Origin of the sequence: Gottfriedia luciferensis, from assembly GCF_002156865.1 — a bacterium.
Classification (GTDB): Bacteria; Bacillota; Bacilli; order Bacillales; family Bacillaceae_G; genus Gottfriedia; species Gottfriedia luciferensis.
In genome coordinates this window covers 1-43,291 of record NZ_NCTA01000022.1, presented here as the reverse complement: position 1 = coordinate 43,291, position 43,291 = coordinate 1, and the positions used below count along the sequence as shown (strand labels likewise).

44 protein-coding genes, 2 pseudogenes and 1 riboswitch are annotated in these 43,291 nt (G+C 32.1%); of the genes and pseudogenes, 34 read left to right on the top strand and 12 right to left on the bottom strand.

The features are described from left to right. The 5 genes and pseudogenes from B7R67_RS14665 to B7R67_RS14645 form a co-directional block, all read left to right on the top strand. A pseudogene (locus tag B7R67_RS14665) lies at positions 1–209 on the top strand (hypothetical protein); the annotation flags it as partial. Between the two features lie 165 nt (positions 210–374). Continuing rightward, positions 375–1,886 carry an MDR family MFS transporter gene (locus B7R67_RS14660; RefSeq protein WP_088071662.1) on the top strand — a complete coding sequence of 504 codons (1,512 nt, stop codon included), beginning with the start codon at positions 375–377 and terminating at the stop codon, positions 1,884–1,886. Between the two features lie 52 nt (positions 1,887–1,938). Next, a pseudogene (locus B7R67_RS14655) lies at positions 1,939–2,375 on the top strand (class I SAM-dependent methyltransferase); the annotation flags it as partial. 200 nt (positions 2,376–2,575) lie between these two features. Next, entirely contained in the window at positions 2,576–2,998 is a 423-nt protein-coding gene (locus B7R67_RS14650) for an RrF2 family transcriptional regulator (RefSeq protein ID WP_088071660.1), read from the top strand. A gap of 119 nt (positions 2,999–3,117) precedes the next feature. Further along, on the top strand, positions 3,118–3,825 hold the full coding sequence (locus B7R67_RS14645) for a nitroreductase family protein (protein ID WP_088071658.1): 708 nt from the start codon (positions 3,118–3,120) through the stop codon (positions 3,823–3,825). Positions 3,826–3,991: 166 nt separating this feature from the next. Here the strand turns inward: B7R67_RS14645 and pdxK are convergent, their stop codons facing one another. After that, positions 3,992–4,807, bottom strand: coding sequence for a pyridoxine/pyridoxal/pyridoxamine kinase (pdxK, locus tag B7R67_RS14640; protein ID WP_088071656.1), 816 nt, complete (start codon positions 4,805–4,807; stop codon positions 3,992–3,994). A 316-nt stretch (positions 4,808–5,123) separates the two neighbouring features. Continuing rightward, a riboswitch (Lysine riboswitch) is annotated at positions 5,124–5,301 on the top strand. Between the two features lie 197 nt (positions 5,302–5,498). Here pdxK and B7R67_RS14635 point away from each other — a divergent pair. From B7R67_RS14635 to B7R67_RS14620, 4 genes are all read left to right on the top strand, one after another. Then, positions 5,499–6,968 carry an amino acid permease gene (locus tag B7R67_RS14635; RefSeq protein WP_088071654.1) on the top strand — a complete coding sequence of 490 codons (1,470 nt, stop codon included), beginning with the start codon at positions 5,499–5,501 and terminating at the stop codon, positions 6,966–6,968. Between the two features lie 146 nt (positions 6,969–7,114). Then, a complete protein-coding gene (locus tag B7R67_RS14630) occupies positions 7,115–7,807 on the top strand; it encodes an MBL fold metallo-hydrolase (RefSeq protein ID WP_088071652.1) in 693 nt (230 codons plus the stop codon). A 16-nt stretch (positions 7,808–7,823) separates the two neighbouring features. Beyond that, entirely contained in the window at positions 7,824–8,393 is a 570-nt protein-coding gene (locus B7R67_RS14625; protein WP_088071650.1) for a TetR/AcrR family transcriptional regulator, read from the top strand. Positions 8,394–8,708: 315 nt separating this feature from the next. Continuing rightward, on the top strand, positions 8,709–10,208 hold the full coding sequence (locus tag B7R67_RS14620) for a helix-turn-helix domain-containing protein (protein WP_088071648.1): 1,500 nt from the start codon (positions 8,709–8,711) through the stop codon (positions 10,206–10,208). 346 nt (positions 10,209–10,554) lie between these two features. Here B7R67_RS14620 and B7R67_RS14615 read toward each other — a convergent pair whose 3' ends face one another. Next, positions 10,555–11,439 carry a MerR family transcriptional regulator gene (locus B7R67_RS14615; protein ID WP_088071646.1) on the bottom strand — a complete coding sequence of 295 codons (885 nt, stop codon included), beginning with the start codon at positions 11,437–11,439 and terminating at the stop codon, positions 10,555–10,557. Between the two features lie 179 nt (positions 11,440–11,618). Here B7R67_RS14615 and B7R67_RS14610 point away from each other — a divergent pair, with 179 nt between their 5' ends. Next, on the top strand, positions 11,619–11,816 hold the full coding sequence (locus tag B7R67_RS14610) for a DUF378 domain-containing protein (protein WP_088071644.1): 198 nt from the start codon (positions 11,619–11,621) through the stop codon (positions 11,814–11,816). A 405-nt stretch (positions 11,817–12,221) separates the two neighbouring features. Then, positions 12,222–13,148, top strand: coding sequence for a methyl-accepting chemotaxis protein (locus B7R67_RS14605; RefSeq protein ID WP_088071642.1), 927 nt, complete (start codon positions 12,222–12,224; stop codon positions 13,146–13,148). A gap of 418 nt (positions 13,149–13,566) precedes the next feature. On the opposite strand, the gene B7R67_RS14600 is transcribed toward B7R67_RS14605, so the two are convergent. After that, positions 13,567–13,827 (bottom strand): hypothetical protein, encoded by a 261-nt coding sequence (locus tag B7R67_RS14600; RefSeq protein ID WP_088071640.1) that lies wholly within the window; start codon positions 13,825–13,827, stop codon positions 13,567–13,569. A 232-nt stretch (positions 13,828–14,059) separates the two neighbouring features. Then, positions 14,060–15,307, bottom strand: a complete 1,248-nt coding sequence (locus B7R67_RS14595) for a glycosyltransferase (protein ID WP_088071637.1) — start codon at positions 15,305–15,307, stop codon at positions 14,060–14,062. 131 nt (positions 15,308–15,438) lie between these two features. Between B7R67_RS14595 and B7R67_RS14590 the strand changes: the two genes are divergently transcribed. Next, the gene (locus tag B7R67_RS14590) at positions 15,439–16,011 is read left to right on the top strand and encodes a TetR/AcrR family transcriptional regulator (protein WP_088071635.1); all 573 of its coding nucleotides are present in this window, start codon (positions 15,439–15,441) and stop codon (positions 16,009–16,011) included. Between the two features lie 142 nt (positions 16,012–16,153). Here the strand turns inward: B7R67_RS14590 and B7R67_RS14585 are convergent, their stop codons facing one another. Beyond that, a complete protein-coding gene (locus tag B7R67_RS14585) occupies positions 16,154–16,468 on the bottom strand; it encodes a hypothetical protein (RefSeq protein WP_088071633.1) in 315 nt (104 codons plus the stop codon). Positions 16,469–17,140: 672 nt separating this feature from the next. On the opposite strand from B7R67_RS14585, the gene B7R67_RS14580 reads away from it, so the two are divergent. The 6 genes from B7R67_RS14580 (at position 17,141) to B7R67_RS14555 (ending at position 26,806) form a co-directional block, all read left to right on the top strand. Next, a complete protein-coding gene (locus B7R67_RS14580) occupies positions 17,141–18,364 on the top strand; it encodes an NAD(P)/FAD-dependent oxidoreductase (protein ID WP_088071631.1) in 1,224 nt (407 codons plus the stop codon). 527 nt (positions 18,365–18,891) lie between these two features. Next, the gene (locus tag B7R67_RS14575; protein ID WP_088071629.1) at positions 18,892–20,175 is read left to right on the top strand and encodes a glycosyltransferase family 2 protein; all 1,284 of its coding nucleotides are present in this window, start codon (positions 18,892–18,894) and stop codon (positions 20,173–20,175) included. Positions 20,176–20,203: 28 nt separating this feature from the next. Further along, positions 20,204–21,520 carry a nucleotide sugar dehydrogenase gene (locus B7R67_RS14570; RefSeq protein WP_088071627.1) on the top strand — a complete coding sequence of 439 codons (1,317 nt, stop codon included), beginning with the start codon at positions 20,204–20,206 and terminating at the stop codon, positions 21,518–21,520. Between the two features lie 24 nt (positions 21,521–21,544). Continuing rightward, a complete protein-coding gene (locus tag B7R67_RS14565; protein ID WP_088071625.1) occupies positions 21,545–21,994 on the top strand; it encodes a hypothetical protein in 450 nt (149 codons plus the stop codon). A gap of 197 nt (positions 21,995–22,191) precedes the next feature. Beyond that, a complete protein-coding gene (locus B7R67_RS14560) occupies positions 22,192–25,515 on the top strand; it encodes a toxin Cry1Ac domain D-VI-related protein (RefSeq protein ID WP_088071623.1) in 3,324 nt (1,107 codons plus the stop codon). 289 nt (positions 25,516–25,804) lie between these two features. Continuing rightward, positions 25,805–26,806, top strand: a complete 1,002-nt coding sequence (locus tag B7R67_RS14555; RefSeq protein ID WP_088071621.1) for a zinc-dependent alcohol dehydrogenase family protein — start codon at positions 25,805–25,807, stop codon at positions 26,804–26,806. 212 nt (positions 26,807–27,018) lie between these two features. Here B7R67_RS14555 and B7R67_RS14550 read toward each other — a convergent pair whose 3' ends face one another. Both B7R67_RS14550 and B7R67_RS14545 read right to left on the bottom strand, forming a co-directional pair. Next, positions 27,019–27,279, bottom strand: coding sequence for a hypothetical protein (locus B7R67_RS14550; protein ID WP_088071619.1), 261 nt, complete (start codon positions 27,277–27,279; stop codon positions 27,019–27,021). Positions 27,280–27,436: 157 nt separating this feature from the next. Continuing rightward, entirely contained in the window at positions 27,437–27,892 is a 456-nt protein-coding gene (locus B7R67_RS14545) for a hypothetical protein (RefSeq protein WP_088071617.1), read from the bottom strand. A 361-nt stretch (positions 27,893–28,253) separates the two neighbouring features. Between B7R67_RS14545 and B7R67_RS14540 the strand changes: the two genes are divergently transcribed. The 5 genes from B7R67_RS14540 (at position 28,254) to B7R67_RS14520 (ending at position 33,413) form a co-directional block, all read left to right on the top strand. Next, positions 28,254–28,895, top strand: coding sequence for a response regulator transcription factor (locus B7R67_RS14540; RefSeq protein ID WP_088071616.1), 642 nt, complete (start codon positions 28,254–28,256; stop codon positions 28,893–28,895). A 16-nt stretch (positions 28,896–28,911) separates the two neighbouring features. Continuing rightward, entirely contained in the window at positions 28,912–30,015 is a 1,104-nt protein-coding gene (locus tag B7R67_RS14535; RefSeq protein WP_088071614.1) for a sensor histidine kinase, read from the top strand. 154 nt (positions 30,016–30,169) lie between these two features. Further along, complete coding sequence (locus B7R67_RS14530; protein ID WP_088071612.1) at positions 30,170–31,105, top strand: ABC transporter ATP-binding protein; 936 nt, start codon at positions 30,170–30,172, stop codon at positions 31,103–31,105. A gap of 36 nt (positions 31,106–31,141) precedes the next feature. Next, positions 31,142–32,266 carry an ABC transporter permease gene (locus tag B7R67_RS14525; protein ID WP_088071611.1) on the top strand — a complete coding sequence of 375 codons (1,125 nt, stop codon included), beginning with the start codon at positions 31,142–31,144 and terminating at the stop codon, positions 32,264–32,266. A gap of 1 nt (position 32,267) precedes the next feature. Next, a complete protein-coding gene (locus B7R67_RS14520) occupies positions 32,268–33,413 on the top strand; it encodes an ABC transporter permease (RefSeq protein ID WP_088071609.1) in 1,146 nt (381 codons plus the stop codon). A gap of 46 nt (positions 33,414–33,459) precedes the next feature. On the opposite strand, the gene B7R67_RS14515 is transcribed toward B7R67_RS14520, so the two are convergent. The 3 genes from B7R67_RS14515 to B7R67_RS14505 form a co-directional block, all read right to left on the bottom strand. Continuing rightward, the gene (locus B7R67_RS14515; RefSeq protein ID WP_088071608.1) at positions 33,460–33,843 is read right to left on the bottom strand and encodes a VOC family protein; all 384 of its coding nucleotides are present in this window, start codon (positions 33,841–33,843) and stop codon (positions 33,460–33,462) included. 62 nt (positions 33,844–33,905) lie between these two features. Further along, positions 33,906–34,586: a bacillithiol biosynthesis deacetylase BshB2 gene (bshB2, locus tag B7R67_RS14510; protein ID WP_088071606.1), complete on the bottom strand. Its 681-nt coding sequence runs from the start codon at positions 34,584–34,586 to the stop codon at positions 33,906–33,908. Between the two features lie 16 nt (positions 34,587–34,602). After that, a complete protein-coding gene (locus B7R67_RS14505) occupies positions 34,603–34,947 on the bottom strand; it encodes a YojF family protein (RefSeq protein ID WP_088071604.1) in 345 nt (114 codons plus the stop codon). 423 nt (positions 34,948–35,370) lie between these two features. Here B7R67_RS14505 and B7R67_RS14500 point away from each other — a divergent pair, with 423 nt between their 5' ends. Both B7R67_RS14500 and B7R67_RS14495 read left to right on the top strand, forming a co-directional pair. Next, positions 35,371–35,766 carry an FtsB family cell division protein gene (locus B7R67_RS14500; protein ID WP_158095119.1) on the top strand — a complete coding sequence of 132 codons (396 nt, stop codon included), beginning with the start codon at positions 35,371–35,373 and terminating at the stop codon, positions 35,764–35,766. A 321-nt stretch (positions 35,767–36,087) separates the two neighbouring features. After that, positions 36,088–36,405, top strand: coding sequence for a hypothetical protein (locus B7R67_RS14495; protein ID WP_158095118.1), 318 nt, complete (start codon positions 36,088–36,090; stop codon positions 36,403–36,405). 55 nt (positions 36,406–36,460) lie between these two features. On the opposite strand, the gene tatC is transcribed toward B7R67_RS14495, so the two are convergent. Further along, positions 36,461–37,189: a twin-arginine translocase subunit TatC gene (tatC, locus tag B7R67_RS14490; protein WP_088071599.1), complete on the bottom strand. Its 729-nt coding sequence runs from the start codon at positions 37,187–37,189 to the stop codon at positions 36,461–36,463. Between the two features lie 464 nt (positions 37,190–37,653). On the opposite strand from tatC, the gene B7R67_RS14485 reads away from it, so the two are divergent. From B7R67_RS14485 to B7R67_RS14475, 3 genes are all read left to right on the top strand, one after another. Next, a complete protein-coding gene (locus B7R67_RS14485; RefSeq protein ID WP_158095117.1) occupies positions 37,654–38,256 on the top strand; it encodes a metal-dependent hydrolase in 603 nt (200 codons plus the stop codon). Between the two features lie 75 nt (positions 38,257–38,331). Beyond that, complete coding sequence (locus B7R67_RS14480; protein ID WP_142289570.1) at positions 38,332–38,769, top strand: hypothetical protein; 438 nt, start codon at positions 38,332–38,334, stop codon at positions 38,767–38,769. Between the two features lie 16 nt (positions 38,770–38,785). Next, positions 38,786–39,085: a DUF2653 family protein gene (locus tag B7R67_RS14475; RefSeq protein WP_088071593.1), complete on the top strand. Its 300-nt coding sequence runs from the start codon at positions 38,786–38,788 to the stop codon at positions 39,083–39,085. A 176-nt stretch (positions 39,086–39,261) separates the two neighbouring features. Here the strand turns inward: B7R67_RS14475 and B7R67_RS14470 are convergent, their stop codons facing one another. Then, a complete protein-coding gene (locus tag B7R67_RS14470) occupies positions 39,262–39,456 on the bottom strand; it encodes a YqzH family protein (RefSeq protein WP_088071591.1) in 195 nt (64 codons plus the stop codon). A gap of 160 nt (positions 39,457–39,616) precedes the next feature. On the opposite strand from B7R67_RS14470, the gene B7R67_RS14465 reads away from it, so the two are divergent. From B7R67_RS14465 to B7R67_RS22195, 6 genes are all read left to right on the top strand, one after another. Further along, on the top strand, positions 39,617–40,879 hold the full coding sequence (locus B7R67_RS14465) for a Y-family DNA polymerase (RefSeq protein WP_088071589.1): 1,263 nt from the start codon (positions 39,617–39,619) through the stop codon (positions 40,877–40,879). 56 nt (positions 40,880–40,935) lie between these two features. Beyond that, the gene (locus B7R67_RS14460) at positions 40,936–41,268 is read left to right on the top strand and encodes a YolD-like family protein (RefSeq protein ID WP_088071587.1); all 333 of its coding nucleotides are present in this window, start codon (positions 40,936–40,938) and stop codon (positions 41,266–41,268) included. Between the two features lie 70 nt (positions 41,269–41,338). Next, positions 41,339–41,563, top strand: coding sequence for a DUF1659 domain-containing protein (locus tag B7R67_RS14455; RefSeq protein ID WP_088071585.1), 225 nt, complete (start codon positions 41,339–41,341; stop codon positions 41,561–41,563). A gap of 17 nt (positions 41,564–41,580) precedes the next feature. Beyond that, positions 41,581–41,802: a DUF2922 domain-containing protein gene (locus B7R67_RS14450; RefSeq protein WP_088071583.1), complete on the top strand. Its 222-nt coding sequence runs from the start codon at positions 41,581–41,583 to the stop codon at positions 41,800–41,802. Positions 41,803–41,996: 194 nt separating this feature from the next. Then, positions 41,997–42,836, top strand: a complete 840-nt coding sequence (locus B7R67_RS14445; protein ID WP_088071581.1) for a Cof-type HAD-IIB family hydrolase — start codon at positions 41,997–41,999, stop codon at positions 42,834–42,836. Positions 42,837–43,001: 165 nt separating this feature from the next. Then, positions 43,002–43,178, top strand: a complete 177-nt coding sequence (locus B7R67_RS22195; RefSeq protein WP_158095116.1) for a hypothetical protein — start codon at positions 43,002–43,004, stop codon at positions 43,176–43,178. Positions 43,179–43,291 lie beyond the last annotated feature (113 nt).

Here is a 43,291-nt window from a genome sequence, read left to right as displayed (position 1 = left end):
TTATTTTACTTAAAGGAGGGAATGACCTTATGAGACATGAAGAAGCAGTTGGTATTTTTTATGGTGCTTTTGTAATTTTAGGATTAACGATTGGGTTAGGTGTAGGTTATTTTACATCCCATTTAATCGCTGGTGGATTTATTGGTTTTGGTATTGGAATAGGTTTAGGTCTATTGAGTAACGCAATTCTATACATTAATAAAGATTAGTTTAAATTCTTGGAAAACTCTTGTCCTCATTGCTTTGCATGTCAGTTGTGTACATTACCGTTTCTGTGCTCCTCAACTGACTTTGGGTTCTGAAAAACAGGTGTTTTCTAATCGTCTAAACTAAGAGGATAAACATTCGGTTCGAAGGTAAAAGGAGAGATTTTTATGCAAAAAAGGGAAACTAAATTAGTTCCTGTTATGATTGCGTTATTGCTTGGCATATTTTTTGCTTCTCTTGATAACACAATTGTTTCAACAGCGATGCCAACAATTTTAAAGGATTTAGGCGGCTATGATAAATTTGTTTGGGTTACATCTGCTTACTTAGTTACAGAAATGGCTGGTATGCCAATCTTTGGTAAGCTTTCTGATATGTACGGTAGAAAAAGATTTTTCATGTTAGGTATTATTTTATTTATTTTAGGTTCGATTCTTTGTGGAACGGCAACTTCTATTATTCAGCTTAGTATTTACCGTGCTATTCAAGGGATCGGTGGAAGTGCATTAATGCCAATTGCATTTTCGATTATTTGGGATGTATTCCCAGTAGAAAAACGTGGTAAAATGAGCGGTATTTTTGGTGCCGTTTTTGGTTTATCAAGTGTGCTTGGTCCACTAATTGGTGCTTATATCACTGATTATATTGACTGGAGATTTATATTCTATATTAATATTCCATTTGGATTATTAACACTAGGATTAATTAGTTATTTTTATGTTGAATCCAAAAACCATACGAAGCAACAAATCGATTGGTGGGGTGCAACAACTTTTGTTATAAGTATTGTCTGTTTAATGTTTGCATTAGAGCTTGGAGGAAAAGAATATGCATGGGATTCAGCTCAAATTTTAAGCTTATTTGCAGGATTTGCAGTTTTCCTTATTATCTTTTTATTTATTGAACGTAAAGCTGCTGAACCAATTATCTCGTTTAGCATGTTTAAATATCGTCTTTTTGCTGCTAGTAACTTTGTTGGTTTATTTTATGGGGCTGCTTTTATTGCTGCAACAATTTATATTCCAATTTTTATCCAATTTGTCCAAGGTGGAACAGCAACGAATTCTGGTTTAGTTCTATTACCTATGATGGTAAGTGTAAGTGTCTCTGCATCATTTGGCGGAGCATTAGCAAATAAAACAAGTTATCGTAACTTAATGCTTGGATCGGTCGTACTTTTATTGGCTGGTATTATTTGTTTAGGAACATTAACACCTGATACGACTAAATTGCAAATTATTATCTATATGGTCATTGTCGGGCTTGGAGTAGGTGCATCATTCTCGGTACTAGGTATGTCAGCGATGCATCATTTTGATAATGAAAACCGTGGTTCTGCTAGTTCAACTAACGCATTTTTACGTGCATTAGGAATGACAGTAGGTATTACAGTTTTTGGGGTTATTCAACGAAATGTATTTACAGATAAAATAACGGATGCATTTGCAAATAGCGGAGCACCGCAGAATCTTTCAAATATTAATCAAGCATTTACGCCAGAAGCTGCCAAAATGATTCCAGCTCCAATATTGGCAAAGATTACAGATGTATTTTCGACATCAATTGCTCATACATTCCTTTGGACATTAATTCCAGTAGGATTAGCATTTATTTCAATTTTCCTAATGGGTAATGAACGTCTATCAGATAAAGAAATTGCTAAGAGTAATGCTTCTTAATGTGTATCTCAAGGAAGAAAGGCCTCAGGTCTTTCTTTTTTTGTACATCAAAAATGAAACAAGTGTCACAGGTATCGAAATTTCAAAAACAGCGATTGAATTGGCAAAGAAAAATAACGTTAATATTGATATTTTTCATGGCTCGGTAACTGATATGCCTTTTGATCAAAAACTATACGATGGTATATTTTGTTATGCACTTATTCACCTATTAAATCATAACGAAAGAGTTAAGTTTATTAAAGATTGCTACAATCAGTTAAAGCCAAACGGATATTAGCCCCAATGTTCGGAAAGGGTAAAAAACTTGGTAAAGATTATTTTGAAATATTGGAAGGGGTAAGCATGTTCTTTTATGATTCTGAGTCGATAAAAGATGAATTTGGACAATATGTACTGATGGAATGTTCGGAAATTGTTGAGCCACATAAGAATATGGAACATAAGCCTCCATTTAAATTTATTATGATAAAATGTCAAAAAAAATAAAATGATAATTTGTAAAAATAAAGTGAAATCCTACTCATTTATTTAAATGTAAATTTAAGCAAAGTCAGTAAGCTTCCCCTAAAAATCGTTTAGTTTTCAATCGTTTAAAGAGAAGCCTTTTTTAGTAAAAACGAACAATAATGGATAGAAGGTTGTCTTTTTTAGAAAATAGTTTAGACTAGTAATTGAGGTGAAAGCTCTTGAAAGATAAGGTTTCTAGTACAAAATGGTTTGGACTAGCACTACAATCTCTGCTAATTTTGGCAGAGCAAGATGGAATCTGTCCAAGTGTAGTATTAGCTCAAAAACTTGAAGCTCAGTCTACTTTTTTAAGAAAAATTCTTGCCAATTTAGTTAAAGCAGGAATTATTTCAGCGAAAGAAGGCCGAGACGGTGGGTATTATTTAGCAAGAGATGCTAATGAAATTACATTAAAAGATGTATATGATGCGATGAGATCCGATCCATATTCGAAAGGGTTTTTAGATGTAAATAGTAAGGAATGTTTTGCTCCATCTACACGATCCGCTTTATATGATTTAAAGGATGAGATGGAGAGTTGGCTTGTAGAAGGTCTTGCGAAAAAAACAATTTCAGATTTATTACCTAAAGATAATGCATAAAATGAAATCGAAACAACATGTTTCGATTTTATTTTTTTTTGTTAACTGTAGTTGACTTTTATACAGTTAAAGTCATATACTGTATTTGTAATTAACACAGTTATAGAGGAGAGGCTAATATGACAAACGTTAAATCTGAAAGAGAAGAATATTTAAATAAAGTAAACGAAATTGATTTTGGTAATGAGGCTCCAAAAGAGATTGATAGCACTGATTTCTTTACAGTTGTTAAAGAAAGACGTTCAGTTCGACACTATGACCCTAGTTACCAAATGACTGATAATGAAATTAAGGAACTATTAGAAATTGCAATTCAAGCTCCTTCTTCATCAAATTTACAGCCTTGGAGATTCCTTGTAATTAAAGATCAAGACACAAAACAAAAATTACTTCCAATTGCTAATAATCAGCAACAAGTTGTTGATGCGTCTGTTGTAATAGCTGTTTTAGGTGATATAAAAGCTTATAAAAATGCGGACAGAATTTATGATGAATTAGTTGAAAAAGGTATGATGACACAGGAAGTTAAAGACTTCTATGTTGGATCAATTGTAAAAAATTACGGTAACTTCCCAGAAGAAGTTGCAACAAAAGTTGCTATGATTGACGGAGGATTAGTGTCAATGCAATTAATGCTTGCTGCAAAAGCAAAAGGTTTAGACACAGTTCCAATGGGTGGATTTGATCAAGCGAAGTTTGTTGAAGCATTTAATGTACCTGAAAACTTTAAACCAGTTATGTTAATTTCTGTTGGTAAAGGTGTGAAAGCAGGCTTTGAAAAAGTTCGTTTAACATTAGATGAAGTTGTAACTTGGGAAAAGTATTAAGAGCAAGATTAAGGAAAAGCAGGGTTAAGAAATCATTTTAATATTTTAAAAGAGCATTGTTTAGAAGAATTCTATAAACTTGCTCTTTTTTTATTTACGTTTTTAATTCTCAGGTTATAAAAAAGCAGGGATAAGATATGTCCTATTCCTGCTTTTTAGGAGTTACTTACTTTTCACCATGTAATCTATACGCCATGTGGTTTGTTGGACCTACGTATTGATTTAGTGGGAAAGAGTGACGAATCGCTTCAGTGATGAATTTTTTTGCTGTGTAAATTGCTTCTCTTGGTTCTGCACCTTTAGCAAGTTCTGCGCAAATAGCTGCAGAGTACGTGCATCCTGCGCCGTGAGTATATGTAGTTTCAATTCGGTCAGATTCTAAATGTTCGATTTTTTCACCGTCAAATAATACATCTATTGCATTTTCATGCTGAATTTTGCTTCCGCCTTTAACTAAAACATATTTAGCACCTAAGGCGTGGATTTTACGAGCGGCTTCCTCCATTTGTTCAACTGTGCAGATTGGCGTCATATTAGCTAATTGAGCTGCCTCAAATAAATTTGGTGTTACAACAGTTGAAAGTGGAACTAAAATTTCTCTTAATGCATCATTTGTTTCAGGATGAAGAGCTTCGTCATTCCCTTTGCAAATCATAACTGGATCTACAACTACTCGATCAATATTATGTTTCTTTATTGTTTTAGCAGCTAATTCAATTATTTCAATTGAACCAAGCATACCTGTTTTCATTGCTTGAATACCAACTCCAACAACAATTGTTTCTAATTGCGCTGCAATCGTATCTATATCAATTGGAAATACTTGATGATGCCAATGATTATGCGGATCCATTGCAACTAATGTTGTAATAGCACTCATACCATAAACATTACGTTCTTGGAATGTTTTAATATCAGCTTGTAAACCCGCGCCACCACTACTATCAGATCCAGCAAGAGTTAATGCTTTAAAAATTGTCATGTGTTAAATTCCTCCTTATGCAGTACATAGCACTATTATACAAAAAACCTAGTAAAAGGTAAAAGAAAGGAGAAACTAGTTCTCGTTAAACTTTTGATGAGTTTAAGGTGCGAGACTCCTGTAGTATTGATAAGACAGTTGAAGAGATTTTCGTGTAAGCAAACGGAAATGGAGCAACATGAAGAGGGAAACAGCAAACATAAGTCAGTCTTTCCTAAATCCTGTCTCTCACTTTTTGTCGAAAATTTTATTGACAAACTAGATTAGTAGACTGTATATTGAGTTTATAAAAATTAATTTAATATGATCTTTATCTCGTATGGATAGAGGCGCGGTTTTGATTAGTCGTTACTTGGAGGTTTATGGGACCTGTGAAAAGTAATTAAAGGTGAAACTGCCGAAGTAATAAATTTACCATTTAAATTTATTGCTGGGCCTATTGCTGAATAAGCGTAGGACTGTCACAAGATTTCTTGTGGAGGGCTATTGAAGAGATGTTGATGCTGTTTGACACATATATTGAGTCTTGAACACGTGAACATTGCTTCACGTGTTTTTTGTATTTACCAGATTTTCCAATCATTACATATTGTTGAAAATTCTGAGTAAAATATACATCATACAACACTTTTATATCGTCCCATATTCTCGCGTAAAGATAATATTGCAAGAATGAAGAGGAGGAAACAAAATGGGACAATCTCTCCCAAAAAATGATCAAATAGAAACTGCTACGCAGGAAACTTCTTTAAAAAGAGGTCTTAAAGCAAGACATTTAACAATGATTTCAATCGGTGGTTCGATTGGAACTGGACTGTTTTTAGCAAGTGGAGCTTCAATTAGTGAAGCTGGTCCTGGTGGAGCTATTGTAGCGTATGGATTAATTGGTATTATGGTTTATTTCTTAATGACAAGTTTAGGTGAGATGGCGACATATCTACCAGTGTCAGGTTCATTTAGTACTTATGGTTCTCGTTATGTTGATCCTGCATTCGGTTTTGCAATGGGTTGGAACTATTGGTATAACTGGGCCATTACGTTAGCATTTGAATTATTGGCTTCAGCAATGTTAATGAAATATTGGTTCCCACATACTCCAGCTGTTTTATGGAGCGGAATCTTTTTGGTGATTATTTTAGGTTTAAATTTACTTTCAGTTAAAGGTTACGGTGAGTCAGAGTTTTGGTTTTCTTTAATTAAAGTTGTGACTGTAATAGTCTTTTTAATTGTTGGTATTGCAATGATTTTTGGAATTTTGAGCGGACATAGTGGTGGGTTTAAGAACTTTACAGTTGGTGATGCTCCGTTTCATAATGGTTTCTTAGGTGTTTTATCAATCTTCATAGTTGCGGGTTTCTCATTCCAAGGCACAGAGTTAATTGGTGTTGCAGCAGGTGAAACAGAAAATCCGGAAAAAAATGTTCCGAAAGCGATCCGTCAAATTTTCTGGCGTATTCTATTATTTTATGTTTTAGCAATTGTAGTCATTGGTTTATTGATTCCTTATACAGATCCAGATTTAATGAGAGGCGACGTAGCTGTTAGCCCATTTACTTTAGTTTTTGAAAAATTAGGTGTTGCATTTGCAGCTTCTGTTATGAATACAGTTATCTTAACATCAGTTTTATCAGCAGGTAATAGTGGAACATATGCGTCAACACGTATGTTATACACATTAGCAATTGAAGGAAAAGCTCCTAAGTTCTTAACAAAAGTAAATAAAAACGGAGTTCCTACAAATGCTCTATTTGTAACACTTGCAGTTGGTTCACTAGCTTGTTTATCTTCATTTTTCGGTGAAGGTCAAGTGTATACTTGGTTATTAAATTTATCAGGTTTATCAGGTTTTCTTGCTTGGTTAGGTATTGCAATTTCTCATTATCGTTTCCGTAAAGGTTATGTTGCTCAAGGAAAGGATTTAAAAGACTTACCTTACCGCGCAAAATGGTTCCCATTAGGACCAATCTTAGCATTCTTAGCTTGCTTGTTTATCGTACTAGCTCAGAACTACCAAGCATTTACTGGTAATGTAATTGATTGGCAAGGTGTACTTGTTTCTTACATTGGAATTCCAGTGTTTTTAATCGTTTGGTTAGGTTATAAATTCAAGCATAAAACAAAAATTGTTTCTTACGAAGAAATGGATTTAAGTAGAAAATAATAGTAGCCCTTCCATGGTAGATGGAAGGGTTTTTTAGTTGTTTTAATTATTTTTAATAAAAATTGGAAATTTTTGTTCACAAAAACTAATACCTTTAGTATATTAAAACTAAAGGTATTAGTTTTTATTATTAGGAGGATATAGAAATGAAGATTACTAAAAATAATTATCTTTATGAGTTAAGTTTTTTACCGAATGTCTTTCCTGTAAATTGTTTTTTAGTTGAAGAAGAAAATGAACTTACGTTGATTGATACAGCATTATCGTTTAGTGCACCAAAAATAATTGAAGCAGCAAATCGAATAGGAAAAAAAATAACGAATATTGTCTTAACACATGCTCACGGCGATCATGTCGGATCTCTCGATCAATTAAAGGCAATGCTTCCCGATGCGATTGTCTCTATTTCAAGAAGAGATTCAAAAATATTAAAGGGAGATACTAGTTTAGAAGCTAATGAGCCAAATACACCAATTAGAGGTGGTATTCCTAAAAATATCCAGACTTCACCTGATCGTTTATTACAAGAAGGAGATACGATTGGATCTCTAGTTGCGGTTGAAGCTCCAGGTCATACACCTGGTTCAATGGCATTTTTAGATCAGCGAACAAATGCAATAATTGCTGGTGATGCTTTTTCATTAAGAGGGGGATTTGCAATTTCTGGTCAGTTAAGAATCTTATTCCCGTTTCCATCGATGGCAACTTGGAATAAGGAAGTAGCAATCAATAGTGCTAAGAAAATTAGTCATTTAAAACCTACATTGTTAGCGGTCGGTCATGGTACGATGTTACCTAATCCACAAGAAGCAATTGAACTTGCTATTAAAAAGCAGTAAATAAAGGAGTTAGATTATGTCACCTAGAATTGGTTTGAATTTTAATGAATTACTTAGAACCTCAATCGAAATTGTCGATACAGAAGGCTGGGAGGTTTTGACGATTAGTTATTTGGCAAAAAAGCTAACAATTCAACCTCCTTCTATTTATAATCATGTTAAAAATTTAGAAGAACTTAAAAATAATATTGCTCTTTTTGGCATTAAGCAACTTTATGATCAACTGCGTGATGCTATAGAAGGGAAAGTTGATGAAGAAGCAATCTATTCATTAGCATTTGCTTATCTAGACTTTGCAAGAAATCATCCTGGATTATATAAAGCAACATTATCACCTAAAACTACTATTGTAGAGGAATATGGTATAGTAGCTAATAACATATTAAAATTAATTTTTGCGACTTTAAAACCTTATGAACTAAGTGAAATTGAATTAATTCATTCTGTTAGAGGACTTAGAAGTATCCTTCATGGGTTCATTTCCCTTGAAAATAATGAGGGGTTCGGGATTGATATTCCAATAAATGAAAGTGTCATATTTGTATTGCGAAATTATGTTCAACAATTAAAATCACATAGCAAATAATTTAACTACAAGGATAAGAGGGGAGACCTTTCTTATCCTTTTTGTGTCAACCAAATCGATCGAATAAAATTACTTTTCAAATAACATGGTTAACAAAACCATTCTACTTGTTCGTATTTCAAAAAAGAATAATTAATTTCATGGGAATTATGTTGGAAAAATATTTTTTTACCGTTTTAAACGGTAAAAAAGATTATTTCTATAATAGAGTTATATAAATATACTAATAATATGGTTTTTTTACTATTTCATTTAAGGTAAGGTTGATTGATGTTCACTGTTTAATTAGAAATGTTGGAATAAGGGGTGAGAAAAATGAACCGGTTGAATGAACGGTATTCAGATCTAATTTATTATTTATTCAATAAAAATAATTGGTGTAGTTTAGATGAACTATCTTTAAAAACTGGTTTCTCTCGTAGTACGATTTGGAGAGATTTAACATTTATGACCGCTGGTTTTCCAAGAGAATGGAATTTAGAGAAAAATGATACGCTTGGAGTTCGCCTAAACAAACCGCCAAATGGTACTTTAGAGAGTCTATGGATTTATATGAAAGAAAAAAATCCATATTTTCAAACTTTAGAAATGATTATTTTACAAAATGGTGTAACAGTTAGCGATGTTGTGAATAGAAACCATATTAGTCGTTCTACAGTCTATAGACAATTAGAAAAAATTGAAGAGGTATTAAAATCAAACGGTATTGCATTATCGAGTTCCCCTTATAGGTTACAGGGGGATGAGCGAAAAATAAGACGATTTATTATGCAGTACATGGAAGTTAAAGGCCTAGATATTCATACAGAAATCGATAATTATGATACGGAAGAATTTTTAGCTTCTCTTTTAAAGCTTACAACAAAAAATTCCATTTCACTTCATATCGGGGCTATTCAGCGCTTAACTACCATAATGTATATTGCAAACTTACGAGCATCATACGGTTGTTATGTTAATTTTCCTGAAGAAGTTTTAGAAACGTATCAAACAACTGATTTTTTCGAAATATCAAAGAGGATCTTTCCTTTTATGTATAAATGTCCATCAAGATATATCCAGTTGCAAGAAATCTTATTTTTTGCAATGTATCTAACAAATGAAGAGAAACCAATTAATCGAAAAGATGATTTAAGACAAATTAGATTGAATTTAAGGTCTAATAATGACTACTCATCTAAACTGTTTTTAGAGCAACTATCAAATAATTTAAACTATGACATTATTAATGATGATGAATTCTTATTTAAATATGTTCAGACAATGAGAAGAATCTCATTTGACACGCAATTTGATACAGATACACGCGTTAATCAACTGTTAAGTTTTTTACCATATTTAGAAAAGAATCCTCTTTTTATAGAAATTGAAGAATTAGCTAGCCAATATTTAGAGTGCGAGCATTTTATATTGGAAAAATTGGATATTATAGAAATATTTTTATTAGTACAATCCTCATTATTACGCAAAAGGAACGAAACTACTTTTTCTGCAGCATTAATCTGTAGAACGTATGTAGAAAACGATTATATCACGCAAGTATTAAAGTACCACTTTAGTAGCCAACTTCAAATTATTGCTTTTGATATTACTGATCTAGAATCATTACAAAAGTTTAATGAATTTGATATTCTTATCACGACTTTTGGACATTTATCATTAAAGCATATCCCCGTTTTCAACTTGTCATGTATTCCATCAGCTGCTGAACTAAATGAAATAAGTTATTTTATTAATCAGTACTTTTTAAATGACATTCGTTTAGATGATGAAAAACTTTATCCTTTTACAAATCAGTTTATTGTATGCCATTAAATGGTCATGTTTATAATATATTCTAACAAAAGTATTTGCTTAAATGGCAAATACTTTTAACGCTGTTGAAAAATAACTTGTCAAATAACTACCAAATTTTCGTAAAGGAAGTTGAGTGATGTTCATTTCCACTACAGGATGCATGCTTAAGAGCAGGAACAAGGAAATGCAGGATTAAGGGGAAAGTGAAATGAAAAGATATTAAAAGACTTTAAAGGATTTTATTGAATTCCTCTATATAATATATTTCCTATCTGCTTTTCCTGTTTTTCCTGCCTTTTACAACTGTCTTACTATAAGGGGATTATTACATATTTGATCCTTTATTTTACTAAAAACAGCATTGTTAATAGAATTTGGATTCATATACAGATTCCCAATCCGAATCAGTGATATAAGTAATAGATGATGTATTCGTACAATGACCTCTACGAACGCCTTTCCCGCCGATGACAAACTTTAAATTGGAATTTATTTTAATACATGATTGAATCCACTTTTCTAACCTAACTAAATGAGAAGAATTAGTAATTGAGATGGTAATAACAGAAAGTTTCTTATGTTGAATTAAATCCAATAAACCATCAAAAGGTGTATTCGGTCCTAAATAAATCACTTCATTTCCTTTTTTTTGTAAGAATATACTAAACATCATTAGCCCAATGTGATGATTTTCTCCCTCAGGACAAAAAGCTAAGACTTTAGGCAGTGCATTGTTTACTGGTAAAATTCTTAAAAACTGAGCAAATCTGTTTATGATGAATTGAGAGGCAAAGTGTTCTTGAGCAACAGTCGCTTTTCCTTTTTCCCATTCATCACCAATTCGATAAAGGATTTCTGCCAAAACATGATGAAAAACATATTCATAATTAAACAATGAAAAAGCTAGTTCAACGATACTGTTTGCTTCTTGCGCATTCATATTGATAAGTGTTTGATACAACTTTTCTTTTATATCATTTATATCCTCATGAGATTTGCTATTGGATAGGGGTTCAATTGACGAGTTATCGGGTGATTGGTTTAGGAGTTGGACAGCCTCACTAATTTTCATTCGATTATTTGTTGTTTGCTCTTTTAACCATTTTAAGGTTTCTAAATCTTTTTTGCTGTACATGCGGTGTCCACCCTCAGTTCGCATTGGACTGACGACATGAAATCGATTTTCCCAGGCTCTTATTGTTACAGTGGGAACGTCTATTAATTCTGATACTTTTTTTATACTGTACATTATCAATCACCTCGCATTAGCTATACATATTTTATACAAAAACTATACATGATTCAAGGTGATATAGAAGATTAATAAATTAAAAGTGGAGAATTTTACAAAAATATTGTCATCTTTGTATAACTTTTTGTATAATATTTAATGTAAGCTATACAAAAATTATAAGGAGGATAACAAAGATGAAAACATTAGATCTTTTGGCTTTGATATTGATTATTGTAGGGGGGGTAAATTGGTTATTAGTAGGACTGTTTAAATGGGATCTAGTCGGAGGCATATTTGGTGGAATGGATAGTGTATTTGCAAGAATTGTTTATATACTCGTAGGTCTTGCAGCTATCTATAGTTTTAAGCTTTTATCTAAGGTTTCTAAATAAAAACTTTTAGCTGAATTTTATAAGGTGATTTTAGTAACCGGTTGGATAGTCGTAAGCATTTTTGTCTCATAAATCAACTGTCCGGTATATATAATTATTTCGTTTTTTTTTTAAAGTGTCTCGCTATTATAAAAAATTGCAGGTTTAACACATATAAAAATTAAATTTGTAGATTAATAGTTCGACAACAAGTAGAGGCTGATCCTTGCTGCTCCTGATACGATAAGCCTTTACTTTGTTATGTTATTCTGGAAAAAAAGCTACGATACTTTATTAGGATTAGTAGTATGTGTAATTGATAATTTACTAAAATTGTAAGCAAAATTAGTAACTTAAGTTACCCTTATTTTTAGTAAAACGCTAACTTAATCCATTTAGAAATACTAGTTAGAGGGGAAAACACCTATGTCATTGATAGTAAATGATTTGTTGAAAAGTACACAAGTTTTATCAGAAAGTGCTGTATTAGCTGCGATAGAAAATACACTTGCAATGATAGAATTTGATAAAAACGGAAGAGTTTTATGGGCAAATAAAAATTTTGCTAAAACACTGAACTATCAAGTTTCTGAGTTACCCAACCTTTTACATAAACAATTTTGTACAGATGAATATGCACAAAGTAGCGAATACATAAAATTATGGACAAACTTACGAAATGGTAAAAGTTTTCAAGAAAAGATTCAAAGGGTAACAAAGCTAGGTAAACACATTTGGCTTGAAGCAACTTATACACCAGTTTTAAATGAAAATGGAGAAGTAATTGGTGTTTTAAAAATTGCAACCGATATTACCGAGCGAGAAAATAAAGCAATCCAAGTTGCTAAGCAATTACAAGAAATATCTTCTATTCTAAATGTAAAAGCTGAATTAGGAGTTAAAAAAAACGAAGAATTAGTAACTGCCACGGAAAAAGTAGTAATAAAATCAAATGAAAATTTGGAAATTCTTAAATCTTTACAAGATCAAGTAATCTCTATACAAAAAATCACTAAAACAATCCAAAGTATTGCTTCTCAAACAAACTTATTGGCTTTAAATGCAACAATCGAAGCTGCACGAGCTGGCGAACACGGACGTGGATTTAATGTTGTAGCAACTGAAATCAGAAAATTAGCAGACCATGTAAAAGATTCTATTAATGAAGTTAATTCACATATTGAGGGAATAACAGAGGAAGTGAAAAGAATTAATGATGCCACAATAAGTTCACAAACTAGTATTATTGAAAGCAAAGAGCTAATCAATCAAGCGGTAAATGGGTTTAATGAAATTGGAAGTTCAGCACGTCAATTGGAGGAACAATCTAATAGATTTAAAGAAATATTCTAGGATGATCATTAAATGATTGTCCTCTTTTTTATTTGCCTCAACTTTTTAATTAAATTTCCAAAGATGAAAATATTTGCTAAATTAACTGATTTAATGATCCCGTTCACTAATCCGTTAACAATACCTTGATGTTAGCTTTTGGTTGATATCGTTTGTCTTCTGTTGCATTGGACATAAAGCCATTTCAACGATCACAACCAGTTTTTTGACTAATTAAAGCCTTTACATTACTTTGAGGTTTAGAAAGTAATACTCAAATGCTCTTAATGTAAATAATATGGTTGTTTACTTCAGTTAGAGGTAATTATTAAGGAAAAATAAACTTAAGATGGTGAAAAAATATAAGATTGATAAAGACCTTTGTCTAATTGACAGAGGCCTTTTTATCGGAAACCCTAGATTTGTCTTAGGGTATTTTCTATTTTCTGAAATGAATGCCTTTCATTTTGTTTTTTATAAGCAGTGGTAGTAAAAATAAAGCTGCTGGAATTAAAGTCAAGTATGGGAAGTAAGGCTTAAGATTGTTAATAACCGCTATGAAGGAACTTAAAGCAATTGAGAACTCCGAGCCGCCAATCACTCTAAAAGCTGTATAAACTCCACCCAATACAGCAATCGTTGCCATAGGGGATAAAAGAAGCAATAACATAAACAGGAGTCTTTTAATAATTTTATTCACTTAAAACCACCTCATGAAAAGTTTTTTTTATCAATTTTCTCGTGTGTATGTCTATCTCTAAATAACCTTGTCATATCTTCCAGTTGCTTATGCCTATTAAAGAAGAAAGAGGAATGCTCCAAGCATTCCCGCAGGAGTTGCTTCGTTCAAATTTTGAAAGGGATTTTTGAGAGTATGCCTGTTGTGCCCAATATGAAAACAACTATACATAATAACAAGAAAGTACTGGAATTTATCTTCCTAAACTGTCAACAATAACTTTGGCACATTTTCTAGCACCATTTTCAGTAGCTATGTCTAATGCCAGCCTTTTTGCATTTTGAACTATTTTATCTTGAAGGGCATATTTAATAGCTTCAGCAAGTTTATCTGAAGTCAAATTTTTTATAGAAATAGGCTTTGCACCGACTTCAAGATCATAAGCTTTATGAGCCCAGGCATGTTGATCGTTAGCAAAAGGTATAATAATACTTGGCACACCAGCAGCAAAACCTGCAGAGGTTGTTCCTGCACCTCCGTGATGGCATACTGCCGCCACTCTCTTAAAAAGCCATGTGTGAGGTATGCTGTCTATAGCTATTATATTGTTTGGTAGATTATCAAACTTTCCCATTCCGCAGATTATTCCACGCTTGTTAGCTTTTGAAAGAGCTTCTATAATCAACTTGGATAGAGTTTCTTTCTGATCTTTACGAAATACGCTTCCAAATCCTATATAAACTGGCTTTTCACCTGAGTTTAAGAAATCAGCTAGTTCCTTTGAGGGAGTATATTCAGTTGGTTCCTTTACAAACCAATATCCGTATTGGTGTATATTTTCATTCCAGTCACTTGGTCTTTTGAAAACAAAGTTACTGCAGGATATAACAGCAGGTTGCCTTTTGTCTATATGACGCTCATAAGGTTTACCAAAGTTTTTTGGAAGTCCGCCAAATTCTTTCTTCCATAGATATTTTACTGAATTATTTGATGCCAGCCACAGCATACCTTGAAGCATGTGGTAGCTAATTATATTTCTAAATGGTGTAGATTTAACTCTTCCATACTGAATGACAGAAGTTTGCTCCTTTGTTTTGTGTATTGGAAAAGGAGAAGCCAAAATAGCAGGTATACCAAGTCTTTCAGCTGCAAAATAACCTATAGTACAGCCAGGATGGTATATAATTAATTCGCTTCCTTCACAAGCAGCATAGAATTCATTAGCTAAACTCAAACCATATTTTTTCATTTTATTAAAAGTTAAAAGCATTCTTAATGGGTTATCCGCTGATTGGGCTTCCTTAAGCATACTCTCATCAACATTAAGGGATTTGAAATCAGCCTGTATAGGATAAAAATCTATACCATAGCTTGTAACAAAGCCTTCAAACTCTCTCATACCAGAAATACGTACATCTTTTCCTAATTGCTTAAGCTCTTGTGCAAGAGCAATATATGGTTGAAAATCTCCTCTTGAACCTGAGCAAAGTATAGTAATCATCAGTATATTCCTCCTTGCATTATCTGACAACCTGTTGTATGTTTACAGTTTAATCGTGTTTAAATTGCCCATCAACCAACAATTAGATGTTAAATGTCGGATTTTTACGGCAAACGTAACAGGAGGTAAGTGTGAAAAAGCGACCGGAAGTAACTGCACAGACCAGGCAGAATTTAATTGATGCCTTTTGGTCTTTATACTGTGAAAAGAGAATTGAAAAAATAACTGTAAAGGAAATAACACAGAAAGCAGGTTATAACAGAGGAACTTTCTATGAATATTTTACCGATGTTTATGATTTGTTAGAGCAGATTGAGGAATCCCTTGTACCTGCAATTAATGAATTGCCCCCAATCTCTATCCTAAATGAAAAGATGGGAATGCCACTTGAAATGTTTATGGCCGTCTATGATCAGAACAGTAAATACTATTCTGTTTTACTTGGTGATAACGGTGATCCTGCATTTGCAAGCAAGCTTAAAAATTCAACAAAGCCTGTAATTAGGCAAGCTTTTCTTGAAAAATTTAGTATGGACCCTATAGAATTAGACTTTATTTTAGAGTTTATTCTTTCAGCTATGATCGGTATTATGAGTTATTGGTTTAGCCAGGATAAAATATTGCCGGCAAAAGATTTAATTTCACTAATGTACGATCTTATGGAAAATGGAGTTATGAATCGTGTTCAGAGGAATGTACTATAAAACATCATGTAGAGCACCAATAGTGAACAATACCATATGTATATGAGGGAATAGGATACTTTTAATCTAAAATAGTTAATCTGGAAATACAATCAAACAAAAAGGCTGACAAAAAATAGAGATTTATTTGTCAGCCTTTTGTTTATGCAGTTTTAGAAATAATTAAGTTATTTTCTAGTAAAGCCCTTGATTCGTCATTAGCAGGTTGGTAACCTTTTTCAATTAGTTCTTTTATGTATATTTTATTATAAACAAATGAAAACACAATCCCGGCTACAAACGCACCAATTCCTAGAGTAAATGAACCTAGTACAGATTCAATAATAAGCATTATAACAGCCCATTTTAGATCTCCACGGAATAATGCTGGTAAAAAACCAAAGAAGAAGGTGGTCCAACTAAATCCCACTTTAACTTGCTTTGTTAATCCCCCAGAATTTTTTAATAAAACTTTCATCTTAAACTCTCCCTCATTTTATTTTTATTAAGAAGATAGGAAAAAAATATTTCATAAGATATATAATTACAATTAATAATATCTCCGCATCTTCCTTACTAATAGTAAAATAAAGTTCGACAAAAAGCGAGATTATTTTCCAAAATTTGTATAATGTACAGAGCCTAGAAATAAAAAGAATCTTGTCAAAATAAAGCTTAGCGTTAATTTAACATAAGCATATTACTTCGAAAATACACTATTTTGTTAAATAGGAGTACAATTTAATTAATAGGGAAAGGGGATAATTATTATTTTAAAAAATAAATGTAATCACGTTGAAATACAATCATACTATTAATTAATAAAGAGGGCCCAACAAGATTTAATCCAAAAAAGAATCCAAAAGCATCATTAAGAATTTTAATAGCAATGAATCCTTCAACAATCGCTAAAACGCCTGCAAATATAGGTATCTAGAGATAAAATTTATTTCAGAGTTTAAAGATACTATCTTACTGAATTAATGGATGTATTAGTTAAAGATCACGAGTAGCCAATGGCTTCTCTTTTTTATTGGATTAATGAAATAGTTTCTAGTATTACACTGTGTTCAATCTAAGTAGAATTTTTTGGTATACACAAAATAAGGTTGGAAATAGTAACATTATACTTAATAACTGGAGGATATAGATGAATTTACACTCTGGAACCTATTATTGGCCTACTACTTTTCCTGATGCTCCATCATATCCAGCACTGGAAGAAGACCTATCTTGTGATGTATTAATCATTGGGGGGGGAAGCTCAGGGGCACAATGTGCATATTATCTTTCAGATTCTAATTTAGATGTGGTTGTAATTGAAAAATCAACCATTGGCAGCGGTAGTACTAGTACGAATACGGCCCTCCTTCAATATTCCGGTGAAAAAATGTTTACAGATCTGATTAACACTTTTGGAGAAGGTTACATAAAAAGGCATTTACAATTACTGAAGGAAGCTATAAATGAAATTGAAGCAGCCACAAAGAAAGTCAGCATTAATTGTGAGTTCAATAGAAGAGATACGCTATATTCCGCAAGTTGTGTAGATGATGTTGAAAGTCTAAAAAAGGAATATGAATTCTTAAAACAGCAAAACTGTGAACTTACTTTTTTAACAAAGGAAGATATTGAAGCAAAATATCCTTTTAGCAGGGATGCTGCTATTTATTCATACAATGATGCGGAAATCAATCCTTTCAGATACACCCATGCACTTTTGGAGTACGCCGCAAGTAAAGGAATCCGTATATTTGAACAGACGGAAATGAACGGTCGCCATTATGATAAAGAACAAGATAAGATGATCGTTTCTACAAAGAATGGTCATTCGATCAAAGCACGAACTATTATTTTTGCAGCAGGTTATGAAGGAATTGAGATTAAAAATGAGAAAAAAACTTCCTTTGTAAGTACATACACGGTAACCACCCATCCAGTCAAAGATCTTTCCGATTGGTATAATCGAACGCTCATTTGGGAAACTGCTCGTCCGTACTTATTTATGCGTACAACTAATGATAACCGGATTATCATAGGCGGACTTGATGATAATACTTCGTACTCTGAAGATCGTGATAGTAAACTGATTCACAAAAAGAAGAAATTGATTGAAGAGTTTAATAAAATGTTTCCGACAATTCAAGTACAGCCAGAATATTCCTTAGCTGCATTTTATGGAGGCACAATCGATGGAATTCCGATTATCGGAAAATATGAAGCATTTCCAAATTGTTATTTCCTATTTGCCTTTGGTGATAACGGTACGGTTTACAGTCAGCTGCTGTCGAAGCTTATTGCAAAGGAAATTGTTGAAGGGAACTGTCCAGATTTAGCTCTATACTTACAAGAGCGACCTTTGCTAAACAATTGATTTTTATTACTTGTTAAAATTTACTGTTTACAATTACATAAAAATAGAGGAAACCCAACTTGAAAAAGAGGATGATCAATGAATGATCATCCTCTTTTTGTGTTGAACGAACGAGAGCCTTAATATGTTACTACTGATTTGAACTTATATTATCCAGGAAAAGTTATTTGAATGATTTGAGCATCTGTTTTTCCTATCTTTTCTGAAATATTATATCGAATAATTAGTTTTAGAAAATATTTCCTTTCTCAAATATAGATTACATTGTTTCAAATTTGGTATAAAAGATGAATTTGGATTCTTTATAACTTTGAAGGGGAACGGAAACTATTACCAAAAACTAAGTTAATATATGCATTTTTTTAGTTCTTATTGAGATATGGGAACTTTTTTTAGTTAGTTCAATGTTTTATTTCAAAATTAAGAGTACTAGATTTGGTTTTTTATATTTTATTTATGGAATTAATATCTACCCAAAATGAGTTAAATTTGTTGTTGTAATCTACTTTCAACAGCGGGAGGAATTTATGAAAACATGGGAACTTAAATCAGAAAGAAATATTCATTCTTTTATAATAGTAGCACTATTTGTTCTTTTAGTATTTGGCTTAACATTTTTAAATATTCAATTTAGGGGGGGCATTTCAAAGAGTTTTGGTTTATATGGATCAATCATGATTATTTATCTAATTGGTAAGATGCTTTTGTCTTTTTTATATAAGGCTTATATAAATGATCCTCCTGAGTTAAAAGTTTCAGTGATTATTCCATCATATAATGAAAAACCTAGTGCGGTCATTGAGACGATTAAAAGTGTTTTAAATCAAGATTATCCAGTTCATGAAATATTCTTTATTGATGATGGAAGTAAAGATAAAAGTGGATATCTTGCCGTTTTAGAATTTAAGAAAACTTATGAAAAGAATTTTAAAGATAAGAAGCGTCCAAGACTAATTGTTCATAGACTTGAACAGAATCAAGGTAAACGCCATGCCCAAATCTGGGCTTTCAAGCAAGCTGATTGTGATATTTTCTTTACAGTTGATTCAGATGGGTATATTTATCCTAACGCTCTAAAAGAATTAATGCGCCCATTTGCTAATCCTGAAGTAATGGCTGTTACAGGTCATATTAATGCACGAAACAAGAACCAAAATTTATTTACAAAGTTATTGGACATGAGATATGACAATGCATTTCGAGTTGAACGAGCAGCTCAGTCTACAACTGGAAACATCTTAGTCTGTTCGGGCCCAATTAGTTGTTATAGGAGAGAAGTAGTAATAGATAACATCGAAAATTATGGATTCCAAAAATTTTTCGGTGAAATTGTTCAGTCGGGAGATGATCGATGTCTTACAAATTATGCAATTTTAAAAGGTAAAACAGTCTACCAATCTGGAGCAAGGTGTGACACAGATGTACCAGACAATCTTCGTCAATTTATTAAACAGCAAATTCGATGGAATAAATCTTTTTTTAGAGAAAGCATAATGGCTTTAAAGGTTGGTTTTAAAAAGCCCGTCACTTTAATATGGGTAATTTTTGAAATGTTACTTTGGATCTTGTTTGGATTAGTAATCATACTAGCATTATTATTTAAAATTAAATCGCTTGGATGGATCATGCTTATTTACTATCTACTGACTCTATCTATTTCAGCATATGCAAGAAATATTCACTTTGTAGTAAAGCGTCCTTTTATTTTTTTATTAGCACCAGTTTATGGGATTATCCATTTATTGTTGCTATTTCCTCTGCGTTTATTTGCTCTATTAACGATTAAGGAGTCAAAGTGGGGTACTAGATAAAACCAATAATAAGAAATGAGGTCTAAATATGACAATATCTTTAACGACATTAAGTCAAGAATTGCAAAAAAAAATATATTCTAAAACTGCTAGAGTCGGTGTGATTGGTTTAGGTTATGTAGGATTACCTACAGCTTGTCACTATTCTTCAGTAGGCTATAAAGTAACTGGATTTGATATTTCAACAGAGAAAGTAGACTTATTGAATAGAGGTCACAGTTATATTGACGATATAGATTCTTTAGAATTACTAGAATATGTGAATAGCTCATTATTTTCAGCTACAACAGATATGAATGAACTAGATAAAATGGACATTATTTTAATATGTGTTCCAACGCCAATCAATAAAGTAAAAGAACCGGACACTTCATTTATAAAGTCAGCTGGAGAGAAGGTTGTTGAATTTGCTTCCAAAGGAACATTAGTAATACTTGAAAGTACTACCTATCCGGGAACAACGGAAGAGTTTATTGTGAATCCTTTAATAAAAAAAGGATTTATTGTTGGAGAGTCAATATTTGTTGCATATTCGCCAGAACGAATTGACCCTGGAAATAAAATTTATAATTTAGACAACACACCTAAAGTAGTGGGAGGCTATACTGAAAATTGTCTGGAACTTGCACGTGAATTTATTGGACATACTGCTCATTGCGTAAGTGACGTACGAGTAGCAGAAATGAGCAAGATTTACGAGAATACTTTCCGTTGGATTAATACAGCATTAGTTAACGAGTTTACTATTATATGTAAAGAATTGGATATCAATATTTGGGAAACAATCGAGGCTGCTTCCTCAAAACCATATGGCTTTATGAAATTTACTCCTGGTATAGGGGTCGGCGGACATTGTATTCCTGTAGATCCTTTTTATTTAACATATAAAGCGAAAGAAAATGGTTTAAGAACGAAAATGATTGAGCTAGCAGGTGAGATTAATGATGGGATGGTTCAATTTAATTACCATAGAATTATTGACATTTTATCTGATAATAAGTTACCAAAACATGCAAATATTGTTATTTTAGGAGCCGCTTATAAAATTGATATTGGTGATTTGAGAGAAAGCCCTGTCGTAAGGTTAATTGAAAAACTACAAAATAAAGTAAAAACGATCAAAATTATTGAACCATACTCTAATCATGTTGAAATGAATGGGACGACTATTCCTTGTTATGAATATGACTCGAAAATAGTACAAAATTCGGACCTTGTTGTTATAGGAACTCCACATAGTTGCTTTGATTGGGAAAAAGTCAAAAAAGATTCAAATTTAATTTTTGATACGAAAAATGTGATGTATGATAACGGCATTTTATCTGAAAAGATTGTTGTCATGTAATTAGGTGAGTAAGGGGATTTTAAAATGAAGTACGTGTATTTAATCGTTTTTTTAATGTCGATCTTTCTATTAATTGGCTGTTTAGGGATAAGTAAAAATAAAAATGACCTAAAAATAAAAGAAAATAATAATTTTGCGATTTCAATTGGTCAACTAGAAACTTACGGTAAAAGAGATTCAATTGAAAAAGACCCACCAAAGCATGTTTTTAAAGTTAAAGTACAAATAACAAATAATGCTGGAAGTGAGAGGGGCATTGGCTCATTAGATTTTAAGGCTTTTGATCAAAATGGCAAAGAAATTCCACACTATGGATATGGTGACAATTTTGGAGAGGTAGTAGGCATTTCTAAAACAGTAAAAGGTGCTATGTTTTTTTCAGGAAATATAAATTCCTTAGATAGAATTGAATATACCAATCCTGATACAAAAAAAACTACGAATTGGAAGTTAGCTGAAATTAGAAAGAAATAACTTTTTCTCTAAAAGGCTATCGAACGCTTCTCGGTAGCTTTTTAGTATTTTATTATAAAAAATAATTAACTTTTTGATTGTTGAAAAAATAAATAATGAATCCCAAATTTGGAACATTGTTTTTATGGAAAAATTGTAATATTGAAAAGTACATTTTTACCTTTGTACTAGTAAAGAAATTTTGGAGGGAATATATAATGAAAAAAAATAATAGAAAAATGCTAAAACCGATCAAAGTTATGACTTCATCGGTGGTACTTTCAAGTACACTTTTAACAACTAGTATCAGTTTTGCCGAAGAAATACAACCTCTCCAGTTATCTGGGGAAACTTCGGAAAATACGGTAAAATCAACACTCTTAGCAAATGAAACAGTAGTATCGACCTATGCTGAATTAAAAAAAGCACTAGAATTGGATAACGGTATTACAACTGTCTATTTAGGTAACGATCTTACTTTAGACAATTCAGGCTACGCTGGTATAAAAATAAATGATAAAAAAGCAAATGTAGTAATTGATGGGAATAATCGAACATTAATTGCACCGGAACATGGTACTTTATTAAATCAAAAGGAAGGAAATATTTTTACTTATAATTCAAATGTTACAGTCAAAAATATAACAATAAAAGGAAGTAGTTTATATGGACCAGTTACATTCCTTGGTTCTAAAACAAATCTTGTTGCTACATATGAAAATGTAACTTATAGCGGTCCAAAATTGGCTTTAAATCCGAACGGGAAAGTAATCTTTAAAGGCAATAATCATATTAATATAAATAATACTACTCTACCAAACTCAGATAGTGCTAAAGAAGCTGTTGAGGCAGCAAGTATTGAAATTAATGGGAAATTAAATGTTAACCATAGTAATACAAATTCTGTATTTTGGACAAAACTTGCAGGAACAAATTTTATTGTGGGAGCTGATTCTAATGTTGTTGTAAATGCAAATGAAACTGACAATAGTGTTATTTATCATGACAATGGGAATCTTTATATTGGTGCTAATGCAACTGTTAAAATTAATACTAAAAAACCATTGAGTGAACAGCCTTGGAAATCATTTTCAGTATCTTCTAAAGGGACGTTTGAAATTAAAGATGTTGGTATGAATACGTCTCCAGTTGTTTATATGCAAGGAAATCTTGGGATTGCAGAAAACGCTAGCCTATTTATTTATGCTGGTCGTACTGCAGATGCGGTAAAAGCAACAAGTTCAGTCCTGGATTTTAACAATCCAACAAGTGTGATTATTCAATCAACCGAACATTTAGCCATCTGGAATACGAATAATAGTTCAACAATAAAAATGAATTCCAAGGTAATTAATACTTGGTCTCCAGAGTTACCATCAGGTAGAACAACATGGAAAATGAGTAACGGTGATAATATATTATCTACGGTAACAGTCGGAACGGATAGTAAAGTATCATCAGTTATTTCAAATCATCCTAATTTTACATCCAATACATTTTCTTTAATCGGAACAGGAAAAAGATTATTTTCATTAAGTAATGGGACTGTAGAAGACTTGTTTACGGATTTATCTTTTGCAAGTATCAATGATTCAGTAAATCAAACTAGTATCGATAATGCCCAAGCAACTATTAATCTTTTACCAATTGGTGCAGAGAGGGAGCGTCAGCAGGCTTTAATTGCAAAAGCACAAGAATTACTAAATAAAAAATTAATAGAAGATGCAAAAGGTAAAACTGAAGAATTATTTAAAGATGGTAATTTTAATTCTTTACAAGAAACAACAAGCCAAGAAGCAATTGATGCAGCTCAAGATGCAGTTAATAAATTACCTACTGGGCAGGAAAAAAATCGTTTGCAAGAGTTGATTAATAAAGCGCAGGATTTATTAAATCAAAAGAATCAAGCAACACAAGATTTAATAAATGCTCAAAATAAAGTAGGAGATTTATTTACAAATGAGGCTCACAACATATTAAAAGATACAATCAATCAAGAAGCAATTGATGTAGCTCGGGATACAGTTAATAAATTACCTAATGGCCAAGAAAAAGATACATTACAAGATTTAATCAGTAAGGCGCAAGATTTACTAGATGAAAAAATACAAGCTTCACAAGATCTAGTAAATGCGCAAAATAAAGTAGAAGATTTATTTATAGATGATACTCATGACATATTAAAAGATACAATCGATCAAGCGGCAATTGATGCAGCGCAAGATGCTGTAAATAAATTGCCTTCAGGACAAGAAAAAGATGCATTACAGGATTTAATTAATAAAGCGCAAGATTTACTAAATCAAAAAAATCAAGCTTTAGAATTAGAGAATGCTCAAAATAAAGTAGAAGATTTATTTACAGATGCTGCTCATAACAAATTAAAAGATTCAACAGATCAAGAAGCAATTGATGCAGCTCAAAATGCTGCTAATAATTTACCTGCTGGACAAGAAAAAGATACATTACAAGAATTAATTAATAAAGCGCAAGAATTACTGGATATTTCAAATATAACGATTACTGCTAATCCAATCTTAGTAGGTCAAACGACTGTGTATGGTACAAATTCTCCAAGTACGAAGAGTGTTTATATTTATTTAAATAATGAATTAGTTCGTGTTCGTCCAGTTTCTGGTGATGGGACATTTTTAGGACATGTTTCAAACACGCTAAAAGCTGGTGATGTGATTCGATTAGTGCCTGCTGATGCAAAGGGAAGATTAGGAAAAGCAATTGAACTAACTGTTATAAATAATCAAGTAGGGGCACCAACACTAGATAAATATATCGAAGGTGATACGTATCTAACTGGGAAAGTAGCAGAAGGAACTGCATACGTTCGAATCTATGTAAATGGTGTACATATTCGTAAACGTAATGTAGAAGCAAATGGTGTAGACCTGTTAGCTTATTTAAAAGATGCAAATGCAGTAGCAGGAGATCAGATTAAAGTTGTCCCTTACAATAATAAGGATATTCCAGGAAAAGAAAAAGTTAGTTATGTTCAAACTGAATTGCTAAAGATTACTCCTTATTTAGAGGGTGACGAACAAGTAATTGGTAAAACAATAAAAATTGCAGATAAAATTGATATCTATGTAAATGGAAGTCTATTACGCACACGTGCAATTGATAAAACAACTGGTGAATTTTATGCTAGTATGCGATCAACGATAAATGGTCTTCCAAAGTTTGGGGATGTCATTCGCATTAACGCTCGTACGGACTCAGGTATTCTATTATCTCAAATAGAATTTACTGTTGGAAAAGCAACTCCAGCAGAAATGCCGACAGCGGATAATTTTGTATCGACTGATTTAATTATTAAAGGGACTGTACCACAAGGTGCTACTAAAATGCGAATCTATTATGGGAAAGATTTTTCACAAGTTCTAAATCGTGGAGCTATTGATACAGTAAATTTGACTTATTCAATTTTTGTTAATGACCTTAAGTTAACAGCTGGTGAACAAGTTAAGATTGTTTCATTGAATGCAAATGGAAAAGAGAGTAACCCTCTAATACTAACAGTAAAATAAGTTTCGTAAAAGTTAGTAAAATACCTATCTATTTTGTATACAACCAAGTATTATAATTTCTGGGCATGAGTTCGATTCTTCGGACGCATGCCTTTTTTTAATTATATATATTTCCATCGTATTAAACAGTAAAAATAATAGCCTCATTAAGGTTTTAACTAGTAATTTTCAACTTGTGTAACATGATTAGCTTGCAAATTTCATCTAAAGTTCTAATCAATTTTTCAGGTACTCGAATTATGGTACAATGACAACAAATATTTCCAATTTGAAAGAAGGCGGTAATTAAATGAAAGCGATTTTAATCCATCAATATGGTGATAGCTCTGAATTTAAGTTAGAAGAAATTGCCTGTCCAAAGCCAAAAGGTAACCAAGTTTTAGTAAAAGTTTCTGCTACTAGTTTGAATCCAATTGATACTAAAATTAGAAAGGGGATTGTACCAAATCCTTTTCATCCAAATTTTCCAATGATTTTACATAGTGATTTTTCCGGTGAAGTCGTAGAAATTGGCGAGAGTGTAACTCGTTTTTCAGTTGGAGATATTGTTTTCGGAATGAATGTTTCTGGAGGTGCTCTTTCCGATTATTTGTTAATTGATGAGATAGAAATTGCAAAAGCTCCAAGTAATTTACCGATTCATGAGGTTGCGAGTTTACCGTTAATATCGATTACAGCTTGGGAAGCACTTTTTGAAAGAGGCAATATAAAACAAGGGGACCATATTTTGATTCACGGCGGTACAGGTGGCGTAGGCCATATTGCAATTCAATTGGCGAAAGCTTTTGGGGCAATTGTTTCTACTACGGTTTCAACGAATGAAAAGGCTGACTTAGTAAAAAAGCTAGGTGTAGATCACGTTATAAATTACAAGGAAGAAACTGTTGAAGAGTACGTAAATCGTTTAACTGGTGGAAATGGTTTTGATCTAGTATTTGACACGGTTGGTAGCGATAACTTAGATAAGTCATTTCTTGCCGTTAAACCGAAAGGATCTGTTTTAGCCATAGCTGCACGTTCAACACATGATTTATCAATTTTGCATAATAAATCATTATCTTTACATGTTATTTTTATTATGCTCACGAAAAAAACAGAAGAAGGGCGTAAAGAACACGCGGCTATTTTAAATCACATTACGAAATTAGTCGAGGAAGGGAAAATAAAACCTTTAATTAATCCGAAGACTTTTACATTTGAACAAGTGAACGAGGCGCATGATTACTTTGAAAATAATGAAGTAGAATTTGGAAAAGTTTTGATTATAAATGAGTCAGAAAGTTTAGGGTAATTTTCATATAAAACATAGATTAATCTAACTCATTGTTACTTATGAAATTTAGTTTAAAAAAATGAGAACTTAGCAATTAGCTAAGTTCTCGTTTAAAGAATGATGATCTTTGTTTATACCTTTACGACGGTAAAATAATTTAATACTGGTACCTGTGTATAGACGTCGCCTATATATTCCCATGTTCCATTACCCATAACAACTTTTCGATATTACTTATATTTTTTTACTTCAATATCTTTATGAATTAATAGTTTAACTGCTTGTCTCACATACGGTGATTCTACTATAACTCTAGTTCCATTTATATTTCCTTGAGTTACTCCTAACGAAAAAGCACCATACGCAACTGATATTGTGACAGTCACTTTACTCCCACTATCAGACCAATAAAAGCCGCCACCTTTTGCATCAAATATAGTTCCATTTGGCGGTTGGCCTTCAGCATAGCCTATTTTGACTTTCGTAGCCATTTGAGTTCCTACTAGTTCAGTTTTATATTCATACAATGGAGTTTTTTTACTATTTAGTTTTTCTAATTGCAGTTGTTCTAGCCTGCTAATTTCTTCTTGAGGAACAGGCGTTACAAAAACTTCCTAGCTTCTCTCTTCTGATGAAATTTCTTGGGCATTAATTGCGGTTGATGAAATAAGGATGCAAAAAAAGACTATTAAACTTAATATTTTTTTCATTATCAATCTTCCTACTTTCATAATTTGTTTGAATACTTGGTATTGCATCGATCTGTTTAAAGTAATAGGTTTTGTCATTAATGATAATATTGAAGCCAGCTTTTTTATAAGTGATTTCAATGTTATTAAAAATCGAACTTTTAATAATATAGTTGGAATCCGTTGTTTTTAAATAACTTCCTTTATCTAATTTTCCTTTACCTTCTTTATAATCATGGTAGTAATAATAGAATGTATATTGATTGTCTGGATCAAAAACCATCGATACAAAAGGCAGTTCAGTACATGTAAATGTGCCTCTTAATAAAAATGATTTCTCAGAGGACCGACAACCACTTGTTAGAATGACTAATATAAATATGGTAAGTATTTTTACAGTATTAAATTTTTTCATAAAAGTATTTTTCTCCTGTAATCAGACTTGTAAATGTCTAAGATTAACACTTATTTTTATTCTGAAAAACATAGGCAGACAGAAAAATTAACAATTAAGATTGTTGATCAATATTTTTAGTAAAATTTAACAGAGCTCTTAATTTGATTTTACAAAAATTTTAAAAATATTTTACTTCGATAATTGAATAAAATGTGAATCATATCACAAATGTGAAAAGTTAATATGAATTTGTTTAAAGTTTAATTATACTTATTTTGAAAATAATGAAGTAGATCCCGATTAAATAGGTATATAATGGAAATATAATTTGTGGGATAAGGATGTGAAGCGGAGGAAGAATTTTTCTACCTCATTTCGAATGAAAATAAAACTAATTATTGCTGATGATAATTCATTTATTAGGGAAGGTCTTAAAATAATATTGACTTCCTATGAAGAGTTTGAAGTGCTAGAAACAGTTAATGACGGGCAAGAGGCATTCAAATATTGCCAAAATAATCAAGTGGATGTTGCTCTTTTAGATGTGCGAATGCCGAATATGAATGGTGTAGAAGCAACAAAGCTTATTTCTGAACAAACTGAGACGAAGCCACTTATTTTGACGACTTTTGATGATGATGAATACATAATTGATGCTGTAAAAAATGGTGCAAAAGGATATTTGTTGAAAAATAATGATCCAGAGAGAATTCGAGAAGCGATAAAAAGTGTTTACCATGGTAATACGGTCATGCAAGATTTAGTACTTGATAAAATTAGAACCAATTTAACGAGTAATGTTAATTCAACTGAAACGAAAATTGATACAAGTTTGTTTACACAAAGAGAGCTAGATGTAATGGCTTTAATTGCAAAAGGATTTTCAAATAAGGAAATTTCTAAGCAAATTTACATTTCAGAAGGAACGGTTGCAAATTATATCACTTCAATTCTCGGAAAAACTGGGCTTGAACATCGAACACAAATTGCTATTTTCTATATTACTGGGAAAGTAGACTAACGCGAAGGAGTTAGATATGGAGCGTTGGATTATTTTAAATAAGCTCACTGTTATCTTATATATTGCTTTAATTTGTATTCGTAAAGAAATTCCTAATTTCTCTTGGGTACTTTTTGCACTACTTGTTTATTTTTGTTTAAATATTAGCCTTTATTTAATAAAAAAGCCATCCTTCTTTAAAATTTTACTATTTTTATCTATTTGTTTAATTGTTTATTCCAATTTTAACATTCAGCCATTATTTATTTTATTACTACCTTTATCTATTCTTGAGCTCGTTTCTTTTTTTACTTTTAATCAATTAATTGGTTGTATTTTTGCGTTAATCCCAATTTTCTACATACATCATTCATTGCAACCGATTTATGGTTTAATTACAGTAATTAGTTTTATCGTTTTCTCGATTGTTAATTTGTACAATACTAGATTACAGTTCAAAGAAGATCAAATTGATCAAATGAGAAGTGCAATTCAAAAGCTTACTAAAAAATTGAATGACCATAATGAATTCATTGAGCAGTCTGAATACACTTTTAAACTTGAAGAGCGAAATCGAATTTCTCAAGAAATACATGATAAAATTGGTCATTCGATGACTGGTGCTTTGTTTCAAATGGAAGCAGCTAAACATCTAATTGCTACAAATCAAGAAAAGGCGTTAGAGTTACTTCAAAATGCGATCAATATTTCAAAAGATGGTATTGAAAATATAAGAATCACCTTAAAAAATATGAAGCCTCCTACTGAACAAATGGGGATTCATCAGATGAAATTATTCATAGATGAGTTTTCATCAAAAAACGATTTAAAAACCTTGTTTGTTTACAAAGGAAATCTCGATCTCATTACACCAATCCAATGGAAAGTAATTCAAGAAAATATCGTTGAGGCCTTAACAAATACGATGAAATATGCAAGTGCATCAGAGGTTTCGATTGAAATTTATGTAATGAATAAAATGATTAAAGCAAATGTTAAAGATAACGGTAAGGGGAAAGTGAAAATTAAAAAAGGCTTAGGGATCATCGGAATGGAAGAGAGAACTGCATCGATTAATGGGAAAATAATTGTAGATGGCAATGGCGGTTTTTCTGTAACGACTTTACTTCCTATCCAATAATTTCATGAACAATATGAAATTTTTATAAAGGCATAATGATTTCTCCTATAAAAAAATATGAATTTTTTCATGTGAAAAGGGTGAACTAATACACTGATATTAGTTCACCCTTTTGATTATAATAGCATCATAAGTTAGCTAAAGAGGTGAGAGGATGAAAGTTTTAGAGATTAAAAATTTAACGAAAAAATTTGGTGATTTTATTGCCGTAGATAATATGTCCTTAGCAATTGAAGAAGGAGAAATTTTTGGTTTCCTAGGAGCGAATGGAGCTGGAAAAAGTACGACAATTAATATCATTTCTGGATTGTTACGAAGCAATCAAGGAACTGTTGAGATTTTAGGGAAAAACAGTAAGAAACATAGTAAATTTGCCAAAATGAATATTGGAATGGTTCCACAAGATTTAGCGATTTATGAAGATTTAACTGCATATGAAAATGTTCGATTTTTTGCTGGATTATATGGATTAAGAGGTTCGGAATTAAATGAAAGAGTTGAAGAAGCATTACAATTTGTAGGGCTTGAAGATAAGTATAAGGAATATCCTAAGAATTTTTCTGGTGGTATGAAAAGGAGATTAAATATTGCTTGTGCCATTGCACACCGTCCGAAATTAATTATTATGGATGAGCCAACTGTTGGAATTGACCCTCATTCACGTAACTATATTCTAAACAGTGTACGTAAGCTAAATGAAATGGGTTGTACAATCATTTACACGAGTCATTATATGGAAGAGGTTGAGGAAATCTGTTCACGTATTTCAATTATTGACCATGGAAAAATTATTGCTGAGGGAACGAAAGAGCAGCTTACATCGATTATTACAAATACAAGGGATATTCGTATTGAAGTAAAGACAACTGAAAAGATCGATTTAAATGAACTTAAGTCGATTAACGGGGTAGAGGGAGTTCATATGTTAGAGAATGTCATTACAATTACTTCAGATAACGGTGTTAATAATTTAAATAAAATCATTCAACATTTTATTAATAGTGAGATAGAAATCAGTTCATTACAGGAAAATGCTCCTAACTTAGAAACTGTTTTCCTTACATTAACAGGTCGAAATTTGCGTGATTAATTTTATGAAAAATCATTTAATAAGGAGGCAATTATCTTGAATATTTTTAATATTGCTTTCATGGAAATTAAGCGCGATTTTCGAGATGTAAGGCATCTATTATTCATGTTAGCATTTCCTATTGTTTTAATGCTTGTCTTAGGTACGGCGCTATCAAACGCTTTTACAACAGCAATCCCAATTAAAAATGTTGACGTTTTATATAAAGATACTTCGACTACAGGGGAGTTTTCAAAGTATTTTCAGGAATTTATTAAAGGAACAAAGAAGTCAGGCATTCATTTTAAAAAGGCTGCTAGCAGTACGAACGGTCAAAATGAAGTAAAACGAAATCACTATGATGGGTATATTATGATTGAAGATAGTGGAATCAAACTTTATATAAATGAGGGGAACAGTGTTGAAGGTAGTGTGATACAAGGGATGTTATCATCTTTTGTTGATAAATACAATGTTTCGTCTGAAGTTGCAAAAATTGCTCCTAGTCAAGTGAAAGAAGTCTTTTTAGCAAGTTCACATGATGATTATATAAAGGACACATCGATTTCTTCAAACAAACAGCCAGGGTCGATGGATTATTACGCGATTGCAATGACAACGATGATTGCTTTATATGCAGCTATGTCTTCTAGTAAATTGATATCTGGTGAAAGAATTAGAAAAACAGCTGATCGGTTAATTATAGCCCCGATTTCCAAACTTGAGATTTTTATAGGGAAAATACTTGGAAGTATCGTTGCTAATTTTCTTTGTATTATTGCCATTGTCTACTTTAGTAAATTCTTTTTTAAAGCAAACTGGGGTAGCAATCTTTGGTTAGTGTTTATTGTTTTATTAACAGAAGTTTTATTGTCTATTAGTTTAGGATTAGTTGTAAGTTATCTAACGAAATCAAATGCATCAGTTAGAGTAATCATCATGATTGTTGTGCAATTATCATCATTTTTCGGTGGAGCTTATTTTAAACTTGGAGATACTAGTGGAATTTTAAAATTCATCACACAGTTATCACCACTTACATGGTCAAATACTGCCATTACAAAAATTATTTATGCGAATGATTTATCAGCGGCATTTCCTGCATTTATTTTTAATCTAGGTTTATCTTTAGTATTTTTATTAGTAGCATCTATTTCTCTACAAAGAAGGGAGGGGCTGTAGGATGCAGACGATTTTTTGGCTAATTTCGAATACGTTAAGAGCAACTTTTAAAAATAAGAAAAATATTATTATGTATATTTTTGTTCCCTTAATCGGTATTGTTATTTCATTTTTAGCTTATGGTGGTTCGAGTAAAACAGTTGTGCATGTTGGTATTGTCAATGAAGATCATCAATATATTGCGAATGATACGATTAAGTTTTTAGAACACTTAGACAACGTTCGTATCATAAAAATAAAAAATACCGATGTTAAGGATAAAATTGCCTCAGGTTCACTTGATTGTGTCATTTCGTTCCATGATGGTTTTACAGATCGTGTTAGATCCGGTAATCCAGGCAATATCCAAATCTCCTCGATAAAGGGAGCTCAAATTACAAGCTTTGTAAAATCTTATTTGTACAATTATATTGATAATATAGCGGCAATTAGTAAAGTAGCAAAAACAGACCAAACTAAATTTAATCAAATGTATTCCAACTATCAAAATGCAAGTTTCAAGGTAGAAACTAAAACTCTCTCAGATTCTTCTAAATCTGAAAATATGACCACATATAGTTTAGGATTTTTGATTATGATTATGTTAATGTCTGCTGGTAATCTGTCAGAAATAATTTTAAAGGAAAAAGAAAACAGAATTTACTACAGACTTTTATCAACACCTATTAATGCTAGAAAATATATTTTCTCAAATATTGTAGTGAATATGATCGTTATGACGATTCAAGTAATTCTTACGCTCTTCTTTATGACAGAAGTATTCCATATTGATATTCAAATACCGTTTTGGGAAGCAGCAATTGTTATGATGTTATTTGCTTTAGTATCAGTTGGTATTTCGTTAATGATTATTGCGTTCTCTAATAGTTCAAAATCATCTGGTGCGTTACAAAATTTAATTATCGTACCTACTGTAATGATTTCTGGCTGCTTTTGGCCAGTTGAAATAATGCCTTCATCAGTGCAAAGAATTGCTGATTTTCTTCCTCAAAGATGGACATTAGAGACATTAATAAAATTACAACAAGGAAGTAGTTTAGGAAGCTTATATTTAAATATATTAATTCTTCTAGTATTTGCAGTCACATTTTTCTTAATTGCGATTTATAAATTCAGTCGCAATAGTACTACGAGAAATTTCGTGTAATAAAAAAAATCCATCTCTTTTAATAGAGATGGATTTTTTTTTCGAACTATTCATCCATTGAACTACAGATTTCAATATAATGACCATCTGGATCAGCCACATATGCTACTGTTTGACCCCATGGTTTTGTAATAGGTTCTTTTATGATTTTTACACCTTTTGTTCTTAAATCTTCTATTGTAGTGTGAACATTATCCGTTACAAAACCGATTTCGAATGTTTGTGAAGATTCCATTGAACTTTTATAGTTTAATCCTGTAAGTTCCTTTACATTGCCACGCTCAATCATTGCTAGGACGGTTTGACCAGTATCTAATTCTACGTAAGTACCATGATTCCCACGAATGGGAAGACCGAGTATTTCCGTGTAGAAAGAAAGAGACTTTTCTAGATTAGAAACATATAAAATTAAATAGTTCATTTTTAACATTTCGTTACCTCCAGATAAATTTTATCTCTTTTCCTTTCCACAAATAGTAGTTATTTACCTTCTTATTCAAAGTGATAAGTATAGAATGATTCTTTCGCAAAAAATGATTTTAATCGATCATCAGGTATATCCTCAAATTTTTCAATTTTTGCAATATCCTTTAGCATTGACTCTGTTTGAGAGCGATGTGCTTTCATTGTTCTTAGCTTTTGATTAGCGACATCCATGATATCATTTACGATATCTGGTTTTCCTAATACGTCAAAGCGTTCTTTTGTAATTGCAATACACCAAACTGTAGGGCGAGCGTCCTGATCCATTCGGCGAACTGCTTCAACTGCAGCCCTAGCTGTTGCATCATGATCAGGGTGAACACCGTGTTCTGGATAAAAAGTAATTAATAATGTTGGTTGTATCTCATCGATAATCGCTTTGATTGAACCAATCACTTCTTCTGGATCCTCAAATTCGATTGTTTTATCGTGGAATCCTAACATTCTTAAATCTTGAATGCCCATTTCTTTGCAAGCGTCTATCAATTCGTTTTTTCGAATTGAAGGAAGTGATTCTCTTGTAGCGAAAAATGGATTCCCCATATTACGTCCCATTTCACCTAATGTTAAACAAGCGTATGTAACTGGAACTCCTTGGTTAGTAAATTTAGAAATTGTTCCAGCAGCCCCAAAAGCTTCATCATCAGGGTGAGGGAACACAAGTAATACTTTATCTTGTTTTTGATTCATTTTTAGTGCTCCTCTCTTAAAATGGTGTATGGCTTAAATGGATTGCAATGGCAAGTTTTCCATCTTCATTATGACCTGCTAGTAGGAGGCGATTTTGATCATCAACTTCAAAATCAGTTAATCCTTCAGCAACAACCCAGCCTTCTTCAAGTTTTAAACCAACTCGGTAAGGATATTTTCCAGTGATTGTAGCACGACTAATTACTACTTTTGTATTTCGTATAAAGGCATTTACTGTCATGACTTTTTCATTAAAGTGATTAGCATATGCACCATTTGTAGTTTCTAAATGTAAGTAGACTGTTTGATTTATAAAGTTCTGAAGTGCATCTTCTACTGCACTGACATTTAATTTTTGCATTTGTTCAACCTCCTATAAAGAGTATTATAATCCAACTTTCTCCAAAATGGTAATTTGTTGGCTTTGGAATTTAAACATAAAAAGATCCCTATCTAATTGGGTGATAGGGATTGGGGGGATGTGTATAACATGATTACTAAATTTAACTGTTTAAATTTTCAGTTAATTTATATTTAATATACATGATAGGGAAATATTCGTCAACCGATTTTAGTGAAAAGATTTAAAATATTCAAAAAATAATAAAAATGTTTACAAATTTCTATTTTCTGCCGATTATATATATGGTTAGAACTCGACAAAATAGTTGTGTTTTAGTGTAAAAAAGTCAAATTCTTACTTATTTTACCTTTTTTCTCTTTTCTAATAAGATATTACTTGTTAAACTAGAATAGAATAAAATTTTTAAAGGAGGTTTTTAACGTGAAGGCAGAAGCGCGAAAATTATATAGTCCACAAAGAGAAGAAATATACAAGCCTTCTCGTAATCAATTTCCGCAGACTCAAAATAGAAAATCTATTCGATTCCACAGGCTGACTTTGGCAATTTTATATTTGTCATTATTTGTTGGATCTGGGATTTATTTATTTAGTCAAAATCAAATGGTTTCAGCAAAGGAACATGAACTTGCTAATTTGAAAGAAGAACAAAAAAAGTTGACTAAAACTAAAAATAACTTAAACAGACAAATTAAATTATTAAATGATCCTGATTACATCGCAAATTATGCACGTGATGAATATATGTTCTCTAAAAAAGGGGAAACAATCATCATCGTTCCGAAATCAAAGGAAGATTTCCAAAATAATAACAAATAATTCACTTGGTAGATTCTCATGAACGTGGGAATCTTTTCTATAGAGTTAGTATAGAACAAAAGTTCGGTATTTCCAACAAATAAATAGAACGTATGACCTTGGGAGTAAGGGGGGAGGAATTGCGAAAAGTGGAAGAAGTAGCTTTGAAAGACCTTTAAAATCTTTTTCCATTGCCCTTAATTTTTCATAAATTATGCTTCTAACAATCCCCTTAACTGCTTTTTAGTTCGAAAAGACTAGGTTTTCTACAAAATTTTCACTATTCTGAAAAATATATCTTTGTTATAATTTATATAAGCTTAAATAAGGAGGATTAACATGTTGAAAAAGTTCATTTATGTTTTTGCTATTTTAATTGTACAACTAATTTTGACGTTCCTTGTTAGTGTTCTTTCGGATTCATCGGCTAGTAATATTGCTATTATGGTAGGATTCGCTACGACGATCTTCCTTTATTGGAAAAGCGCAAAAAAACAAAGCTATACTCCGTTTCAGCAATATCAATGGTTACGTGTTGCTGGATTAGAATTAAATGAATTACATAAGGATTTCCAAAGAAAAATTGCGATTAAAGCGTCATTGATTTATAGTTTTTCAGGTTTAGTAGTTACATTGTATACATCACATATTTTATTATGAGGATTCGTCAAAAAAAATGGACAAGCTTAAATGCTGTCCATTTTTTTTGTATTTTTTATTCAGATTCATACTGTAAACGATTCATGCGTCTTCGATATGCAATTGATGAAACAAAAATACTAAGTTCATATATAACCAATAATGGTAAGCTTGTCATCATATCTGATACAAAATCTGGTGGTGAAATTGCAGTTCCGATAATAATAAGGATAAAATATGCAAATCGACGAGATTTTCTTAAAAATGATGGTGATACAATTCCGATGCTAGTTAAAAATAAGATGATAACTGGTAAATCAAAGAAAAATGCAAACGGAACTACTAAGTTAAATAAAAAGCTAAAATAGCGCTCAGCTGTAAAGGTAACAGTTACTAATTCTTCCCCGATGCTTTGTAAAAATTTCAATACGTTTGGAAAGATAAAATAATAACCAAATGCTAATCCACAAACGAACAATATGAATAAAGCTGGTATGTAAAGCATTGTAGTTTTTCGTTCTTTTACTTGCAATGCAGGCTTAACAAATGCCCAAATTTGGTAAGCAATGACCGGGATACTACACGCAAACGCGAAAACTCCAGCAATCATAACATAAACCCAAAGGACATCACTTGGACCTAGTGCTATCAGTTTTCCATGTAAGTCTTGTACAAGAAAATGGAAAATTTCTTTTGTATAATACAATCCAATTCCTAAAAAAAATACGAATGCAACAATTACTTTTATGATTCGATTTCGAAGCTCATCTAAATGGTCAATGACACTCATTTCTTTTTCTTGCATAATTTCCCCCAAAGCAAACTGCGAAAGTATTTTATGACACTTTACGTAAGTAAATCGGCAGCTATGTTGAGTATTCACAAAATAGCTAATTCATGGAATAAAGTGTAAGTGAAACTACGTCTCTGGCTTCGCCTAAATGGCTCGTCAATGCCGAGTTTCTTTATAATCTTAAGCTTTCTTCATTTTGTCAGAAAAAAGACTAATCGTCAATGAATATAAGGGACTTAAATCATTCTTTATACATTAAGAAGGATAAATTGGTAGCAGTGTAGAAAACTCGACGTAGTTGTCAATTAGGGATTAAGTATAAGTGAAACTAAGCCTCTGTCTTTGCCTAAATGCTCGCCAATCGGTGAGTTTTCTTTATTTCCTATTTCCATCTTTTGTTAACTTATTCATATGAATTCTTACCTTATCCGACTATAATATCAGTATGAGTATGTAAGATAAGGTAGGTAAGCATTTTGGATGGAAAAAGTCATGTAATTGTAGGATTATTCGCAACTGGTATCACAATGTACGCAACAAACAATGATGCAATGACCGTTCCACTTATTGTTGGTGCAATCAGTAGTTTGGCTCCTGATTTAGATCATCATAATGGTTCATTAACTAAAAAGGTTTCAATGCCGCTAAAGATTCTTTTCAGCTTATTATTTTTAGCAGTTACATTATTTATTGTTATAAAAACAGGAAAGTTAATTTATTCTGGATCGTGGATTTATGGAATAAGCATCTTCCTTTTATTTATTATTTGCGTTAGTTGGTTACGGAATTTAAAAGCAATCTTAATGTTAACGGGTTTGCTAATAGCATTTATAGGGTGGTTTGCTTTTTATGGTAATTGGTCAATCATTGCGGTTGGATTATTTATAGCGGTTTCATCAAGATTAAAGCATCGTGGTCCGACGCATTCTCTTTATTTTTTAGCCATTTGGAGTGGAATTTGTTATTTACTACAAACAGATCTCCATACAAATGGCTTGTGGTTAGCTGGTACGGTAGGCTATTTTTCGCACCTTTTAGCGGATCAGTTATTTACAAAACAACGGATTAAGTGGCTATAGATTCTGTAATTATCACATGTTTTAAATGAAATTAACCATACTATGAAAGATGTGATAATGAAAGAAGGGGCAACTTTGAAAAAAATAAATTCTCTGCTTTTTATGTCTGTTTTGTTTTTTATGCTAACATTGTCATTTTCGGTAAGTGCGAGCAGTAATTCATATAGCAATCAAACAATAAAAGTAGGTACGAAAGCAATTGTTTCTAGTAAACAAACATCTTCTCATTTTGCACTTAGGAGATCGTATCGTTCAAACAGAAGTTATCGACCGACTGCACCTAGATCAAATTATCGTTCTTCTAGAAATACTGGGCGAAATTTTTTAGGTTATGCTGGAGCATTTGGGGCTGGGGCTCTGTTTGGTTCGATGTTAAATCCATTTGGTGGCTACTACGGTGGACAACACTATGGCTTTTCTTTTTTGGGATTATTATTAGATATTTTAGTAATAGTTGTTATCATTTGGTTTATAAAAAAAATATTCCGTGGAAATAGTAGAAACCATTATTAGCATTATGAGGTGAGCGATGAAAATCTATTTTGATGAACAAGATGTTGCCAATGCGATTTGTGTCTTTGTGGCCGATTTAGAACAAATTCGTCCAGAAAACGTACAAATTGAATTTCAATTTAATGAAGATGAAGGGGTAAGCTGCCAAGTAGTAGCCAATCATCAGAATTTTATGTATGGGGAGCAACAAATTTCTGACGCAATTGGTTTTTACCTAGATGAGATTCATCGTTTTTCTTCGTATGCAATGGAGATTATAATAGGTTTTGATGATGAAGAAGGAATTTCAGGTGAAATATCATTTACATATTCATAAAACCCTAGAAAGAACTAGTTGTTCTTTCTAGGGTTTTTCTATTTTATACAGTAAGAAAGTATAAATTGGCAGCGGTGTAGAAAACTCGACGTAGTTGCCAATTTTAAGTTTTAAGTATAAGTACAAATAGCCTCTATTTTCACCTAATGGCTCACCAATCGGCGAGGTTCTTTAACTCAGGCATAATTTGTTACATATTCGTAAACAATATCTTGTACCAGTTCGTGTAATAAACGGTCATTTTTTAATTGTTCGGTAATGATTTGATCGTACAGTTCATTTAGCATATCAGCCGTAATCCACTGTTCGTGTTCTCCCCCATATTGTATTAGTGCTCGCTTAATCATTTGCTTTATAAACTGTCCATCCACTTCATCTTTCCTCCCTTAAGTTACTTTAAGTATATCCAAAATTTTAACTTGTTCATAGTGAAAATTTTATTGAAATAGAACGTATATTCGTTTAATATATGTATATAATAAAAATAAGAACATTAGTTCTGCTAATTTTTGGAAAATCGGAGTGATATGTATGAGCATCTGTTATGAAGAGTTACCACATCATCGTATATTATGCATTGATATGAAGAGCTTTTATGCAAGTTGTTCTGCGGTCATGCTCGATTTGGATCCATTAGAGTGTTATTTAGCGGTTGTTGGTGATGTAGAGAGAGAAGGGAGTATTGTACTTGCAGCTTCTCCGCGACTAAAAAAAGAATTTGGGATTAAAACAGGATCGAGAGTTTTTGAAATTCCAAAGGATCCGCGCATAAAAATCGTAAATCCTGCGATGGCAAAATACTTAGAAATCTCAACGAACATCGTTAAGTTATTAAATGAATTTGTACCACTAGAGGACTTACATGTATACAGTGTTGACGAATGTTTTTTAAAGGTGGACGGAGTAAAAAGACTATGGGGAGATGCATGGCAGATTGCTGAAAAGATTCGTGCTGAAATCATGGCGCGATTTCAATTGCCTTGTTCGATTGGAATAGGACCTAACATGCTTTTGTCAAAGCTTTGCTTGGATTTAGAAGGAAAAAAAGCTGGGATTGCAGAGTGGACTTATGAAGACGTAGAGAAAAAACTTTGGCAAGTTAGTCCTCTTAGTGAAATGTGGGGAATCGGTAAAAGAACTGAGCGAACGTTAAATACAATGGGCATTTTTACCGTAGGACAGCTGGCGAAATATCCCCTTCATTTGCTGGAAAAGAAATTCGGAGTGATGGGAAATCAACTGTATCATCATGCATGGGGAGTGGATCTGTCTGAATTAGGTGCTCCAATCATGAATGGACAAATTAGTTTTGGTAAAAGTCAGATACTAATGAGAGATTATACAAAAGTAGAAGAAATTAAATTTGTTATTCGAGAAATGTGTGAAGAGGTTGCACGTCGAACTCGTAATGCCAAAAAAGCAGGAAGGACAATTACATTAGGAATTGGCTATAGTCGTGAAGAGTTTGGTGGAGGATTTTCTCATGCGTTTACAATGGATGAACCAACGAATATTACTTCAGACTTATATGAAATTTGTACGAAACTTTTTGATCAATATTATGAAGGGAAAACAGTTCGGCAAATTCTTATTTCCCTTTCAAATATTGTAAGTGATGAACTAATGCAACTAAATTTGTTTGATCAAAAAAAGCCTCAAAAACGTAATTTAGGATATGTAATGGATGCAGTTCGAAAAAAATACGGATCGACGGCACTTTTATGGGCTGTTTCTTATGCAGAAGGAGGAACAGCACTTGCACGAAGCAAGCTAGTAGGTGGACATAAAGGTTAAAAGTAAAGCACCTAGCTCAGGCCCTCAAAACTGAATAAGAAAAGGAGAGAAAATCGATGATTCGTGACCGTGGTACGATTAAATGGACATCAATGATGTTACCAGAACATGTGAAAATGCTTCGCGACTGGAAAGTATCGCAAAATTATGAGCAGCAAAGAGATGTTGATGAACAATTATTAGAGGAAATGAACCGTCATCTTCAGCAGGCTGTTCACGAAGATGAAAGTGTACAAATTACTTATTATAAAGATCACTATCATCATAATGTAAAAGGAAAAATAGGGAAAATCAATTTACATCAAAATAGACTATCGATCTATGAAGAAAAAGCTGGATATATGGAATTAGTATTAAGCGATATTGTGGATGTGAAAATTGGAACATAAAAAATAGTTAGCTGTTAACGAAAAAGAATCCCTTTCTTTGTACATATACAATGAAAGGGGGAGTTGAAGCATGGCACAAATTGCTACTCAACAACTAACATTGTATGTAAAGTTACATGCAGGAAAAGATGAACAAGGAAAAATCATCATCAAGAAAAAGGCGTACAAAAACATTCGTGTAGGGATTGATTTAGAGAAACTATTCGATGTTGGAAATGCCTTATCATCACTTCAGGAACTACCATTAGTAGAACTAGAAGTATTAAGTAACGGAATTCTTTTAAAGAATCTGTAGAAAAGGAGCGAAGTAATATGATTCAAACGCTAGAATTAAAATTTTTAAATGAAAATGAAAAAGTTGTTACTCTCACAGTAGACAATCCAACAATTCCAGTAAATCCAACATTAATCAATCAAGTAATGGATAAAATTGTAGCAAATAATGTATTTACTTCTACAGGTGGAATTGTCGTAGCAAAACAAGGCGCACGATTAATAGGTAAAGAGATTATAGACATTGAGCTAAAGGCTTAAGGAAGTTTAAAATTTATTGTTTTTTAAAACACTTGTCTTTCAAAGCATGAAGAAAGCGAGTGTTTGTCAATTGTCTGAGACCTTCTAAAATGCAGAAGGTCTTTTTTTACGTTATAATAGAAAAGAATGAATAAGAATTTAGTGAATACTTAACGGTTTAATACTAATAGAATAGTAGAAAAGGAGAGAACGGCATGGCATTAATTGCAATTGATATGGATGGTACGCTTGTAAACGGTAAAAATGGGATACCAAAAGAAAATATTGAGAGCATTCGAGCTGCACAAAATGAAGGAATCCATGTTGTCATTTCTACAGGTAGAATGTATGAGAGTGCAAAAGAAACATTAGATGAAGCGGGGCTATCTTGTCCGATTGTTTGCTTAAATGGATCACAAATATATGACTATGAAGCGAAAATTTTGCATAATGATACGATGGATAAAGAAATTTTTGCAAAAGCACTAGCTTTATGTGAAGCAGAAAATAAAACATTTATTATTAGTACGAATGAAGGATCATTTACAAAGTGTAGAAATACATTATATGATGAATTTTTTACTGATAAGGAAACTGGCAAAACCCATAAAGTAACGGCTACTTTAAGGAAAGTTCGCAATTACTCATCGATTGAAGATTTTAATAATCTTGATGTATACAAAATATTATTTCTTTCAAAAAATGAAGAAGTTATTAGTCGAATTCGTTTGAAGCTTATGCAAGAAGAAGGTTTACTAGTTACTTCATCAAGTTCCAATAATGTTGAGATCAATGCAGCGAATGTAAGTAAGGGGGCGGCGTTATTAAAGCTTGCACCAATACTTGGTGTAGATTTAAAAGAAAGTATGGCGATCGGTGATAGCTTTAACGATGTATCAATGTTTAATCGAGTAGGATTTCCAGTAGCAATGGGGAATGCGAAAGATGAACTGAAAAGCCAATGTGCATATGTTACGAAAACAAACGACGAAGCAGGAGTAGCACATGCAATTTATCATTTCTTAGATCAAAAACAAAAAATGAAGCAAAATTAATCAAATAATACGTGTTCAGAAGAAAGTCTTGTCCATTTAAAGGATAAGACTTTTTTGTTTTTTCTAATCGAATATCTCTTTTTACCCTACATCTGTTAGTAATAGACATAAAGCTTAGAGTGATGAACATAGTTTACAATATAATAGAAAGGATGTGGAAAATGAATGGATACAACTTTAAGCATACTCCCGCTATTTGTCATGCTGTTTTACATTGGAATTCCAGCATGTATTCTAATCGTAATCTACTTCTTTTATAAATTATTTAAAACTCGAAATGAAGAACTTAAAAGGCAAAATGAAATATTAGAGAGAATTGTTAATGTATTAGAAAGGTCTTAATAATTTGTTCTAAGTAAAGGACATTTAAATCGTTTTTTAATGAATATTTTTTTGAAGAATAAGTTGATTGGAACGAAAGGATGCTCGACTCCTATGGGAAATGCGGAAAGGCT

Coding starts and splice junctions, on each gene's coding strand:
- B7R67_RS14450 (WP_088071583.1), top strand. CDS start 41,581: ATGATTCAAACGCTAGAATTAAAATTTTTAAATGAAAATGAAAAAGTT.
- B7R67_RS14570 (WP_088071627.1), top strand. CDS start 20,204: ATGACAATATCTTTAACGACATTAAGTCAAGAATTGCAAAAAAAAATA.
- B7R67_RS14545 (WP_088071617.1), bottom strand. CDS start 27,892: ATGAAAAAATTTAATACTGTAAAAATACTTACCATATTTATATTAGTC.
- B7R67_RS14585 (WP_088071633.1), bottom strand. CDS start 16,468: ATGAAAGTTTTATTAAAAAATTCTGGGGGATTAACAAAGCAAGTTAAA.
- B7R67_RS14505 (WP_088071604.1), bottom strand. CDS start 34,947: ATGCAAAAATTAAATGTCAGTGCAGTAGAAGATGCACTTCAGAACTTT.
- B7R67_RS14520 (WP_088071609.1), top strand. CDS start 32,268: ATGCAGACGATTTTTTGGCTAATTTCGAATACGTTAAGAGCAACTTTT.
- B7R67_RS14615 (WP_088071646.1), bottom strand. CDS start 11,439: ATGTACAGTATAAAAAAAGTATCAGAATTAATAGACGTTCCCACTGTA.
- B7R67_RS14460 (WP_088071587.1), top strand. CDS start 40,936: ATGATTCGTGACCGTGGTACGATTAAATGGACATCAATGATGTTACCA.
- B7R67_RS14620 (WP_088071648.1), top strand. CDS start 8,709: ATGAACCGGTTGAATGAACGGTATTCAGATCTAATTTATTATTTATTC.
- B7R67_RS14575 (WP_088071629.1), top strand. CDS start 18,892: ATGAAAACATGGGAACTTAAATCAGAAAGAAATATTCATTCTTTTATA.
- B7R67_RS14530 (WP_088071612.1), top strand. CDS start 30,170: ATGAAAGTTTTAGAGATTAAAAATTTAACGAAAAAATTTGGTGATTTT.
- B7R67_RS22195 (WP_158095116.1), top strand. CDS start 43,002: ATGGATACAACTTTAAGCATACTCCCGCTATTTGTCATGCTGTTTTAC.
- B7R67_RS14515 (WP_088071608.1), bottom strand. CDS start 33,843: ATGTTAAAAATGAACTATTTAATTTTATATGTTTCTAATCTAGAAAAG.
- B7R67_RS14465 (WP_088071589.1), top strand. CDS start 39,617: ATGAGCATCTGTTATGAAGAGTTACCACATCATCGTATATTATGCATT.
- B7R67_RS14645 (WP_088071658.1), top strand. CDS start 3,118: ATGACAAACGTTAAATCTGAAAGAGAAGAATATTTAAATAAAGTAAAC.
- B7R67_RS14535 (WP_088071614.1), top strand. CDS start 28,912: ATGGAGCGTTGGATTATTTTAAATAAGCTCACTGTTATCTTATATATT.
- B7R67_RS14610 (WP_088071644.1), top strand. CDS start 11,619: ATGAAAACATTAGATCTTTTGGCTTTGATATTGATTATTGTAGGGGGG.
- B7R67_RS14660 (WP_088071662.1), top strand. CDS start 375: ATGCAAAAAAGGGAAACTAAATTAGTTCCTGTTATGATTGCGTTATTG.
- B7R67_RS14635 (WP_088071654.1), top strand. CDS start 5,499: ATGGGACAATCTCTCCCAAAAAATGATCAAATAGAAACTGCTACGCAG.
- B7R67_RS14625 (WP_088071650.1), top strand. CDS start 7,824: ATGTCACCTAGAATTGGTTTGAATTTTAATGAATTACTTAGAACCTCA.
- tatC (WP_088071599.1), bottom strand. CDS start 37,189: ATGCAAGAAAAAGAAATGAGTGTCATTGACCATTTAGATGAGCTTCGA.
- B7R67_RS14445 (WP_088071581.1), top strand. CDS start 41,997: ATGGCATTAATTGCAATTGATATGGATGGTACGCTTGTAAACGGTAAA.
- B7R67_RS14550 (WP_088071619.1), bottom strand. CDS start 27,279: ATGGCTACGAAAGTCAAAATAGGCTATGCTGAAGGCCAACCGCCAAAT.
- B7R67_RS14565 (WP_088071625.1), top strand. CDS start 21,545: ATGAAGTACGTGTATTTAATCGTTTTTTTAATGTCGATCTTTCTATTA.
- B7R67_RS14555 (WP_088071621.1), top strand. CDS start 25,805: ATGAAAGCGATTTTAATCCATCAATATGGTGATAGCTCTGAATTTAAG.
- B7R67_RS14540 (WP_088071616.1), top strand. CDS start 28,254: ATGAAAATAAAACTAATTATTGCTGATGATAATTCATTTATTAGGGAA.
- B7R67_RS14605 (WP_088071642.1), top strand. CDS start 12,222: ATGTCATTGATAGTAAATGATTTGTTGAAAAGTACACAAGTTTTATCA.
- B7R67_RS14595 (WP_088071637.1), bottom strand. CDS start 15,307: ATGATTACTATACTTTGCTCAGGTTCAAGAGGAGATTTTCAACCATAT.
- B7R67_RS14560 (WP_088071623.1), top strand. CDS start 22,192: ATGAAAAAAAATAATAGAAAAATGCTAAAACCGATCAAAGTTATGACT.
- B7R67_RS14475 (WP_088071593.1), top strand. CDS start 38,786: ATGAAAATCTATTTTGATGAACAAGATGTTGCCAATGCGATTTGTGTC.
- B7R67_RS14455 (WP_088071585.1), top strand. CDS start 41,339: ATGGCACAAATTGCTACTCAACAACTAACATTGTATGTAAAGTTACAT.
- pdxK (WP_088071656.1), bottom strand. CDS start 4,807: ATGACAATTTTTAAAGCATTAACTCTTGCTGGATCTGATAGTAGTGGT.
- B7R67_RS14630 (WP_088071652.1), top strand. CDS start 7,115: ATGAAGATTACTAAAAATAATTATCTTTATGAGTTAAGTTTTTTACCG.
- bshB2 (WP_088071606.1), bottom strand. CDS start 34,586: ATGAATCAAAAACAAGATAAAGTATTACTTGTGTTCCCTCACCCTGAT.
- B7R67_RS14580 (WP_088071631.1), top strand. CDS start 17,141: ATGAATTTACACTCTGGAACCTATTATTGGCCTACTACTTTTCCTGAT.